Below are 56539 nucleotides of genomic sequence, written 5' to 3' on the forward strand. Positions count from 1 at the left end.
GACGTTGAAGGCAGCGTCCGGGTGCGTGGTGCCGTTGAAGCGGTAGTAGCCGGCCGTGTCGTCCGGCAGGTCGTCCGGGAAGCTGGCCAGCGCGCTGGGCACGAAGTCGTGCAGCGGGCCCATATGCAGCTTGTTGGCGTGGTAGCCGTCGTTGTTATTCTCGAACATCACCTTCCAGTTCCAGTCGTAGCGCGTGCCCGGTTCGGGACGGGGGCCTTCGGCGATGTCCATCCGGTAGTTGGCCACCACCTTGTCGATCGCGGCCAGGCGCGGCGCGAGCGGCGGAGCCAGCGGATCGAAGTTCACGAAGATGAAGCCCTGCCACAGCTCGACCTGCAGCGTGGGCAGGCAGAAGTCCTTCTTGTCGAAACCTTCGGTCTTTTCCATGGCCGGCGCGCCGATCAGTTCACCGTCCAGCGAATAGGTCCAGTGGTGGTAGGGGCACAGGAAGGCGCGCGCATTGCCGGCGCCTTCGGCCACCAGCATGGCGCGATGCTGGCACACGGCGGACATGGCCTTGATCTCGTTCTTCGCATTGCGGGCGATCAGCAGCGGCTCGCCGATGATCTCGGTGCTGAAGAAGTCGCCCGGCTTGGCCACCCACGAGGCGCGGCCCACGCACAGCCATTCGTGGTTGAACACCGCTTCCTTTTCGAATTCGTAGAAGGCGGCGTCCGTATAGCACAGCGGCGGCAGCGTGTTGGCCTGCTCGACCGCCAGTGCCGACGTGTTCAGTGCATCAAAAAAAGCCTGGTCCGGGAATCCCATCATCTCTCTCCAATTTCTCCAGTAAGCGGTGTGCATCTACGGGGAGCGGCCATTGCCCTCCAATGCCGCCATGTTAGCCAGCGCGCGGGGCCGATACTTGCCGCGCCACGCACGGGAAATAGACTATTTGCCGGGTCGGCGCATGCCCGCTCCGCCCACGCCCGCACATGCAGTTTCAGCGTAGTCCTCGTGCGCCCGCCGTCAAGTAGCGCGCCGGCGCGCTGGCTATGATCGATTGCCGCAGCCGCTCCAACCTACCGAAGCCGATTCCGCCAACATGCCCACTACCCTGTCGATGCCTACCCTCCGGCCGCTCCCTCCGCTCATGCTGCAGCAGCTGGTGCTGGGCGGCGGCCTCGCGCTGTTCCACGTCGCTCACCGGCTTGCCGCCCGCCTGCTGATGATGGCGGTGGTGGCGCTGGTGGTGTTCGTGGTGCTGCGCATCCTGCCCGTCAACCCGCTGGGCATGCTGCTGCCGCCAACGGCCACCGCCGCCGACATCGCCGCGCTGACCCGCACGCTGGGCCTGGACCAGCCGTTGTGGGTGCAGTTCCTCATCTGGCTGAAGAAAGTCGTGCACGGCGATTTCGGCCTGTCGATCCAGTCCGGTCGCGAGGTGGGGCCGCTGATCTGGCAGGCGTTGCCCACCACGCTGCAGCTGGTCGGCTGCGGCCTGTTCCTGGGCATCGGCGCGGGCGTGGCCAGCGGCCTGCTGGCGTTCCGGTTTCTCGGCCGGCCGGTGGAGCGCGCGCTCGATGTCGGCGGCAGCATCGCCATCTCCGTGCCGGACTTCCTGTGGGCGATCCTGATGATCCTGGGACTGGGCATCGGCCTGCGCTGGCTGCCGTTCCTGGGGCCGATCGATGCCGGCATCACGCTGCCGCGCGTGACGGGCCTGCTGCTGGTCGATGCGGCGCTGGCCGGCGACTGGCTGGCGCTGCGCAGCGTGGCGGCGCACCTGGCGATGCCTGCGCTGGCGCTGGCGCTGGGCATCGCGCCGCCGCTGATGCGCATCCTGCGATCCAGCCTGATCGAGGTCTACAACGAGGACTACATCGTGGCGGCGCGGCTGCGCGGCGTATCCGAGAACCGCATCCTGCTGCGGCACGCGCTGCGCAACGCGGCGCTGCCGACGCTGAGCATGATCGGCATGCAGGCCGGCACCATCATCGGCGGCACGCTGCTGCTGGAGACCATCTTCAGCTTTCCCGGCATCGGCAGCCTGATGGTGACCGCCATCGGCAACCACGACCTGCCCGTGATCCAGGGACTGGCGCTGACGTATGCGGCGGCCGTGCTGGCGATGAACATGCTGACCGATGCGCTGCTGGTGCTCGTCAACCCGAGATTGCGACTGTCATGAACACGAAAACCGCTGTTGCCACGCTGCGCGCACCGATGCGCGGCCTGCCCCTGCTGTCCGAACCGCGCGCCGTGTTCGGCCTGGCCGTGCTGCTGTTGCTGGTGGTGCTGGCGCTGGGCGCGCCGATGTTCGCCCCGCACCTGCCGAACGAGCAGGACCTGGTCAACACGCTGCTGCCGCCGATGTGGGTGGAGGGCGGCCTGCGCAGCTTCCCGCTCGGCACCGATGCGCTGGGCCAGTGCATCCTGTCGCGGCTGATCCACGGGGCGCGCGTCACCGTCCTCATCGCCACGCTGGCGCCGCTGGGGGCGGCCGCGCTGGGCTGCGCGCTGGCGCTGGCCGGCGGCTACTTCGGCGGCTGGCTGGACTGGCTGATTTTGCGCGTGGTCGATGTGTGGATGTCGTTCCCCGCCATCGTGCTGGCGCTGGTGCTGATGGTCGCGCTGGAGCCCAGCCTGACGAATGTGATCGCCGCCATCGTGCTGAGCGACTGGACGCGCTTCTGCCGCATCATCCGCAGCGAAGTCGTGGTGCTGCGCCGCCGCGAGTACGTGGCGGCAGCGCGCATCGCCGGCGCGCGCCACTGGCAGGTGGTGCTGCGCGATATCGTGCCCGGCATCCTGCCCGTGCTGATCTCGCTGGTCAGCATCGAGATGGGCGTGGCCGTGGTGGCCGAGGCGATCCTGTCGTTCGCCGGCCGCTCGGTGCCGCCGGCCGTGCCGACCTGGGGCACGATGGTGGCCGACGGCCTGCAGAACGTCTTCAGCTCGCAGTGGGGGCTGATCCTGCCGGTGCTGTGCATCGTGCTGACCGTGCTGGCCACCACGCTGCTGGGCGACGGCCTGCGCCGCAGCACCGATCCGCGCCTGCTGGGCCGCACCGCCGCACGCTGACAAGGAGAACCTGATGCTGATGTCCGACCTGGCGATCGCGCCTTCCATGGCACCTTCGCTCGACCCTTCGCTCGAATCCGCGGCGGCGCCGCTGCTGCAGGCGCGCGGCCTGAGCGTGTCGCCGCGCGGCGTACTCCACGGCGCCGAGGTGCTGCGCGCGATCGACTTCACGCTGTACCCGGGCCGCACGCTGGGCCTGGTCGGCGAATCCGGTGCCGGCAAGAGCATGCTGGGACGGGTGATCGCGCGGCAGCTGCCGGATAACTTTGCGGTGAGTGGCGGCAGCCTGCTGTTCCAGGGCCGCGACCTGCTGGCGATGCCGGCCGCCGAACACCGCGCGCTGCTGGGCCCGCGCATCGCCTTCATTCCCCAGGAGCCGATGACGGCGCTGAACCCCGTGCGCACCATCGGCGACCAGTTCATCGAACACCTGCGCCGGCTCGGCGTGCCGCGCGCCGCATGCCGCGACCGCGCATTGGCCGCGCTGGACGAGGTGCGGTTGCCCGCGTCGCGCGGCGTGATGGACAAGTACGCGTTCCAGCTGTCCGGCGGCATGTGCCAGCGCGTGATGATCGCGATGGCGTTTGCCGGCGACCCGGCGCTGGTGGTGTCCGACGAGGCGACGACGGCGCTCGATGCCAGCACGCAGGCGCACGTGGTGACGCTGATCCGCGCGATGCAGGCGCGGCGCGGCACCAGCGTCATCTTCGTCACGCACGACCTGGCACTGGCAGCGCACGTCTGCGATGAACTCGCCGTGCTGTACGCGGGCGAGGTGGTCGAGAGCGGCCCGGCCGCGCAGGTGACGGCGGATGCGCGGCATCCCTACACGCGCGCACTGCAGCGGGCCAATCCGCAGCTGGCAGGACCGCGTCGCCTGCTGCAGCCGCTGCTGGGCCACATGCCGGGCATCGGCGAATTCGGCGGCCTGGCCGGCTGCCGATTCCAGCCGCGCTGCGAAGTGGCGCTGGCGGTTTGCGACGGGCAGGTGCCGGCGCTGGCCGCTGCGGGGATGGAAGGGCAGCACCAGCTGCGCTGCTGGCATGGCCCATGTCCGCCGCAGATGTCCCTGGCTGGCGATGCGGCGTTGCTGGACGATGCCCATCTCGACACGACGCCGTTGCAGAGTACCGGGCCGTTCCTGCAGGTGCAGGGGATCGGCAAGGTCTATCCGGGGCGGGGCTGGGGCGGGCGTGGCGGCGTGGCGGCCGTGCGCGACATCAGCTTCGACATCGCGCCCGGCGAATTCGTCGGCATCATCGGCGAGAGCGGCAGCGGCAAGTCGTCGCTGGGCCGGCTCGTGATGGGACTGGAGACGCCCAGCAGCGGCCGCATCCTGCTCAATGGCCAGCCGCTGGGCGGGGGCGACCGCGAGTGGGCGCGGCGCATCGCCTCCGTGCAGATGATATTCCAGGACCCGCGCGCGGCCCTGAACCCGCGCCGGCGCGTGCGCAGCCTGCTGACGCAGATGATGGAGAGCCGGCCCACGCTGGCCAGCGTACGCCAGCGCAGGGCCAGCGAACTGCTGGCGGCGATCGGCCTGGCGCCGGACCTGCTGGAGCGCTTCCCGTCGCAGATGTCCGGTGGCCAGCGCCAGCGCATCAACATCGGCCGCGCGCTGTGCGACGTGCCGCAGCTGCTGGTGGCCGACGAGATCGTGTCCGGCCTCGATGTGTCCGTGCAGGCGCAGATCCTGAACCTGCTGCTGCGCCTGCGCGCCGAGCACAAGGTCTCGCTGCTGCTCATCTCGCACGACCTCGCCGTGGTGCGCTACCTGTGCAGCCGCGTGATGGTGATGCATGGCGGCGCAGTCGTCGAAAGCGGCCCGACGGAACAGGTGCTGTCCGCGCCATCCCACCCGTACACGCGCAGCCTGCTGGCGATGGTCCCGCCCGCCGACACCAGCATCCCCTGGCCACCCGCCGCCTGATACAGCCCAGCCCGTGTCCACCTTGGGGTCTGACCCCGACATGGACACGGGCTCGGCTGCAGGCGGGGCGCCGACAACTCGGCATGCGTGGCGAGGCAAGAACGGGCAGGGTGGGGCGGCTACAGTGAAGCCATACCAACTGCGCCGATGGAGCCAACCGATGCCACTCATTTCCAACGATACCGAAGGCCGCAAGGACGTCAAGCCGCTGGCCCTGCACCGGCTGCCCGCCACGCCGGCCACCGTCCACTGGGGCTACTTCGATCCGGCCCTGGCACCGGCGATCCGCGTGAAGAGCGGTGACCTCGTGCACGCCGAAGCCGTCACCCACCACGCCGGCGATGCACCCGAGCTGATGATGGACGATGCGATCCACAAGATCTTCACGGAGATCCCCGAGTCCGACCGCACGCCGGGCGTGCACATCATGACGGGCCCGATCTGGGTCGAGGATGCCAAGCCGGGCGACATGATCGAGGTGCGCTACCTGAGCATGGTGCCGCGCTTCCGCTACGGCGCCAACCTGGCGGCCAACTGGGGCTACCTGTACAAGGAATTCAACGAGCAGGAACGCGTGACGATCTACCAGATCGATGCCGACGGCAACAACGCGCGCGCCCATTACGCCTATGACTTCCAGGGCAAGTACCTCACGCCCGGCAAGATCACCAAGTGCCCGGAATGCGACCGCCAGAAGGCGCTGGAAGGCGTGCGCATTCCCGTGCGGCCGCACCTGGGCACGGCCGGCGTGGCGCCCGACGTGAAGGGCCGCGTCAGCACCATCCCGCCCGGCCTGCATGGCGGGAACATCGACAACTGGCGCATCGGCGCGGGCGCCACGATGTACTACCCGGTGGCGGTGGACGGCGCGCTGTTCTCGATCGGCGATCCGCACATCTCGCAGGGCGATGGCGAAATCAGCGGCACGGCCATCGAAGCCTCGCTGGACGTGGTGTTCCAGGTCATCCTGCGCAAGGACTTCCACTTCCCGTCGCCGCTGCTGGAAACGGCCGACAGCTGGATCGTGCACGGCTTCGGCGACGATCTGGACCAGGCCATGCGCGCCGCCTCGCTCGACATGCTGCACCTGCTGAACGAGCACCAGGGCCTGTCGCGCAACGACAGCTACTCGCTGATGAGCGTGGCGGCCGACTTCGGCGTGACGCAGGTGGTCGACACGCGCCAGGGCGTGCACGTGCGGATCAGCCGCGGGCTGTTCCCGCCCAAGGGCGACCGCCGCTGAGCCGCACCGCCAACACCACCGGGTATCCATCGTGACCACAATGCAGCTGACCGTCGTAAAGAAAACCGAAGAAGCCGCCGACATCTTCAGCTTCGAGTTCGCCTGCCCGCTGGGCGTGGAACTGCCGTCCTTCACGGCCGGCGCGCACATCGACGTGCACGTGCGGCCCGGCCTGGTGCGCCAGTACTCGCTGTGCAACGATCCGGCGGAGCGGCACCGCTACGTGATCGCGGTGCTGTGCGACGCCCACTCGCGCGGCGGCGCGCGCACCCTGCACAGCGAGCTGCACGAGGGCGATACGGTGACCGTGGGCGAGCCGCGCAACCACTTTCCGCTGGTGCCGGCCGCTCGCTCGCTGCTGATCGGGGGCGGCATCGGCATCACCCCGCTGCTGGGCATGGCCGAATGGCTGAACCACGGCCACGGCGACTACCGCATGCACTACTGCACGCGCAGCGAGGCCAGCGCCGCGTTTGTGGGGCGCCTGCGCGAACCGGCGTTCGCCGGCCGCGTGCAGTGCCATTTCGACGATGGCCCGCCTGCGCAGCAAATGGCGCTGCCCGCGCTGCTGGCCGAACCCGATCCGGACCTGCACCTGTACGTGTGCGGCCCGGCCGGCTTCATCGACTACGTGATCGACTGCGCGCGCGACCACGGCTGGCCGGCCGCCAACATCCACCGCGAGTACTTCAGCAACCAGGACCTGGACACCAGCAACGACGGCAGCTTCGAGATCCGCATCGCCAGCAGCGGCGCGGTGCTGCCGGTGGCGGCGGACGAATCGGTCAGCAGCGTGCTGGTACGGCACGGCTTCGCGATCCCCGTCTCCTGCGAACAGGGCGTGTGCGGAACGTGCCTGACGGGCATCCTGTCGGGCGAGCCGGACCACCGCGACCTGTGCCTGAGCGACGAGGAGCGGGCCCGCAATGACCAGTTCACGCCATGCTGCTCGCGCGCGAAGGGCAAGCTGCTAGTGCTGGACCTGTAACGTGCGCGCCGCTGCCCTGCAACGCTTCCTGCCCGAGACCTTCACGCTGTGCCTCCTCGGCACGGTGCTGCTGGCCAGCCTGCTGCCCGTCGCGGGCCCGGTGGCGGACGTGTTCGGCGATGTGACCACCGGCGCCATCGCGCTGCTGTTCTTCCTGCATGGTGCCAGGCTGTCGCGCCAGGCCGTGCTGTCCGGGCTGGGTCACTGGCGCCTGCACCTGCTGGTGATGCTGTTGACGTTCGTGCTGTTTCCGCTGCTCGGCGTGCTGCTGCGGCCACTGGCGCTGCAGGTGTTCGCGCCGGACCTGGTGACGGGCCTGCTGTTCCTGTGCCTGCTGCCATCCACCGTGCAGTCGTCGATCGCGCTGACGGCCCTGGCGCGCGGCAATGTGCCGGCGGCGATCTGCAGCGCCTCGCTGTCCAACTTCCTCGGCATCTTCATCACGCCCGTGCTGGCGGGGATACTGATCCTGCATGGCGGCCCGGCCGGTGGTGTGGCCAGCAGCGCCGCCGGCATGTCGCTCGACGCGGTCTGGCGCATCGCCGCCCAGCTGCTGCTGCCGTTCCTGGCCGGGCAGTGCCTGCGGCCGCTGGTCGGCGCCTGGGTGGACCGCCACAAGAGCGTGCTCAAATATGTCGACCAGGGCTCCATCCTGCTGGTGGTGTACGGCGCGTTCAGCGAGGCCGTCGTCGACGGGCTGTGGTCGCGCCTGTCCGGTGGCACGCTGGCCGGCCTGCTGCTGGCCTGCGCCGTGCTGCTGGCCGTGGTGCTGGCCAGCGCCACGTTTGCCAGCCGGCGCCTCGGTTTCGGCACCGAGGACGAGATCGCGATCGTGTTCTGCGGCTCGAAGAAAAGCCTGGCCAGCGGCATCCCGATGGCCAAGGTGCTGTTCGCCACGGGCCCGCTGGGGATGGTGATCCTGCCGCTGATGCTGTTCCACCAGCTGCAGCTGATGGTATGCGCGACGCTCGCGGGCCGGTATGCGCGGCGCGGCGTGGCACGAGCAGCCGCGGTGGGGGAGCGGCCGTAGTGCAGCAAGCGTAGTTCAGCAGCCGTCGTTCATTCGCTGGGCGCGGCAGGATGGCAGGCTGCCGCGCGGCCCAGCAGCAGCGTGCGCTCGCGCTGGTTCTGCGTGAGTCCCGCGGCGCGGGTGAATTCGGCCCCGGCTTCTTCGCGCCGGCCCAGCCGGAACAGCAGGTCGCCGCGTACGCCGGGCAGCAGGTGGTAGTGGCGCAGCGCGGGTTCGTCGAGCAGGTCGTCGACGATCTCCAGTCCGGCGGCGGGCCCGAACGCCATCGCCACGGCCACCGCGCGGTTCAGTTCCACCACGGGCGAGGGCGCCAGCTGTGCCAGGCCGTCGTACAGCGCGGCGATGCGCTGCCAGTCCGTGTCTGCGGCGCGGTGGGCCCGCGCATGGCAGGCGGCGATGGCGGCCTGCAGGCCGTAGGGGCCGAGGGTGGCGCCCAGCTGGCCGGCACGGTCGAGGGCTGCCAGGCCGCGGCGGATCAGCAATTGGTCCCAGCGCGACCGGTCCTGGTCCAGCAGCAGCACCGGTGCGCCATCGGCATCGAGCCGGGCCCGGAAGCGCGAGGACTGGATCTCCATCAGCGCCACCAGGCCGTGTACTTCCGGCTCGCGGGGCAGCAGTTCGGCCAGGATGCGGCCGAGGCGCAGCGCCTCGTCGCTCAGCGCGGGGCGCATCCAGTCCGCGCCGGCGCTGGCCGCGTAGCCCTCGTTGTAGACCAGGTAGATCACCTGCAGCACGGAGGACAGCCGCTGCACCAGTTCGTGGCCGGCCGGGACTTCGAAGGGCACGCGCGCTTCGGCGAGCGTGCGCTTGGCCCGCACGATGCGCTGCGCCACGGTGGCCTCCGCAACGAGGAAGGCGCGGGCGATTTCCTCCGTCGTCAGGCCGCCCAGCAGGCGCAGCGTGAGGGCCACGCGGCCTTCCGTCGGCAGCACCGGATGGCAGGCGATGAAGACGAGGCGCAGCAGGTCGTCGCCGATGCGGTCGTCCAGCGCGCGCTCCAGGTCCGGTGCAGCATTGGCGAGCAAACCCTCGATCTCGTAGGTGAGCGCCGGCTCCTTCTCCTGCACCAGCTTGCGGTGACGCAGGTGATCGAGCGCGCGGTGCCTGGCGGTCGTCATCAGCCAGGCGCCGGGGTTCTCCGGCATGCCGGTTTCCGGGAACGACCGCGGCCAGGTTTCGAGCGCGGCCACCAGCGCCTCCTGCGCCATCTCCTCGGCCAGGCCGACATCGCGCAGCAGCCGCGCCAGCGCGCCGATGATCCTGGCCGACTCGATGCGCCAGACCGCTTCGACGGCGCGGTGCGCATTGCCGGTCAAGGCAATGCCACCTCGCGCAGCTCCAGCACGGTGCCCGGGCCGAAGGGAAACGGATAGCCCTGCACCCAGGCGATGGCAGCGTCGCGCGTGGCCGCCTGGATGAGCCAGAAGCCGGCGATCAGTTCCTTGATCTCCGTGAACGGCCCGTCGATGACGACCGGGCGGCCGCCATCGACGCCTTTCCGGAACCGCACCCGCGCGCCCTTCGCGGAAGGCTGCAGGCCATCGCCGGCCAGCAGCACGCCGGCCTGCGCATCGGCGGCGTTCCGCGCCATCATGCGCTCGATGGCCTCGCGCGGCGGCATCACGTCCGCCTCGAAATTGCCGTTCGAGCGCAGCAGCACCGCATACGGCGTCAGGTGCGGTGGCGATTGCGTATCGACGCCGGCGCAGCCGCCCGAGCAGCCCGTCTCGCGTACTTCCAGCTCGGCACCCCCTTCGCCATCGGCCGTCGGCCACCGCTGCGCCCAGGCGATGGCGTCCGCTTTCGAGGGCACGTCGATGATGGCGAAACCGGCCACCAGCTCGTCGACGGGGAAGGGGCCTTGCTGCGCAGTCCAGCCCCCGTCCGTCCACGTCAGCCGCGTGGCCCCCGCGGAGGACTGCAGCCAGCGTACCGATCCCACGGCCTCGCGCAGCCGGGGCGGCGGAAACGGCTGGCTCTCCAGGCTCGCGTCGGACCGTCGTATCACCATGAAATGCATCGCATCTGCTTGCAGGGGTGTTAAACCGATGCCTGCGCGCGCAGGCGTTCTTCCTGCTCGCGCAGTTCGGGCGTGAGTTCGGCGCCGAAATCCTCCGCCTCGAACACCTGGCGGATCTCGATCTCGGCGCCGTCTTCCATCGGCGCGCGCTTGAGCCATTCCACGGCTTCCTCGCGCGATTTGAGCTGCAGCAGCCAGAAGCCGGCCACCAGTTCCTTCGTTTCGGCGAACGGGCCGTCGATCACGGTCCGCTCGCGGCCGTTGTAGCGGATGCGCACGCCCTTCGACGACGGATGCAGGCCTTCGCCGGCCAGCAGCACGCCGGCATTGACGAGCTGCTCGTTGAACGCCCCCATGGCCGCCAGCTGTTCGGTGGAGGGCATCCGGCCCGCTTCGGTGGCGGCACTGGCTTTCACGATGATCATGAATCGCATGGCGGCCTCTCAGGGGGCGGTGGTTTCGGGGCAGGGCATCGCGCTCTTCGATGCCTCGATGGCGTCCTCCGGGCTCACGTCGCGCAGGTGCGTGGCGAGCGACCAGAGGTGCCCGAACGGATCGCGCACCTGGCCGTAGCGGTCGCCCCAGAACATGTCTTGCGGCGCCAGGATGGTGGTGGCGCCCGCGTCGAGGGCGCGCTGGAACGCGGCATCGACATCCTCGACATAGTGATGCAGCACCACGGGCGACGCCTTCAGGTCCTGCGGGCCGAAGCTGCCGTAGTCGGGGAATTCGTCGACGAGCATGACGGGCGAGCCACCGATGCGGAGCATCGCGTGCATCAGCTTGCCGCTGCCGTCCGGTACGGGCAGGCGTGCCTCTTCGGTGGCGTCGAACGCCTTCTTGTAGAACTCGAGGGCGTCCGCCGCGCCGCGGCAGACGAGATGGGGGATGATGGCGGGCATGCCATCGGGGATTTTCTTCACTTCGCTCATGGCCGATCTCCTGGTGGATGATGGGAACGCGAACTGCCTTCCCATCTTGGCACGACGGTGGGCGAAACGCCAGATCGACAGGCGGGTGGAAAATATTTTCTAGATGGCTTCCATCGAGATCTCGATCAGCAGGCCGCCGCCTTCGCGGTTGCTGAGCTCGAGCTGGGCGCCATGCCGCTGCAGCACGCGCTCGACGATGGCCAGGCCCAGGCCGGCGCCGTTGGCCTGGCTGCGCGACACGTCGAGGCGCGTGAACGGCTTCAGCAGCTCGGCGATCTGCTCGGCCGGCACGCCCACGCCATGGTCCTGCACGGCGATGACGACGCGCTTGGCCGTGTGCATGCCGCGCACCGTGCACTGGATGTCGATCTCGGCCATGTCGGTCCCCGGCGTCTTGCCGTAGCGGCGCGCGTTCTCGACCAGGTTGTGGATCACGCGGCGCAGGTCGGTCGTGTTGCCGCGCACTTGGGCGTCGGGTGCGATGTCCGTGTTCACCTTCACGTCCGGCAGGCGCGCCACGTCGTGCGCGACCTCGTGCAGCATGCCCGTCACGTCCACGTTGACGAAGCTGGCGGCCTCGGTCGGTTTCGCATAGTCGAGGAACTGGGCGATGATCGCGTCCATCTGGGCCAGGTCGGACTTCATGCCGTCGCGGGCATCCTGCGACAGGTCGGCCATTTCCACTTCGAGCTGCATGCGCGTGATGGGCGTGCGCAGGTCGTGCGAGATGCCGGCCAGGATCACGGCGCGGTCCGATTCCACCTGCTGCAGGTCGTCCACCATCTGGTTGAAGCTGCGGTTGGCCTGGCGGATCTCCTGCGGGCCCTTCTCGGGCAGCGGGGCGGGACGGCGGCCCTGGGCGATGGCGCGCGCGGCCGCGGTCAGGCGGCGCAGCGGTGCGTTGACGAGGCTGGAGATGGCGGCCGCGCCCAGCAGCGAGACAAGCGACACGAGCGAGGCCCAGCCCAGCCACTGCACGCCCGTCAGGCCGCGGATGCGCTCGCGCTCGAGCATCAGCCAGTACTGGTCGTCGTCGATCTTGAAGCTGACCCAGAAGCCGCGCATGCCGTTCACGCGCGCCGAGAAGCGCGTGTCGGCACCGAGCTTGGCCTTCACCAGCTTCTCGATGTCCGGCATCAGTTCGTTTTCCGGCGGCGGATCGATCTCGTCGTTTTCCTCCAGCAGGAAGACGCGGATGCCTTCGTTCGACACGAGCTCGAACAGCAGCTCGGTGCGCAGCTCGGGCACCGAGTGCGTCAGCGCGGCACGCGTGATGGTGACGACGGAGATGACCTGGGCGGCCAGCTGCTGTGCCTGCGGACCCCGCTGCACGTAGTTGTACATGCCGATCCACGACACCATCGACAGCGTGGTGAGCACGCTCAGCAGCAGGAAGGTACGCCAGAACAGCCCGCTCTTCAGGCGGGCCAGGGTGACGGGTTTGAACAGCCTCATGCGGCGAACCGCATCAGCGCGGCTGTCCCTCCGGGATGAACACATAGCCCAGGCCCCAGACGGTCTGGATGTACAGCGGGCTCGATGGGTCCGGCTCGATCAGCTTGCGCAGGCGCGAGATCTGCACGTCCAGCGAGCGGTCGAACACCTCGTATTCGCGGCCGCGCGCCAGTTCCATCAGCTTCTCGCGGGACAGCGGCTGGCGCGCATGGCGGGCGAACACTTTCAGTACCGAGAATTCGCCGGTGGTCAGCGGCACCGTGTCGCCGTTCTTCTTCAGCGTGCGCGTGCCAAGGTCCAGCACGAACTGGCCGAACTCGAAGGTCTGCGGGGTTTCCGATGGCGCGCCGGGAATCTCGTCCGGCGCACGGCGGCGCAGCACGGCGCCAATGCGGGCCACCAGCTCGCGCGGGTTGAAGGGCTTGGGCAGGTAGTCGTCCGCGCCCATCTCCAGGCCGACGATGCGGTCGACGTCCTCGCCTTTCGCCGTCAGCATGATGATGGGGGTCTGGTCGCCGGCACCGCGCAGGCGGCGGCAGATCGACAGGCCGTCCTCGCCGGGCAGCATCAGGTCCAGCACCAGCAGGTCGTAGCGCTCGCGCAGCCACAGCTTGTTCATCGCCGTGGCATTCTCCGCGGTGAAGACGTTGAAGCCCTGTTCGGTGAGGTAGCGGCGCAGCAGGTCGCGCAGGCGCACGTCGTCGTCCACCACCATGATCTTGGCCTGGTGGCCACTGGCGTTGGTGGCGTTGCTGGAGCCTGCGCTGTTGCCGGAATCTTGAGAAATAATTGTCATAAGGCTGTCGGAATTGTCAGAACCATGTCGCTATGGTAACGTCTTAATGCTTTGCGGGGCGCGCACGTCGGCAGGCATTACAAAGTGTTACAACCTTTACCCGATCCCTCTTATCGTTATAGGGAAAGGGGCATAAACTTTGGCCATCGGGTGAAGGTTACCAGACGCGAAGAGGACATGGCATGAACCATCAGAGGCAGGATCGGAACAGGGCAGGTGCGCTTCGGCGTGCGCGTGCCTGGGCCGGCGCGCTGGCCCTGGTGATCGGCGCCGTGGTAGCGGCGCCGGCAGGGGCGGGACCGAGCGACGGTCCGCAGCGGCGCGATGATCGGCGGGAGTCCCGCGATTCCCGTGATTCGCGTGACGATCGCGCACAGGAGCAATCAGGGCGCTGGGGCGGCAGCGCGGATCCGCGCTCGTTCGAGGCGCGGGCGGAAGAGCAGCGCCGCGTGCTCCAGGAAAACGCCAACAATGCCGAAATGACGCGCCGCATGAGCCGCATGACGCCGGACGAACGGGCCGACCTGCGCCGCCAGATCAACGACGCGCGGCAGGAAGTCTATTCGGTGCCGCGCCGCTGATTCGGTGGTGTGCTGGATGTTGCGACGGGCCGGTTTTCCGGCCCGTTTGCTTTGTCCAGGCTATACCGGTTCAGGTTGTTTTGTTTCAGCAACGATTTCCTCGATCGCCGTCCTGGCGATCATGTTACCCTACAAAAACTTATAAATTTAATGCATCATTGTTAGATGCAAGGCAACATGGGGAAGCACCGTGCCCGACGAGCTGGCCGACGATAACGCAGGACCGCAGGCCGCCGGCGACAGCGCCGGCGACGGCCCGCTGCCGGCGATCGTCGAGCAGTCCGGCGGGGTCTGGCTGCGTGCCGGCCTGACCCCGGCCGCGGGCCAGGCGGCGGCCGGGCAGGTGTTCCTGTCCGGCTCCTGTTTCGCGGGCCTCGATTACGCCATCTTCCTGCGCATGCTGTTCGGGGCCGGCCCCGAGCTGCCACCCGCCCTGCAGGAGGCGCCGCTGGTGCGCTTCGCCGATGCGGTGGTGCCGTTCCCGCCGGCGCGCCGCGCGCTGTACCGCATCGTCAAGGTCGTCGGCGGCGAGGCCGATTATTTCTTCGAACCCGTGTTCATCGATAACGGCGAGGGTGCGCCCGAACCGGCCACCCTGCGTTTCGACGAATTCGTGGCCGACATGTGGATCAAGGGCATCCGCTTCGGCATCGACGCCGCGGCCGTGCACGAGGCCATCGCCAGCGGCAAGCCATCGCGGCGCGTGGTGGCGCGCCGGCTCGCACCCGTGCCGGGCAATGACGCGGCCATCGTCGAAGTCTCGGCCAGCCTGCACCGCTCCAACGCGCCGCTGGAGCGCGCCGATGGCCGCTTCGACCTGCACACCTTCCAGAACCGCTTTCCGCAGGTGCCGGCACGGGTGCGCCTGCTGCGCAAGGAGCCGGCCACGCCAGGCACCAAGGGCTTCGAGCTGTCCGGCATTCCGATCCTGCCGCCACCGCCGAAGGACCTGGAGCTGACGCGGGTGGCCGGTCCCGGCACCGTCATCGAGCACCTGGACGGTCACGACTACCTGGTGTCGGCCGTGGAAGGCTTCATCAATGTCGACAGCAAGAGCCACCGCATCTCGATCGGCCCGAAGATCGTCAGCCGCGAGGGCGTCAGCGTGCGCACAACCGGTAACCTGCAGCTGGCCGGCGAGTACGAGGAATTCGGTGACGTGCAGGAGAACCGGATCGTGGAAGGCGCCGGCATCACGATCCATGGCGACGTGTACGGCAATATCGGTTCGCGGGGCGGCAGCGTGGTCCTGAAGCGCAACCTGATGGGCGGCAGCGCCGTGAATGCCGATGGCCCGATCCGCATCGGCGGGACCGCTGCGAATGCGGTGGTGCAGACGAAGCAGGGCGACGTGACGATCCGCCAGGCGCAGAACTGCGTGATCACCGGTTCGAAGGTCATGATCGGCGAGGCCACCAACTGCGAGATCATCGCCGACGACGTGGTGATCCGCATGGCCAGCGGCTGCGCCGTGGCGGCCCGCCACATCGCCATCGACAGCGCCGGCCCGCGCAAGCAGAGCGAGATGCTGCTGTTCGCGCTGGTGCCCGACACGGCGCGCTTCGATGCTGCCATCGCCGATTTCACGGCCCGTGCCGGCCACGCCGCGCGCAGCGCCGAAGCGCACAAGGCCGGCATCGATGCGATCACCAGCCGGCCGGACGTGCACGGCTACCTGGAGCTGGCGACCCGCGTGCGCAAGCGCGAGCTGACGCTGACCCCGGAACAGCTGCCGCGCTTCCAGAAGATGGCCGTGCAGGTCGGGCCGGCGCTGAAGGAAGTGGCACGGCTGTCGCTGGCCGGCAAGGAGGCGCAGGTACAGCAGGCGCACATGCTGGAGCAGGCCGAGAACGCGCGCCGGCAGCGGCATGCCATCGCCGGCACGGCGACCTGCAAGGTGCGGCTGGTGGACGGCGAGACGACCCTGCGCACGATGGTGTTCCATCCCGAAGCCGGTCCGCCGCACCAGCTGGCGCCGAAGGAAGTGCGGGCCCGCCTGCGCGGACGCTCCTGGACGCATGCACCGGTATTGCAGACTGCGCATGGTGCCGTCGACTGGACCTCCGACATCTGATCCGCACGGCAAGATATGTACGGCTGGAAAGATTGAGAACTATCAACGCCATAGCCGGGGGCGGGCTTTAGCATGGTCGAGGCGTATTCGGGTCGCTGCCCCAGCAGCGGCCGGCCCGCCCGATGAAAGGACCGCCATGCCCACCACCACCGACTCGCCGGAACCGCAAGGCGCCCCGCAAGGGGAGGCCGAAGTGCGGCAATACCTGACTTTCCGCCTCGGCGGACTCGAATATGCGCTGGACTACCGCAACGTGCAGGAGCTGCGTCCCCTGAAGGCGCTGGAGCGCTTTGCGGCCGACGGGGAAGTGATCAGCAGCGTGGCCGTCTCGCGCGGCGTGATCATGCCGATCGTCGACATGCGCATCGCCTTCGGCCCGCGTCCGCCGCAGCACGACCCGAACACGGACGTGATCATCCTGAAGCTGTCGACCTGCGTGATGGGGATGGTGACGGATGGGGTGACGGACCTGGTCAGCCTGGCCGGCCGGCAGATCAAGCCGTTCCCGAACGTGCCGGAAGAGGCGGCGCAGGGCGTCGACTACCTGCTGGGACTGGGCGAGATCGACAACCGCAAGCTGATCGTCGTCGATATCGACCGGCTGATGGCGATCCGGAAGGTGAAGGGCGGGAACCGGCAGGCGGCGTAGCTTTGCACGTTGGCCGCTTCGCTCAGGTGTCTGACATTTTTCTGGATACGGCCCAGAAAATGTCAGACACCACTGCCGGCCGCTCAGAAGCCAGTGACTCGGCCGGCGACTACGCCAGCGCCTCCAGCTGCTCCTGCAGCTCCAGCCATTCCCCTTCCAGCTTCTCCAGGTCCTTCGTGTAGAAGGCCTGGTCGGCCAGCAGCGTCTTCAGCTTCGGCTTGTTGGCCGCCTCGTAGATGGCCGGCTCCTGCAGCTGCGCATCCACCTCCGCTTTCTGGGCATTGCGCTTGGCGATCTGTTCGTCCAGGCGCTTGATCTTGTTCTCGATCGGCTTGCGCTGCGCGGCGGTGCGCTGGCGCTGCTCCGCTTCCAGGCGCTTCTGTTCCTTCTTGTCGACGGCCGGTGCGGCAGCCGCCGGCGCCACCGGCGAGGTCGATGGATACGCGGTCTTGTTGTCCTTGCCGGCGGCCGGCAGCACGTCGGTACCTTTACCCAGCTTGGTCTTGAACAGCCAGTCCTTGTAGTCGTCCAGGTCGCCGTCGAACGGCTGCAGCATGCCGTCCGCCACGATGATGAACTGGTCCGTCGTGGCGCGCAGCAGGTGGCGATCGTGCGAGACGACGACCAGCGTGCCTTCGAACTGCGCCAGCGCTTCCGTCAGCGCCTCGCGGGTTTCCAGGTCCAGGTGGTTGGTCGGTTCATCGAGCAGCAGCAAATTTGGCCGCTGCCACACGATCAGCGCCAGCGCCAGTCGCGCCTTCTCGCCACCGGAGAACGGCGCGATGGAACTGGTGACCATCGTGCCGGGGAAGTTGAAGCCGCCCAGGAAGTTGCGCAGTTCCTGCTCGCGCACCGTCGGCGCGATCTTCTGCAGGTGCCACAGGGGCGACTCGTCGTGGCGCAGCATCTCCACCTGGTGCTGGGCGAAGTAACCGATGATCAGGCCCTTGCCGATGGTGGAGGTGCCTTCCAGCGGCATCAGGTCGCCGGCGATGGTCTTGATCAGCGTGGATTTGCCGGCGCCGTTCACGCCCAGGAGGCCAATGCGCTGGCCCGTCTGCAGGCTGAAGTTGATGCCGTGGACGATCTTCTTTTCGCGGATCTCGTAGGTCACGGGATCCTCGCTGCGGTAGCCGGCATCCACGTCTTCCATCACCAGCAGCGGATTCGGCGCCGACAGCGGCTCGCGGAACTCGAACGAGAACTCGGCGGCGGCGCGCAGCGGCGCCAGCTCTTCCATCTTGGCCAGCGCCTTCATGCGGCTCTGCGCCTGCTTGGCCTTCGAGGCCTTGGCCTTGAAGCGGTCGATGAACGACTCCAGGTGGGCCTTCTTGCGCGCCTGCTTCTCGGCAGCACCCGCCATCAGGATCATCTGCGCCGCGCGCTGGCGCTCGAAGCTCGAGTAGTTGCCCGAGTAGCGCTTCAGCTTGCGGTCGTCGATGTGCACCACCACGTTGACGATCTCGTCGAGGAAATCGCGATCGTGGGAGATGATGATCAGCGTGCCGGCATAGCGCTTCAGCCAGTCTTCCAGCCAGATGATCGCGTCCAGGTCCAGGTGGTTGGTCGGTTCATCGAGCAGCAGCAGGTCGGAAGGGCACATCAGCGCCTGCGCCAGGTTCAGGCGCATGCGCCAGCCGCCCGAGAAGCTGGCGACGGGCTGCTGCATCTGGTCCAGCGAGAAGCCCAGGCCCAGCAGCAGCTGTTCGCCGCGCGACTGCACCGTGTAGGCATCCGCATCGGCCAGCGCGCTGTGCGCCTCGCCCAGTGCGATGCCGTTCTCGGTCGTGTCGGGCAGCGTTTCCAGGCGCGTCAGTTCCGCTTCCAGCCTGCGCAGGTTGACGTCGCCGTCGATCGCGTAATCGAGCGCGGCGCGTTCCAGCGGCGGCGTTTCCTGGGCCACGTAGGCCATGCGCCAGCGCGCCGGGAAGTCGATGCTGCCCTGGTCCGGGTGCAGCTCGTTGCGCAGCATGGCGAACAGGCTGGATTTGCCGGCGCCGTTCGCGCCGATCAGGCCGATCTTGTCGCCCGGGTTGAGCGTCAGGTCGACGTTTTCCAGCAGCGGCTTCACGCCGCGCATCAGGCTGACTTGTTCCAGTCGGATCATCGTTTGTTCTTCTTTTTCTTTACAGTTTCAATTGGTCGGCGGTCAGCAGGAAGACCATGTCGTCGCCCTGGCTGGTGGTCAGCCACGTCAGGCCCAGGTGGCCGAACGCCGCTTCCGCGTATTCTTTTTCATTGCCGATCTCGACGATCAGGATGCCGTCGTCGGTCAGGCGCTCGGCGGCGCCCAGCACGATCCTGCGCACCAGGTCCATGCCGTCGGCACCGCCGTCCAGCGCGATCTGCGGCTCGTGCAGGTACTCCTTCGGCAACTGGCTCATGGAGTTCGAATTGACGTACGGCGGATTGGTGATGATCAGGTCGTACTTCTTGTCCGGCACATTCGTGTACAGGTCCGACTGGATCAGGTTCACGCGGTCCTGCAGCTCGTACTTGTCGACGTTGATGCGGGCGACGTCCAGCGCATCGGCCGAGATGTCGACGGCATCGACCTGCGCGTCCGGGAAGGCATCGGCCATGATGATCGACAGGCAGCCGGAGCCCGTGCACAGTTCCAGGATGTTCTCGATGCCGTCCGGGTTGTTCACCCACGGCGCAAAATATTCGGGGATCAGCTCGGCGATGAAGGAGCGCGGCACGATGGTGCGCTCGTCCACGTAGAAGGCGTAGGTGCCCAGCCACGCTTCGTTGGTGATGTAGGCGGCCGGCACCCGCTCGGTGGCGCGGCGCTCGATCACGGCCAGCACGCGCTGCACTTCTTCGGGCAGCAGCTTCGCATCCAGGAACGGATCGAGCTTGTGCAGGGGCAGTTTCAGCGTGTGCAGGATCAGGTAGGCCGCTTCGTCGAACGCTTCGGCGCTGCCATGGCCGAAGAACAGCCCGGCCGTGTTGAAGCGGGTGGTGGCATAGCGCAGCAGGTCGCGCGGGGTGGAGAAAATCGTCATGGCGTTCGTTCCTTCATTGCTTTCGTGCCGCTTACTTCAGGAGGTTCTCGAGCGTGCGGCGGTAGATGTTCTTCAGGGGATCGATGAAGCGCACTTCCACGTGCTCGTCGATCTTGTGGATGCTGGCGTTGGGCGGTCCGAACTCGATCACCTGCGGGCAGATCTGCGCGATGAAACGGCCATCCGACGTGCCACCGGTGGTCGACAGTTCGGTGTCGACATCCGTCTCGGCCTTGATCGCCTCGCACAGCGCGGCGGACAGCGTGCCGCGCGGCGTCAGGAACGGGTAGCCGGACAGCGCCCACTTCAGGTGGTATTCCAGGCCATGCCTGTCGAGGATCGCGTGGACGCGTTCCTTCAGCCCTTCGGCCGTGCTGGCGGTGGAGAAGCGGAAGTTGAAGTCGATGACCATGTCGCCGGGGATCACGTTGTTCGCACCGGTGCCGGCCTTGACGTTCGACATCTGCCACGACGTGGGCAGGTAGTACTCGTTGCCTTCGTCCCAGACCTCGGCCACCAGCTCGGCCAGCGCGGGCGCGGCCAGGTGGATCGGGTTCTTCGCCAGCTGCGGGTAGGCGATATGGCCCTGCACGCCCTTGATGGTCAGGCAGCCGGACAGCGAGCCGCGGCGGCCGTTCTTGATCATGTCGCCCAGCGTGGCCGACGAGGTGGGCTCGCCCACGATGCAGTAGTCGATCGCCTCGCCCCGTTCCTTCAGCTTGTTGCAGACGACGACGGTGCCGTCCGTGGCCGGGCCTTCCTCGTCGCTCGTGATCAGGAAGGCGATCGAGCCCTGATGGTCGGGATGCGCGGCGATGAATTCCTCGCAGGCGACGACCATCGCGGCGATCGACGTCTTCATGTCCGCCGCGCCGCGGCCATACAGCTTGCCGTCGCGGATGGTCGGCAGGAACGGTTCCGAGGTCCATTGCTCGACGGGGCCGGTGGGCACCACGTCCGTGTGGCCGGCAAAGACCAGCACCGGCTGCGTGGTGCCGCGGCGCGCCCACAGGTTCGTCACGTCGCCGGAGACGATCGTCTCGCAGCGGAAGCCCAGCGGTTCCAGCAGCGCGATCAGCTGGTCCTGGCAGCCTTTGTCCTCGGGAGTGACGGAAGAGCGGCCGATCAGTCTTTCGGTCAGCGCGAGGGTACGGGAAGCGGTCATGGGCTTATTTCGTAAAGATCTGTTGGTACTGTTCGGGCTTGAAACCCACGTGGGCGGTGCCGGCGGCCTGCAGCACGGGGCGCTTGATCACGGACGGAAATTCCAGCATCAGCTCGGTGGCGCTGGCCGCATCGGTGACGGCCGCCTTGCGCTCGTCCGGCAGGCCGCGCCAGGTCGTGCCCTTCCTGTTGACGAGCACCTCCCAGTCCACGTGCTTCAGCCAGTCCTGCACGGTGGCCGCATCGAGGCCCTGCTTCCTGAAGTCGTGGAACGTGAAGTCCTGCTGCCGGTCGGCGAGCCAGGTGCGGGCTTTCTTGACGGTGTCGCAGTTGGGGATGCCGTAGAGAGTGATGGTCATGAACGGAAGAGCGGAATAGCGGAGCGGGGCGGCGAAAGGCGACATTATAGCCGCCATCGGGGCGGTCCTTGCCGGTGGACCGCCGCAAACCACGCTTGCCACGAAGGCAAGCGCGCTCTTACACTGCGACTAGCCTTCCACAACTCCCGGAACAGACCGATATGACCTCGTCCGTACAAAAAGATCCCGCAGCCGACTCCAGCCTGCCACTCGACATGATTATCTTCGGCGGCATGGGCGACCTGGCGATGCGCAAGCTGCTGCCGGCGCTGTACATGGCCCACCTGCACGGCAACCTGCCGGCCGCCACCCGCATCATCTCCACCGGCCGGCAGGACTTCGGCCGCGAGGCCTACCTCGGCTTCGTCGAGGAGAACTCGCGCTCGTTCATCAGCAGCGGCAACTTCGCCGACGACGCCTGGCGCAGCTTCCTGGCCCGTCTCGAATTCGTGCGCCTGGACGTGCAGCAGGACGACCTGTCGGCACTCGCCAGCGCCTCGCGCGAGGGCGCCGAACGGGTGTTCTACCTGGCCACCGCGCCATCGCTGTTCACCACCATCTGCGAGAAGCTGGCCGCGGCCGGCCTGGTCGATGCCAATGCCCGCGTGGTGCTGGAAAAACCGCTGGGCCGCGACCTGGCCTCGGCTGTGGACATCAACGAGGCCGTCGGCAAGCATTTCGCCGAATCGCAGATCTACCGCATCGACCACTACCTGGGCAAGGAAACCGTGCAGAACCTGATGGTGCTGCGCTTCGGGAACTCGATCCTGGAACCGCTGTGGCGCGCGCCGAACATCTCCAGCGTGCAGATCACGGTGGCCGAGGAAGTGGGCGTGGGCAGCCGCGCCGGCTTCTACGACAGCACCGGGGCCATGCGCGACATGGTGCAGAACCACCTGCTGCAGCTGCTGTGCATCGTGGCGATGGAGCCGCCCGCGTCGCTGGCGCCGGATGCCGTGCGCGACGAAAAACTGAAGGTGCTGCGCTCGCTGCGCCGTTTCAGCCTGGCCACCATCGCGCGCGACACGGTGCGCGGCCAGTACGTGCGGGGCGCCAGCGGCAACCAGGCCGTGCCGGGCTACCTGGAAGAGAGCAACGTGCCGCAGGAGAGCGGCACGGAGACCTTCGTGGCGCTGCGCACCTATGTCGACACGTGGCGCTGGTCGAAGGTGCCGTTCTACCTGCGCACCGGCAAGCGCATGGAGAAGCGTTCGTCGAAGATCGTCATCGAGTTCGCCAACCCGCCGTTCCCGCTGTTCCCGGAAACCCAGGGCAGCGTCGCCAACCGCCTGGTGATCGAGCTGCAGCCGGAAGAAGCGATCAAGCTGCAGCTGATGGCCAAGCAGCCCGGCAGCGGCATGGAGATGCAGCAGGTGGCCCTGAACCTGGACCTGCAGTCCGCCTTCACGCAGCGCCGCGCCGAAGCCTACGAGCGCCTGCTGATCGACGTGGTGCGCGGCCGCCTGACGCACTTCATGCGCCGCGACGAGCTGGAAGCGGCATGGCAGTGGGCCGATCCGATCATCGACGGCTGGGCGGAACTGAACGAAAAGCCCCGTCCGTACCAGGCCGGCACCTGGGGCCCGTCCGAATCGTTCGCGCTGCTGGCGCGGGACGGGTTCAGCTGGTTCGAGTAAGGGCTGGAATGCCGGTACCGTAGCGGCGGCCAAGGAACTCGCGCTGCAAGACATCGGTATCGGCAATTCGACCATGGATGAGGTGAACACATGCACGCGACTGATCGGTTACGTCGGAAAGTGCCGAAACTTCTGTTCATGCTGTGGTGCGCTCTGGCAGTCCTGCTGCTGTGGCTCGGGACCTTGCCGGATCCCTACAAGCTCTACGTGCTGCGGATTCCGGCGCCGCATCCCTATCCGGCGTGGCTGATCGTCGTGGAACTGATCATCTCTGCCATCGTGCTTGCGGCCTTCGGATGGGCCCTCACGGCAAAACGCGGGCAGCGCCTGCTGCGCCATCTGGTCTCGACGCCGCTGACCATCGTGGTGGGCGTCTTTGCGGCAGCGAGTTCGATGCATATGCCGTCGTGCTTTACGACGTTTGCGCTCGCCATGATCGTGGTGGCGCTGCTGTCCATCCTGTCCGGGCTCCTGTTCGTGATGCTGGCGGTGACACGACACTATGGCCGGGGGACGGATTAGTCCGTCGACAAGGCGGCGCGCTAAACGAAACCTGGAGGCCCTCATGTAGACCGCCGGTTCGGGCAGCCTGGACTTTCGGCCCGCACGAATCGAACGAGTTGGACTACAGGGCGAAATTTGCCGGCCGTTTTAGAACGCCGCTTGTCGGTTTTAGAACGGTTTAGACCGTAGCATCACGTACTAGCTGCAATGAGACTGACATGTGAAAACGGGCACCCGGACCGCAGATCGGGAGAAGCCGCTGAGCCCCCTCAGGGATCGAGGGTAAATTCCGTGAACGACGCTTCCGGCGCCGCGGCCTTCGGTTCCGGCTCGGCAGCCGGCTTGCTCTTGCTGTCCGGTCCATTGTTCAGCAGCCAGAGCAGGTTGGTGGCCGAATCGGCATTGGCCAGCGCCTCGTCCTGGGCGATGCGGCCATCCTGCACCAGCTTGTAAAGTGCCTGCTCGAACGACTGCGAGCCGGGCGACAGGCTCTTGTCCAGCGCTTCCTTGATCTGGCCGATCTCGCCTTTCTCCATCAGGTCCGACACGTAGCGCGTGTTGACCATCACCTCCACGGCCGCCGTGCGCGGTCCGCCGCCGCTCGAGCGGATCAGCCGCTGCGAGACGATCGCCTTCACCGTCGACGACAGGTCCTGCAGCAGGGCAGGGCGGTTCTCGATCGGATAGAAGCTGATGATGCGGTTCAGCGCGTTGTAGCTGTTGTTCGCGTGGAGCGTGGCGAGCACCAGGTGGCCCGACTGCGCGTAGGCCAGCGCGGCGGCCATCGTTTCGCGGTCGCGGATCTCGCCGATCAGGATGCAGTCCGGCGCCTGCCGCATCGAGTTCTTCAGCGCCGTGCCGAAGTCCTTTGCATCGCTGCCGATCTCGCGCTGGTTGACGATCGATTTTTTATTCTTGAACAGATACTCGATCGGGTCTTCGAGCGTGAGGATGTGGCCCGAGCGCAGTTCGTTGCGGTGGTCCAGCATCGCCGCGATGGTGGTCGATTTGCCTGACCCCGTGGCGCCCACGATCAGCATCAGCCCGCGCTTTTCCATGATCAGTTCGGCCAGCACGGGCGGCAGGGCCAGCTCGCCCAGCGCGGGGATATTGGCGGGCACGAAGCGGAACACGGCGGAGATGGTGCCGCGCTGGCGGAAGGCCGAGAGGCGGAAGCGCCCCAGGTTCGGCACCGACACGCCCATGTTCAGTTCATTGGTGGCGGCCAGCTCGGCCATCTGTTCGGGCGAACAGATCTCGGCCAGCAGCGCATCGATGTTTTCCGGCTCCAGCTTCTGCTGGTTGACGGGAATGAGGTTGCCGTTGATTTTCAGGTGCACCGGCGAATTCACGGCAAAGAACATGTCGGAGGCATTCTTCTCCTTCATCAGCTGGAACAGGCGGTCCATCATGGCGGTACCTCTTTGTGTCGTTGTCAGCGATGCTGAAGTCGCGGATAGCGCGTGCGTCACGGGGTCTGACCCGTAGCGCCAGCGGCGCCGATATGCCGAAGTCGCGGATAGCGCTTGCGTCACGGGGTCTGACCCGTAGCAACAGCGGCGCCGATCCTTGTCGTTAGCGGTATCGCGGGTCTGACCCCAGCAGTTTGCGTGGGCCATCTTACCGCCGGCAAACGGCTGGGGTCAGACCCGCGACTCGTTCTGCGACCAGGTGAACAGTCCCGGGCGCAGTGGGTCAGACCCCGGTGCGCGAACGCCGCGGATACCGGGAGCAAACTCCGGTGCGCGAACGCCGCGGACACCGGAAGCAGACCCCGGTGCGCGAACGCCGCGGACACCGGAAGCAGACCCCGGTGCGCGAACGCCGCGGATACCGGGAGCAGACCCCGGTGCGCGAACGCCGCGGATACCGGATCAAATCCCGCGCAGCAGCTCGTTGATGCCGGTCTTGGCGCGCGTCTGCGCATCCACGCGCTTGACGATCACCGCGCAGTACAGGCTGTACTTGCCATCGGCCGACGGCAGCGAACCCGAAACCACGACGGAGCCGGAAGGAATGCGGCCATACGTCACTTCGCCGGTGGCGCGGTCGTAGATCTTGGTCGACTGGCCGATGTACACGCCCATCGAGATCACGGAGTTCTCTTCGACGATCACGCCTTCCACGATCTCGGAACGGGCGCCGATGAAGCAGTTGTCCTCGATGATCGTCGGGTTGGCCTGCATCGGTTCCAGCACGCCGCCGATGCCCACGCCGCCAGACAGGTGGACGTTCTTGCCGATCTGCGCGCACGAACCGACCGTTGCCCAGGTATCGACCATCGCGCCTTCATCGACATACGCGCCGATGTTCACGTAGGAAGGCATCAGCACCACGTTCTTGCCGATGAACGAACCGCGGCGGGCCACGGCCGGCGGCACCACGCGGAAGCCGCCCTTGGCGAAATCGTCGGCGGTGTAGCTGGCGAACTTGGTCGGTACCTTGTCGTAGAACTGCATCGTGCCGTCGGACGGCAGCACCACGTTGTTCTCGAGGCGGAACGACAGCAGCACGGCCTTCTTGACCCACTGGTTCACCACCCAGGTGCCGGTGTCCTTCTGCGCCACGCGCAGCGAGCCGTCATCGAGGCCGGCCAGCACGTGGTTGACGGCGTCGCGCACTTCCGCGGTGGCGTTCGACGGGTTGATCTCGGCGCGGGCGTCCCATGCCGATTCGATGATTTGCTGGAGTTGTTGGGTCATGATGCGATTCACTTGGTAAGGGAGTTACAGAATTGAACGATGCGCTGCGCCGCTTCCAGGCCTTCGGCCGTTTCGGCCACGAGCGCCATGCGGATGCGGTTGCGTCCCGGATTGGTGCCGTGCGCCTCGCGGGCCAGGTAGCTGCCCGGCAGCACGGTGACGTTCTGCTCGGCGTACAGGCGGCGCGCGAACTCGGTGTCTGACAGGCCGGTGCGGCTCACGTCGGCCCACAGGTAGAAGCCGGCATCCGGCAGCTGCACGTCAAGCACTTCCTGCAGCAGCGGCGTGATCGCGTCGAACTTGGCGCGGTACTGCGCGCGGTTGTCCTCGACGTGCGCTTCGTCGTTCCACGCCGCGATCGATGCCGCCTGCACGGGCGGGCTCATGGCGCCGCCCTGGTAGGTGCGGAACAGCAGGAATTTCTTCAGCAGGTCGGCGTCGCCGGCCACGAAGCCGGAACGCAGGCCCGGCACGTTGGAGCGCTTCGACAGGCTGGAGAAGACGACCAGGCGCGCATACGGTTTGTCGACGCTCGACAGGCCCAGGATATGCGCCGCCTGCAGTGCACCCAGCGGGGCCTCGTCGCCATGATAGATCTCGGAGTAGCACTCGTCGGAGGCGATCACGAAGCCGTGGCGCTCGGACAGCGCGAACAGGTTTTCCCAGTCCGTCAGCGACAACACGGCGCCAGTCGGATTGCCGGGCGAGCACAGGTACAGCAGCTGCACGCGTTTCCAGACTTCTTCCGGCACGCTGTCGTAGTCGCAGCCGAAATTGCGCGCCGGGTCCGAGTTCACGAAGTACGGCTCGGCGCCGGACAGGAACGCAGCGCCTTCGTAGATCTGGTAGAACGGGTTCGGGCACACCACCAGCGCATTCGCGCTCGGGTCGATGACAGCCTGGGCGAACGCGAACAGCGCCTCGCGCGAGCCGTTCACCGGCAGCACCTGCGTGGCCGCGTTCAGGGGCGGCAAGCCGTAGCGGCGCTCCAGCCAGGCGGCGATCGTGCGGCGCAGCGCTTCGGTGCCGGCCGTGACGGGATACACGGCCAGGCCGTCGAGGCTGTCCGCCAATGCCTGTTTGATGAACGGTGGCGTGGGATGCTTCGGTTCGCCGATGCCGAGGCTGATGTGGCGCAGCGCGGGGTTCGGTGTGGCGCCCTCGAACAGCTGGCGCAGTTTTTCGAACGGGTAGGGGTGCAGTTTGTCGAGCAGAGGATTCACGTCGGGCCGGCTGGAGTCGGGGATTCGGAGCCGGCAATTATAGCCCGGACCGGACCGCCGTGAGGAAAGGCCGCCACCGCCCGCGTCATGTCACTTGGCCCGGACCAGGCGCACCTGCTTGTCCAGCTCCATGAACGACGGACGCTCCGTGGCCGAGATGACCTTGCGGCCAAATTCTACCGACAGGGCCGGCGCATAGCCGTTCAGGCTGGCCAGCAGGGTCACCTTGATGCACTGGTACATCTTGGCCTTCTCCTGGTGCTTGCGGCGCAGCAGATTCGCGGCTGGCGCAACGAAGCCATACGCCAGCAGGATGCCGGTGAATGTGCCGACCAGCGCGCCGGCGATCAGCACGCCCAGCTCGGACGGTGGCAGGCCGACCGAGGCCATCGTGTGCACCACGCCGATCACGGCCGCGACGATGCCGAACGCGGGCATCGCCTCGGCCAGCTGGGCAATCGTGTGGGCGGGCAGCTCGGCATCCTCGTGGTGCGTCTCGATCTCGTTGTCCATCAGGTTCTCGATCTGGAACGCATCCATGTTCCCGGAGATCATGAGGCGCAGGTAGTCCGTGATGAACTCGAGGATCGCGTGGTCGTCCATCAGCAGCGGGTAGCGCGTGAACAGCGGGCTTTCGTAGGGATCGTCGACATCCTTCTCGACCGACATCAGGCCTTCCTTGCGGATCTTCGTGAGGAGCTCGTACAGCAGCGACATCAGGTCCATGTACATCGACCTGGTGTAGGTAGCGCCCTGGAACAGCGTGGGCAGCGCCGTCAGCGTGGCGCGGATGGCCTTGCCGTCGTTGGCGGCAAAGAACGCGCCCAGCGCGGCGCCGCCGATGATCAGGAGCTCGACCGGCTGGATCAGCGCGGCGACATGGCCGCCCTGCAGCGCGAAGCCGCCCAGCACGGACACCAGCACGACGATGAATCCCACGATGACCAGCATACGATCTCCTGAAATGATGCTATCAGGAAATATTAACCGGTTTTGCGACCGTTGGGGAGTGCAATAAATCAACTTTTGGTGGCGGCGTTGTCCGCGCGCACGGGCCGGTAGCCGACGTGCTACGGGCTTGGCGGCGCCGTGGCCCGGCTGCCCGATGCTATGCTGGATGTCATCATCTTCCGGGAGCGAGCATGCAAGCACAACCCCTGATCGCCGTCGCCGATGTCGAGGCGGCCAGCCGCTGGTACCAGGCCGTGCTGGGCTGCCACGGCACGCATGGCGGCACCGACTACGAACAGCTGGCGTTCGACGGCCGCATCATCCTGCAATTGCACCGCTGGGATGCGCAGCACCATGCGCACGTGGGCGATCCGGCCTGCCGTCCGTACGGCAACGGCGTGCTGCTGTGGTTCTGGACGGACGACTTCGACGACGCCGTCGACCGCGCTGCCGCCAACGGCGCGAAGGTCGTCGATGGCCCGAAGGAAAACCGCAACGCCCAGCACCGCGAACTGTGGCTGAACGATCCGGACGGCTACGTGGTCGTCATCGCCGGCCCCTACGGCGACGTGGGCATGTGACGGCCCAGCCCGTGTCCCGGTGCCAGGCACCAGGACACGGGCTCATCAGTGGCGGTACTTTTATCCCGGTGCCTGGCACCAGGACACGGGCTCATCAGTGGCGGTGCTTTATACTGCGCGCTGATACTGCTTCCCACTTCCTTATGTCCTTTGCTTCCCTGGGCCTGTCGCCCGCCCTCCACGACGCCATCGCGGCGATCGGCTACACCACGCCGACCCCGATCCAGGCCGCCGCCATTCCCGCCGCACTGCAGGGGAGGGATGTGCTGGGCGCGGCGCAGACCGGCTCCGGCAAGACGGCCGCCTTCGTGCTGCCGATGCTGCAGGCGCTGCTGGCACGGCAGGGTACGCGGCGCGGCCTGCATGGCCTCGTGCTGGTCCCGACCCGCGAGCTGGCCGCGCAGGTGGGCGAGGCGATCCGCGCGCTGGTGCAGCACCTGCCGTCCACCATCAAGGTGTCGATCGTGTTCGGCGGCGTGTCGATCAATCCGCAGATGATGGCGCTGCGTGGCGGCACGGACATCATCGTCGCCACGCCGGGCCGCCTGCTGGACCTGGCGCGCCACAACGCCGTGCAGCTGGCGAACGTGGCAACGCTGGTGCTGGACGAAGCGGACAAGCTGCTGGACATGGGCTTTGCCGAGGAAATCGCCGAAGTGCTCGCGCTGCTGCCGGCCAGGCGACAGAACCTGTTCTTCTCGGCGACGTTCCCGCCGGCCGTGCAGGAGCTGGCGGAGAAGCTGCTGCATGATCCGCTGCGGGCCGAAGTCACGGACGGAGCGCAGCACGCGCCGGACATCGTCCAGCGCGCCATCGAAGTGGAAGACCGCCGCCGCCTGCAGCTGCTGCGCCACCTCATCCGCGAGAACAAGTGGCGCCAAGTGCTGGTGTTCGTCGCCACCAAATATGCCGCCGAGCAGGTGGCCGAAAAGCTGCGCCGCAACGACGTGGCGGCGGAAACCTTCCACGGCGACTTCAGCCAGGGCGCCCGCACCGAGGTGCTGGGCGACTTCCGTGCGGGACGCCTGCACGTGCTGGTTGCCACCGACATCGCCGCGCGCGGCATCGACATCGAGCAGTTGCCCGTCGTCGTCAACTACGACCTGCCGCGCTCCACCGACGACTACACCCACCGTATCGGCCGCACCGGCCGCGCCGGCGCCAGCGGCATCGCGATCAGTTTCATTCAACCCGACGGCGAAGCGCATTTCCGCCTGATCGAAAAGCGCCAGGGCCAGCGCGTGCCCCGTGAGCGCATCGCGGGATTCGAACCGTCCGAGGCCAGTGCAGGACTGCCGGCCGGCGATCCGAACGGCGGCATCAAGGGCAAGCGCAAGAGTAAAAAGGACAAGCTGCGCGAAGCGGCAGCCGGGGCGTCCGACAATCCCTGATGCATCCCTGGCTGCGGCTGGTTCCCGCAAAGCTGCAGCCTGTCGCATCGACTCATCCATGACAGCGGCATTTCACTAGAGTGGTCCTGCGTGCCGTAACGCAGGCGCCACCGTGCGAAGTCCAACTGTCATGCGAGGAGTCGACGAATGCTGCAGAAAGCCACCGGCCTGTTGATGGCCACCATGCTGTGTGTCGGGAGCGCGAATGCCGGGGAGCCCGCGGGCCGGTTCGAGCCGGGCAAGCTGAAAGGCCCTGCAAAGGCCAAGCCGAACGAGGTGATGGTGCTCGGCACCGCCCATCTGTCGCAGCTGCCGGCCGGTTTCCAGCCCGCCGCGCTGCGCGTGCTGAACGAGCGCCTGCAGGCGTGGCAGCCCGGGATCATCGTCATCGAACAGCGCTCCGGACCGCAGTGCGCCTTCCTGCGCCAGTTCCCCCAGCGCTACGAGGAGACGGTGCAGACCTATTGCTGGGACCCGGCGCCGGCGCGCGCCGCCACCGGCCTGGATGTGCCGGCCGCGACCGCCGAGATCGACCGCCTGCTGGCCGCCTGGCCTGCCATGCCGACACCGTCCGCGCGGCGCCACCTGGCCGCCGTGTTCCTGGCTGGCGGCGAACCCGTGTCGGCGCTGGTGCAGTGGCTGCGCCTCGGCGTGGAAGAACGGCGCTCCGGCGACGGACTCGATGCCACGCTGGTGGGCGTGCTGGAAAAGCTGCGCGAGAAACGGAGCGAGGATGCGCTGATCGCCGCGCCGCTGGCGGCCGCGCTGGGCCTGGAGCGCGTGTTCGGCATGGACGATCACACGGCCGATTCGCCCGATGCCGACCCGAAGGCGTACGGCGCGGCCCTCATGAAAGCCTGGGACAATCCGGCATCGGCCCGCCGCAAGGGGGCCGACCGGGAATTGAAGGCCAGCCTGGGCGATCCGCAAAACGTGCTGGCCCTGTACCGTGCCTTCAACGCTCCGTCGCAGGCGCGGCTGGTGTTCGACAGCGACTTCGGCGCGGCGCTCGAAGAGGACTCGCCGCAGCAGTTCGGCCGCAGCTATGTCGCCTACTGGGAAACGCGCAACCTGCGCATGGCGTCCAACATCCGGGAGACCGTCGGCAACCTGCCGGGCCGCCGCACCCTGGTCATCGTCGGCGCGTCGCACAAGCCGTATCTGGACGCGTATCTGGACCAGATGCACGACGTGCGCATCGTGCCGACCGACACCGTGCTGCGCTAGGCGGCAGCGGCACCGGGCCAGGTGGCCAGTGCCTGGTCGGCCACGGCCTGCAGCATCTCGCGGCTGAAGCCGCCCTTGGCCTGCACCGCCATGCCGTGCATGACCGCCATGATGAAGGCGGCCAGCGCGGCGGGGCTGGCGCTGGCCGGCAGGTCGCCCTCGGCCTGCGCCGCTTCGAACCGTTCACGCAGCCGCGCCTCGCCGCCGGCCCGGAATTCAACGAGGGCCTGCCGCACCGGCTCCGATTCGTCCGACCCGGCCACCGCGCCGTTGATGCCCAGGCAGCCCGCCTGGTCGGGAAAGCGGGTATTGAGTTCCACGGAACTGCGCAGCAGGTGCGCCGCCACTTCGCGTGACGTCGGCAATGCCAGCGCTTCGGGATAGTGGGTCATGAAGCGTTCGGCGTAGCGGTCCAGCACGCGCCGGAACAGGGCTTCCTTGTTGCCGAAGGCAGCGTACAGGGCGGGCCGTTCGACCCCCGCGGCCTGCGTCAGGTCGGCATACGACGCGCCCTCGTAGCCCTTGCGCCAGAAGACGCACAGCGCCGCATCGAGCACCTTCTCCTCATCGTATTCGCGCCGGCGTCCCATCGCTCACCTTTTCATAACGGTCGTTAAAAAACGCTTGACAGCGTCTTGCCGAATTATATACTCCTCGTTATCTTAACGATCGTTACTGTAACGATGGTTATTAAATCGATCGCCGTGCAGGTCGTGCGGCAGTGCGCCGCTTACATCAAATCTGAAAGGTTCATCATGTCGAAAGCATTGGAAGGCAAGGTCGCTCTCGTGACCGGCGGCTCGCGCGGACTGGGCGCGGCCATCGCGGCAGCACTCGCGGCGCAGGGCGCGGCCGTGGCGATCACGTATGTCGCTTCGGCGGACAAGGCGCAGGCGGTGGTCGAACGCCTGGAGGAGCAGGGCGCGCGGGCCATCGCCATCCGGAGCGACCAGGCCGACATGGCAGCCGCACGGCCCCTGGTGGAACAGGTCGTGGCCCGCTTCGGCCAGCTCGACATCCTCGTCAACAACGCGGCGATCGCCGTGCAGGGCAGGACGGTCGACGATCCCGCGCTCGACACCGTGAACCTGGGCCGCCAGTGGCAGGTCAACGTGATGGGGCCGGTGGCCCTCACGCGAGCGGCCGCGCCGGCATTGTCGGAAGGCGGCCGCATCATCTTCATCGGCTCGCTGCTGGGCAGCGTCGTGCCGTTCGCGGGCGCCGCCGATTACGCAGGCACCAAGGCGGCCATCGCCGGCTATGCGCGCGGCGTGGCCCGCGACCTGGGCGGCCGCAACATCACGGTCAACGTGGTGCAGCCGGGGGTCATGCCCACCGATATGTCGAGCGAGGTGCTGGGCGACGGCGTCCCGGCCGCCCTGCTCGACCTGCATCCGATCCGCCGCATCGCCACGCTGGAGGAGGTGGCCGCGACCGTGGCCTTCCTGGCCGGCCCGCACGGCGGCTACATCACCGGCGGCGCGATCGACGTCTCCGGCGGCCTGGGTACCTGAACCCCGCTTCATTCAACGAAAGGCATTTCATGAGCACGACATTCGGCGCCGCATCCACGGCGGAGGAAGTATTGGCCGGCATCGACCTGGCAGGCAAACGCTTCCTGGTGACGGGCGTGTCGTCCGGCATCGGCCTGGAGACGGCGCGCGCGCTGGTGGCGCATGGCGCCAGCGTTACCGGCGCGGTGCGCGACATCGGCACGGCGGAAGCGGCGCTGGCGCCGGTGCGTGCTGCCGCGGCAGGTGGCGGCAGGCTTGCATTGATCGACCTCGATCTGGCAGCGCTGGACAGCGTGCGCGCCGCCGTGGCACGGCTGCTGGACGAGGGCGGACGGTTCGACGCGATCGTCGCCAACGCCGGCATCATGGCCACGCCGTTCGGCCACACGGCCGACGGCTTCGAACGGCAGTTCGGCACCAACCACCTGGGCCACTTCGTGTTCGTCAATGGCGTCGCGTCGCTGCTGGCAGACGGCGGGCGCCTCGTGGTGCTGTCCTCGCAGGCGCACCGCATCGCGGACGTGGACCTGGACGATCCGAACTTCGCGCATCAGGCCTACGACCCCTGGCTGGCGTATGGCAGGTCGAAGACGGCGAATGCGCTGTTCGCGGTGGAGTTCGACCGCCGCCACCGCGCGCGTGGCATCCGCGCGGCGGCCGTCATGCCCGGCAACAGCCTGACCGGGCTGCCGCGCCACCTGGCGCAGGAAGATCTGCAGGGATTGTTCGAGACGGTGGGCCAGGCGCGTGCCGACGCGGGCCTGCCGCCGCCGGTGCTGAAGTCGATCGGGCAGGTGGCCGCCACCCCGGTCTGGGCCGGCGTGGTGGCCGACCCGGCACTGATCGGCGGCCGCTACCTGGAGGACTGCGCCGTCGCTCCCGTCAACGACCTGCCCAATCCCTTTGCCGATGGCGTGCGCTCGTACGCACTCGATGGCGACCGGGCGCGCCGGCTGTGGGAGGCCAGCGAGGCGCTGACCGGCACGGGCACCGGCACCTGACCGTCAGCGCGCCGGCGGCCCTTCCACCAGCGCGATGCGGCGGCGTATCCGCGCCGCTTCCTCGCCATCGCCGGCCTGCTCGGCGCGCAGCGCCTGCACGGTCAGCCACGCCAGCAACGGCCGTTTCCAGCCCTGGTCGGAGGCCGTGGTGATGGCCAGCGTCACCAGCTCCGGCGTGGCGCGGTTGGCCTGGAACAGCGCGCCGGCCGCCACCAGCTGCGACAGCGGATCCTTCATGGCCGCCACGGCCGCTGCCGCGGCCTGGTCGGACGCAGCAGCCAGCACGGCCCGCTGCGGCTCGGGCAACAGCGGCGCATCGGCCGGCCGCGCACGGCCCGCCAGGTAATCGGCATACGCCACATCGGCTGCGGTGGCATCGGCGCGCAATGCTGCCAGGCCGGCGCACTCTTCGAACACGAGGGCGGCCGTGCGTGCGGCACAACGGATCAGTTCCGCGCGGAGGACCAGATCGATCTTGCCGGTGGCGGCGATGTCGCTTCGTGCGCGTGCAAACTCCGTGGCCTCCACGAGGTCCTTGCCGGCCATGTAGGCGTTCGTCGCGCGCTCCAGCGAGCTTTGCGCATTCATCTTCCAGTCGGGCACCGGCGGGCTGCTGCTGCAAGCGGCGACGAGGAGAACCGTGGCGAAAATGGATGAACGCATCATGGCAGCTTGATCTCCGGGTCGCGCTTGAACGGCCACTTGCGGTTGATCTCGTTGACCAGCTGCTCGATCTTGCGCAGGTTGGTGTCGACATCGGCGCGCAAGGCGCCCAGGTCCTCGGTGGCCACGCGCGCGTTCTTGCCGACGGCCTGCGCTTCGTCCAGCACCGCGTCCATCTTCTTCAGGCTCAGGCGCGCATCGGCCAGCAGGCCGTTCAGCTGCACGATCGCGGCCTGCGCATCGGTCGCCACACCCTTGTCGCCGAAGACCTTCGCATCGGCGTTGCCCACCAGTTTGTCGGCGCGCACGATCAGCGAATTGGCGTTGGCCAGCAGCTCGCGCGACTTCTTGTCCTCGCCGGCGATCAGGCCCATGGCACCGCCCGGCCCGTTCAGTTTATCCGTCACTCCCTGCACGTTCTGCAGGCTCTGGCCAAGCGCCGAATCGGCCGCCGTCAGTGCCGAAACGTTCGCCAGCACGTCGCGCGCGGCGGCCAGCAGCTTGGGAATCTCGCCGGCCGCATCGCCCACCAGCAGGCCCCGCTCGGCCCCTTCCGGCAGCGGCGGGTCGGTCGGGATGCCCGTGAAGGCGCGCAGCTTGGCGCCGCCGACGATGCCCTTCTCGAGCGTAAAAATGCTGCTGGTGCGCAGCCAGTGGGCATCCTTCTTCGGCACGTCCACCAGCACGCGCGCCTTGCCCTCGGGGCTCAGTTCGATCACGCGCACGCGGCCGATGGGAAAGCCGGCAAACGTCACGTCCATGCCGACGGCCACGCCTTCCGAATCGTCGGCCGTGAGCACCAGGCGCTGCGTGGCCTCGAAGGCGCCGCGCGCGTACATCAGGTAGAGGGCGGCGCCGGCGATCAGCACGACCATCAGGATCAGCAGCAGCGCGGCCTTGAATTCGGCATTGCGTACCGGCGCGGGTTCGGCAGGAGCGGTCGTTTCGGTCGTCTCGGTCATTTCATGTCAATAGTAATTGCCCATCAGGGAAGCGGCTTCGATCAGCAGGATCACGGAGAACATGCGCACCATGTCGGCCAGCCCGTGCGTGAAGCGCAGCCGCGCGGCGAACGGATTGGCGGCCGCATCGTAGTAGGACGAAGCGAGCGGAATGATGCCGACGGCCAGCGAAAAGAAGCCGATCTTCAGCAGCAGGATCAGTGACACGGCGGGATTGAAGATCTGGCCCACCACGCGCGTGTAGCCGGGCAGGGCATACGGCGTGAAGCCGTAGATGATCAGGTAGGCTAGCACCAGCGTGAGGATGCAGCTGACGGCGGCCAGCAGCCAGACGGAGAAGATGCCGGCGGCGGCGCGCGGATAGAACTCGCGGCGCAGCGCCTCGCCCGGATCGGCCGCTGCCCCCGCGGAGCCGGCCGGGGCTGCTGCGGCGGCAGCAAGCCGGCGCTGCGCGAACTCCACGCCGGCCGGCAGGGTGCTGCGCAGCGCCACGAACAGTGCCGCCGTCAGCGGGATCAGTTCCAGCACCAGCACGCGCACCACCATCTCCAGCGCATAGCCGGACAGGCCGTACGAAAGCGCCGTCACCACCACGATGCGGATGATGACGAGGCTGATCAGCGCGGACAGCACGCAGAACCACAGCAGGTTCGGCGCCGTGCCCAGCACCAGGTGGCTGGCCAGCGTGGCGCGGTTGTCGCGCCGGTAGGTCGATGGCGTGGCGGCGCGCGCCAGGATCAGCGCACCGAACTGCGCCAGCCGCCACCAGCTGGTCAGCCAGATCATCGTCTCGCGGTGCAGGCGCGTCAGCGACGGCAGAAGTGATACATGGTCGATCATCTTGCCATCTTAACATTCCTGCCGTCGGGTCCAGGGCACGGATCAGTGCACCGCGCTGTCCACGGACGCGACGATGGCATCGGCCACCGCCCGCACCCGCGCACTGCGATGCAGGTCGCCGTGCATCACCAGGTACACGTCGTAGCGGTGCACCTGCGCTGGGAACAGGCGCACCAGCTGCGGATCGGGATCGGCCATGTGCACGGGCAGTTCGGCGATGCCGATGCCGCTGCGTGCCGCGTGCTGCAGCATCAATCCCGTGTTCACTTCCAGCACGATGCGCGCGCCCGCCACCGGCAGGCCGGCCAGCTGGGTGCCATGGCTGGCTTTCACGGCAGCCTGGAAGATCACCAGGTCCTGGCCGGCCAGGCCATCTTCCTCGCGCGGCATGCCATGCTGCTTCAGGTACTGGCGGCTGGCGTACAGGCCCGCCTCGCGCCGGCCCAGGTGGCGGGCCACCAGGTCGGGATCGGTCGGCTTCACGGTGCGCACGGCCAGATCGGCTTCGCGGCGCGTCAGGTTCGACACGGCCGTCGTCACGGACAGCACCACGCGGATGTCCGGATGCTGCCGGTGCAGCGCCTGCACGGCGCCGATGACGAAGTGCTGCGCCATCGTGTCGGTCGTGGCCACGCGCACGACGCCGGACAGGCGGTTGTCGGTGCCCTGCATTTCCCGCTCCAGCTGGTGGGCCGCGCTTTCCATCTTCTCGGCCGAGCGCGCGGCCGTTTCGCCGGCCGGCGTGGGCACGTAGCCGGACGGGGTGCGCAGGAACAGCTTCGCGTTCAGCGCGCCTTCCAGTGCCGCCAGCCGGCGCCCGGCGGTGGCCTGGTCTATGCCCAGCTGCGCCGCGGCGCCGCGCAGCGTGCCGGCCCGGTAGATCCCGAGGAACACCCGGGTGTTATCCCAATCCATCATCTCGATCCATCCTGGGCCCCTGCTGCATTTTTGCATCAATGCGCCGATGGTATGCGGCTTTACTGCATCACGCAAGGCGCCTAGTCTATGCGTTTGTGCGAAGGAGAACTGCCATGCTGCTATTGACACTGGCGATCGGGTTCGTGATGGCGATGATCGACGTCACGGCCGTCAACACGGCCCTGTCCGCGATCGCGATCGATCTGGAGGTGCCGCTGTCCGGGCTGGTGTGGGTCGTCGACGGCTACACGCTGACATTTGCCGCGTTGCTGCTGGCCGGCGGCGCGCTGGCCGACCGCTACGGCGCCAGGCGGGCCTACCAGGGCGGCCTGGCCGTGTTCGTGCTGGGCTCGGTGCTGTGCGCGCTGGCGCCTGGTGGCGGCGCCCTGGTCGCGGCACGCCTCCTGCAGGGCTGCGGCGCCGCGCTGTTCATGCCCAGCTCCCTGGCGCTGCTGATGCATGCGGTGGACGACGAGCGCCAGCGCGCCCGCATGTTCGGCTTGTGGTCGGCGCTGGTGAGCGCCGCAGCCACCGTGGGACCGCTGGCTGGCGGACTGCTGGTGGAGACGTTCGGCTGGCGCAGCATCTTCTGGCTGAACCTGCCGCTGGGCGTGGCCGGCATCGTCCTGACAGGGTGGCGCGCGCCGGCACCGCCGTCCCATCCACGCTCCCTGGGCCTCATTTCCCACGGCCTGGGCGCGGGTGCGCTGGCTTCACTGGCATTCGTGCTGATCGACGGGCCGGAACTTGGCTGGACCGCACCGCCCGTGCTTGCCGCGCTGGCGACGGCCATGCTGCTGGGCGTCCTGCTGGTCCGGCGCGAGCGCCGCGCCGCGCAGCCGGTGCTGCCCCGTGCTCTCTATGGCAGCGCGCCGTTCCGCGCCGCGCTGGTGACGGGGCTGATGATCAATGTCGCCACCTTCGGCCAGCTGTTCGTCGTGAGCCTGCTGATGCAGCAGGGCCACGGCATCGGCGCGCTGGGCACGGGGCTGGCGATCCTGCCGATGACAGCGGCCGCCGGGATCATGAATGTTTTGTCGGGACGCGCGATCGCTGCATACGGCACGCGGATGCCGCTGCTCGCCGGCCTCGGTGGCGGCGCAGCCGCTGCACTGCTGCTCACGGGGGCAGCGGCACAGACGCCGCCCTGGCTGGTGGTGATGGGCGGGACCTTGCTGTTCGTGGCGCTGGGCTTCGCGATACCGGCGATGACGGCCACGGTGATGGGCGCCGGCGGCAAGGCGCTCGCCAACAGTGCCGGCGCCGCGCTGAACGCGAACCGGCAGGTGGGGGCCTTGCTGGGCGTGGCGCTGGCCGGCACGATCCTGCACGCGGTGCCGGACTGGGGGCTGCGGCTGGCGCTGGTGTATGGCGCCATCGCGGCGGGCCTGGCCTGCGCCTGGCTGGCCGTGTGGCACGGCGTGCGCCAGCCGGCGGCGGCACCGGCGGCGCTGCTGGCGGATCAGGTTATGGAAGGTTAGGCACGGCCGGTCAACTGGCCAGCTGTGCACCAGTCAGCCGTGCAGCGATCCGCTGTGCAGCAATCAGCCGTGGATCTTTCTCCATGCGATCATCTCGGCGATGGTCAGGATCGGCATGCCGCGCTCGCGCGCGAACGCCTCGATGGCGTCGCCCCGCATCATCGTGCCGTCAGGGTTCATCAGCTCGCACAGCACGGCGGCCGGCTGCAGGCCGGCCATGCGGGCCAGGTCGACGGAGCCTTCCGTGTGGCCGGCCCGTTCCAGCACGCCGCCCGGGCTGGCGCGCAGCGGAAACACGTGGCCGGGGCGGACCAGGTCGGACGGCTGCGCATCGGCCGCCGTGGCCGCGCGGATGGTCGTCACGCGGTCGAGCGCCGAGACGCCCGTCGTCACGCCATGGCGCGCCTCGATCGACACGGTGAACGGCGTGCCGTAGCGGCTGCCGTTCTCGATGGCCATCGGCGGCAGCTCCAGCGCGCGCACGCGCTCGGCCTCCAGGCAGAGACAAACGATGCCGCTGCATTCGCGGATCAGCACGGCCATCGTCGCGACGGTGAGCTTTTCGGCGGCGACGATCAGGTCGGCCTCGTTCTCGCGGTCGAAATCGTCCAGCAGCACGACGGGCACGCCGCTGCGCATCGCGTCGAGCGCGGCGGCGATGCGGCCCTCGAGGTCATCGGAAAACAGGGAAGGGGAAGTGACGGGAACTACTGCGGCAATCTCTTGCACGAACTCTTGAACGGACATGTGAAACGCTCCTCGCTTGGCGAAAAACGCATCAGGGCAAAGCGAATACGCGTGCACCCATGCGGCAGCGATGCTGCAAGGGCAGGCACGTACAACGCACATCTTCTTTCATCCGGACTATACCGTCGGCCCTGGCCTCGCACCAGGTCTGCTGACCTTCCGGCGGAACCGGAAGCGCTCGCGGGCTCGGCCCGCAGTGCAGGCCATACCGCCGGTGGGGAATCGCACCCCGCCCCGAAGACGTAATGATTAAAAAAGTACTGTTAAAAAAAGCCGCCGCGCGAACGCGGCAGCCGGACGATTGTAGCAGAGGCGGCGGATTCTGGTATGGTGGGGCCATCGCCCACTGACCCCTCATCGCTCCATGAAGTTCAGTACCTTTCGACTCGCCACCGCCACCGCTGCCGCGCTGCTGAGCGCCTCGCTGATGATCCAGACTACCCTTGCCGCGCCGCTGTCCTCGGCGCTGCCCGCGCCCGGCGACATCCTGCCCGTCGCGCCCCATGTGAAGGTCGGCAAGCTGCCCAACGGGCTGACCTACTACATCCACCGCAATGCCCGCCCCGAGAAGAAGGTCGAGCTGCGCCTGGTGGTCAAAGCCGGCTCGATCCTGGAGGACGACGACCAGCAGGGCCTGGCCCACTTCACCGAACACATGGCCTTCAACGGCTCCACCAACTTCAAGCGCCACGAACTGGTGTCGTACCTGCAGTCGATCGGCGTGAAGTTCGGCCGCGACCTGAATGCCTACACCTCGTTCGACGAAACGGTGTACATGCTGCCGATTCCCACCGAATCGAAGGAAGCCGTGGAGAAGGGCTTCCTGGTATTGCAGGACTGGGCCGGCGGCCTGACGTTCAACGAGGCGGACATCGACAGCGAACGGGGCATCGTGCTCGAGGAACTCCGGCTCGGCAAGGGTGCCAACGACCGCATGAACCAGCTGCTGTACCCGAAGCTGTTCAACGGTTCGCGCTATGCGCAGCGCCTGCCGATCGGCAAGGCCGACGTGCTGCGCACCTTCAAGCCGGAAGCCCTGAAGCGCTTCTATCGCGACTGGTACCGGCCCGACCTGATGGCCGTCATCGTGGTCGGCGACATCGATCCGGCCGAGGCGGAACGGCAGATCCGCGCGCACTTCGGCCAGCTGAAGAACCCTGAGAACCCGCGGCCGCGCGAGTATGCCGTGATCCCCGAACGCAAGACCTCCGAAGGCCTGGTGGTGTCGGACCGCGAAGCGCCGTCCGACGTACTGCTGATCCGCTATCCGATCGTGCCGCATCCGGAAGATCCCACCTATGCCGGCTACCGCCGCGACCTGGTGGAGCGGCTGTACGGCATGATGCTCAGCCAGCGCATGATGGAACTGACGCAGCAGGCCGACCCGCCGTTCATCCAGGGCGGCAGCAATATGGGCAAGGTGGTGCGCGGCTACCGCTCCTTCTCGGCGTCCGCGCTGCTCGGCAAGGGCGGTCCGATCCCGGCCATCAACGCGCTGGTGCAGGAAGACGAGCGGGCGCGCCGGTTCGGCTTCACGGCCTCGGAGCTGGAGCGCGCGAAGAAGACGGTACTGCGCAACTACGAGCGCATGTACGCGGAGCGCGACAAATCGGATTCCGGCGGTTTCGCCGCCGAATACCTCCGCAACTTCCTGGAAGGCGAGCCGCTGCCCGGCATCGAGAACGAGTACGCGTATGCGCAGGCGCTGGTGCCCGGCATCACGCTGGACGAAGTCAATGCCGCCGTGCGGGCCGCCATTCCATCGGACGACAAGAAGCTCGTGATCCTGATGGGGAACCTGAAGGAGGGCGTACGGCCCGCGCCGGCCGAGCTGCTGGCCGCCGTCGATAAGGCCAGAGACACCGCGATCACCGCGCGCGCCGAAAAGACCTATGCGACGAAGCTGCTGGAGCAGCCGCCGGCCGCCGGCAGCATCGTGGCCGAGCAGCGCAACGCAGCCCTGGGCGTGACGGAGCTGACGCTGTCGAACGGCGTGAAGGTGATGCTGAAACCGACCGACTTCCGCAACGACCAGGTCCTGATGAGCGCCGTGCGCTTCGGCGGCCAGTCGCTGTATGGCGATGCGGACATCTACAACGCCCGCTATGCCAGTCCGCTGGCGGCGCGCATGGGCGTGCTGGATTATTCGCCCACCGACCTGCAGAAGATCCTGGCCGGCAGCAGCGTGACGGCCGGCGTGTCGCTTGGCGAGGTGACGGAAGGCGTGGCCGGCAGCGCCGGCAGCGCCGATATCGAGACGCTGCTGCAGCTGACGTATGCGCAGTTCACGCGGCCGCGGCGCGACGAAGTGCTGTTCAACTCCTTCATCGCCCGCGAGCGGGATGCCGCGCGCAACGCGCTGATGCGGCCGGAAGCGGCGTTTGCCGATACCGTGCGCGCCACCGTATTCGGCAACCATCCGCGCGTGGCGCGCGCACCGCGGCCGGAGGACTTCGACAAGGTGGGCCTGGATCGCGCGCAGCAGATCTACCGCGAACGCTTCCACAGCGCCAAGGGACTGGTGTTCTTCTTCGTCGGCAGTTTCGAGGTGGCGAAGATCAAGCCGCTGCTGGCCACTTACCTCGCCGCGCTGCCCGCCGACGACATCCCGGTGGACTTCCGCGACCTGGGCGTGCGGCCGGTGCGCGGGGTGGTGAGGAAGGACGTGCGGCGCGGCGCGGAGCAGAAGAGTTCCGTGTCGATCACCTTCACGGGACCGGCGCAGTACTCGCAGGCCAGCCAGCTGCGCGCCCAGGCGCTCATCGAAGTATTGAACCTCAAGCTCACCGAAGTGCTGCGCGAACAGCAGGGCCTGATCTACGGCGGCGGCGCCAGTGGTGGTATCGCCAAGCTGCCCTACGAGAATTACTCCATCGGCCTGGGCCTGCCATGCGGTCCCGAGAACGTCGACAAGGTGATCGCCGCGGCGTTTGCCGAGATCCGCAAGCTGCAGGAACACGGGCCGGAGGCGGCCGACCTGGCCAAGGTGAAGCAGAACTGGATCACCACCTACCGCCGCAGCCTGCGCGAGAACGGCTACTGGATGAGCAACCTGCAGGGCGCCTACGTCAATGGCGTCGCGCCGGAATCGATCCTCGACTTCGAGGCGCGCGTGGCGGCGGTCGGCGCGGCCGACCTGCAGGCCGCGGCGAAGCAGTACTTCGACTTCGGCAATTACGTGCAGGTGGTGCTGTACCCGGAAGCGAAAGCGGGTAAGGATGTGAAGGAAGCAAAGGAAGGAAAGGACATGGCGGCGGCTCCCGGCGCATAGGCAAGCGAGGGCCGCCAGGGCATCCTGTCGTGCGGCACGCGCCAATCATTATGCTAGCCTTGGCGGACAACGAAGGAGACCGTCATGTTGAAAAGGATCGCGGCCGCGGCGCTCGTCATCGTCGCCGTCGTGGTGGGCCTGGCGCTGACGCAGCCCGACACGTTCCGGGTGCAGCGCAGCGTGGTGATCGCGGCGCCGCCGGCGCGGGTGTTCGCCTACCTGAACGACTTCCACCGGTGGCCCGCCTGGTCGCCGTGGGAGCAGCTCGATCCGGCGATGCGGCGTACCTATTCCGGCGCGGCGGCCGGGCAGGGCGCCACCTATGCGTTCAGCGGCAACCATGACGTGGGCGAAGGCCGCATGCAGATCGTGGAGAGCACGCCCGCCGTCCTGGTGGCCGTGCGCCTGCATTTCTACGAGCCGATCGACTCCGAAGGCGACACGCGCTTCGAGCTGCGGCCGCACGGCACCGGCACCGAGGTGACGTGGACGATGTCCGGCGACAGCCCGTTCCTGATCAGGGTGATGGGCGTCTTTTCCAGCATGGACAGCATGGTGGGTCCGGACTTCGAGGAAGGCCTGGCGCGGCTGAAGACAGCCGCGGAAAGGGACACGCCGACACCGGCACCGACCCCGGCGCAGACCCGGGCTCCGTAAGGCTGCGGCTTGAAGCTGCTCCGTGAAGCTGCTCCGTGAAGCTGCTTCGTAGCTGCTCGGTAACCCTGCTCCGTAAAGCTGCTCCGTAAAGCTGCTCCGTAAAGCTGCTCTGTAACCCTGCTCTGTAAGCCTGCTTCTAGCGCACGCCGGATGCCCCGCTGGTGCGCGTGGCGCAGATCTGGTTGCGGCCATCCTCCTTGGCCGAATACATGGCCCGGTCGGCCGCCACGAACAGCGTTTCGGTGATGTCGAGCTGCTGAGGATACGCCGTCGCCACGCCGATGCTGACCGTGATCCACGGGCTGGTGGGCGATTTCGGATGCGGCAGCCGCAGCGCCTCGACATGCGCGCGGATCGCCTCGGCCAGGCCGGTGGCCGCTTCCAGGTCCGTCTCGGCAAACAGCAGCACGAACTCCTCGCCCCCGTAGCGCGCCGCCAGGTCGGTGCCGCGCAGCGCATGGGTGGCGATCGCGCCGGCCACCTGCTGCAGGCAGATGTCGCCGGCAGCATGGCCCAGCGAGTCGTTGTACAGCTTGAAGTGGTCCACGTCCAGCAGCACCAGCGACAGCGGCGCGCCGGTGCGCGTGGCGCGCTGCCATTCCTTTTCCAGGAAGCTGTCGAAGTGGCGCCGGTTGGCGATCTTGGTGAGCGGATCGACCATCGCCGCGCGCTGCAGCGCATCCTCGGAGAGCTTGTGGTGCGTGATGTCGTGCAGCAGGCCGATGAACAGGGGCTGGCGCAGGAACATGGGCGTGAGCGTCAGGTCCATGCACACCGAGTTGCCGTTGCGGTGGCGGATGATCACCTCGCGCGTGCCGTGGCTGTGCGCGGTGGCGGGATTGGCGGCGTGGCGGGCAAAGTAGTCCAGGTACTCCTGTGCCACCAGGGGATTGAGCAGGTCGCCGATGTAGCGGCCGGACAGCTGGTCGGCCTGGTAGCCCAGGTACTGGTCGCAGGCCGGATTGGTGAACTGGATGCGGCCGCTCGCTTCGATGATCAACAGGCCTTCGGCCATGCTGTTGACGATGGTGCGCAGCCGTTCCGCCTGTTCCTGCTGGGTTTCGCTGCTGGCGCGGATCTGCAGCTGGGCGCGCACGCGGGCGCACACTTCGGCCATGCGCAGCGGCTTGCCGATGTAGTCGACGGCGCCCAGGTCGAAACCGGCCACCACGTCTTCCGCCTCGGTGCGGGCGCTCATGAAGATGACGGGAATGCGCTGCGTGACGGGATGGGCCTTGAGCAGGCGGCAGGCCTCGAAGCCGTCCATGTCCGGCATCACGATGTCCATCAGGATGAGGTCCGGGTGGACACGCTGCGCCAGCTGCAGCGCGCGCTCGCCGGAATTGGCCACGAAGGTCTGGTAGCCCTGTTCGACCATCTGTGTCCGCAGCGCCGCGAGATTGTCGGGTGCGTCGTCCACGATCAGGATCGCGGGATCGCGCAGTCCGGTAGGACCGAAGGCGGCCGCGCTTTCGCGTAGATTCATGCTGGCTCGTTCAGAATGTCTGGTTCTTGATAATACTCCTGGGAAAGTCTAATTTGTTGCAAGTCATCTTTTATTTGGTGAAAAAGATACGCTTCGCGCCACGGGGGCGTAGCGGTTTTTCCGGAACTGCGGACTTTGCATGGCAAAAGAGCCTGCGCCGCCGAAGCGGGGCAGGCTCTTGCATGGCAGGCGAACGCTTACATGCGCGCGCTGATCAGGCGGCCCAGCACGGACACGCCGTGGCGGATGCGCTCCGGCGGCACCGTCACGAACGACAGGCGCAGCGTGTTGGTCAGCGGATCGGTGGCGTAGAACGGCGCGCCCGGCACGAAGGCGACCTTCTCCTTGATCGCGGCATCGAGCAGCTCGACGGCGTTGATGTGCTGCGGCAGCGTGACCCAGATGAACATGCCGCCCTGCGGCCTGGTCCACTTCACGCCGGACGGGAAGAACTCGGCCAGCGCATCGAGCATCGCCTGGCACTGCTTGCCGTACAGGTCGCGGATGGTGGGGATGTGCTGGTCCAGGAAGCCGTCCTTGACCACTTCATGCACGACCATCTGCGTGAGCTGCGCGGTGTGCAGGTCGGCGGCCTGCTTGGCCAGTTCCAGGCGGCGCACCAGCGGCTGCGGCGCGACGACATAGCCAAGGCGGATGCCCGGCGTGAGCACCTTCGAGAAGGAGCCCATGTAGATCACGCCGTCCGGGTTCATGGCCACCATCTTCGGCAGCGGATCGCCGTTGTACGACAGCGCGCCGTAGGGATCGTCCTCGATCAGCGGCAGGCCGAGGCGGGCGCAGGTTTCCACGAGCTCGTGGCGGCGTGCGATCGACAGCGTGCGGCCGGTCGGGTTCTGGAAGTTCGGCAGCGAGTACAGCAGGCGCGCGCCTTCCGCCACCGGCGCGATCGACGAAGGGATCAGGCCATCGTCGTCCGTCTGCACGGAGGCGAACTTCGGACCGTACACGGAGAATGCCTGCAGCGCGCCCAGGTAGCTGGGCGTCTCGACCAGCACGCGGTCGCCTTCGTTGATCAGCACCTTGCCCAGCAGGTCCAGCGCCTGCTGCGAGCCGGACACCATCAGCACCTGTTCCGGCACGATCTTCGCTCCGTCCTTCGAGAACGAATCGGCGATCCACTGGCGCAGCGGCATGTAGCCGTCCGTCGGGCCGTACTGCAGGGCCGTGTGGCCGCTGGTCGTCAGCACCTTGTCGAACGCCGCCTTCATCACGTCGACGGGGAAGGTGGCCGGCGACGGCAGGCCGCCCGCGAACGAGATGATCTCGGGCTGCTGCGTGATCTTCAGGATCTCGCGGATGGCCGAGCTTTGCAGGGCGGTGGCACGGTCGGAAAAACGCCACTGAAGCGGATTGGAATGGTCGATGGTCATGCGGCTCTCTCAGGAAAAATGCGGGCGGGGCCCGGCGAACAGGCGCGCTTGTGGCGGCCTTTTGAGGCGGCGTCCGGGTAGGCCGCCGCCGTGATTCGAAAACGGACGTTGAAGCTTATTTGATCTCGGCGATCAGTTCGATCTCCACGCAGGCGCCGCGCGGGATCTGCGCCACGCCGAACGCCGAGCGGGCATGCTTGCCGGCGTCGCCGAACACTTCGCCGATCAGTTCGGAGGCGCCATTGGTGACCAGGTGCTGGTCGGTGTAGTCCGGCGTGGAGTTCACCAGGCTCATCACCTTGACGATGCGCGTGACGCGGTTCAGGTCACCCCCGCAGGCTTCCTGCAGCGTGCCGAGCAGGTCGATGGCGATGGCGCGCGCGGCCTGCTGGCCTTCGGCCGTGTCGATGTCCTTGCCCAGCTGGCCGGCCCACACGGAACCGTCCGCCTTCTTGGCGATATGGCCGGAGAGGAACACCAGGTTGCCCGTCTGGACGTACATGACATAGGCGGCGACGGGCGCGGCCGGCGGCGCCAGCGTGATATCGAGCGACTGCAGTTTTTCGTAGACGGACATTGCATCTCCATTGTTGCGGTGGTGGCGGCGGAGGCCGGAAAGACCATTATTGTACGACCTGGCGCCGGCCCCGGGGCACCATCCACGGCTCAGTTCGTGTCACATGGGGGCAGGCACCCTGACACGGTCTCTTCCATTCATCTGCCCACTTCGCGGCATGACGCCAGGACCATGATCACACTGCCGAGCTCGCGTCACGGTGCCTGACCCCATGTGACACGAGCTCGGCTGTTGATGTTCAGCGCTTCACCGCCATCCGGCGGCCCAGGGCGACGACGGCGATGACGGCCAGCGCGAAGGCGAGGTGGTCGGCCTGCAGCGGCTCGCCCAGCACCAGCGCGGCGCCGAGCAGCGACAGGAACGGCTGCAGCAGCTGTACCTGGCCGACGCGGGCCACGCCGCCGAGCGCCATGCCGCGGTACCAGAACACGAAGCCGATGAACATCGAGAACACGCCCAGGTAGGCGAAGCCGGTCCAGGCGGCGGGGCTCGCGGACGCCAGCGCGGCGCCGTGCTGCCAGGCCCGCCATGCCGTCAGGGGCAGCGACACGGGCAGCGCCAGCACGAGCGCCCAGCCGATCACCTGTTGTCCGCCCATCTGCTGCGCCAGCCGGCCGCCTTCCGCATAGCCGATGCCGGCAGCGGCCACGGCGGCCAGCATCAGCAGGTCCGCGGACTGCAAGGTGCCGCCGCTGTCGCGCAGCGCGAACGCGATTACCAGGCCCGATCCCGCCAGCGCCATGCACCAGAAGCCGGCCGAGGGCCGCTCGTGGCCGCGCAGCGCCGCACGCAGGGCGGTGGCCAGCGGCAGGATGCCGACCAGCACGGCGCCATGCGCCGCCGGCAGCGTGCGCATGGCGATGGAGGTCAGCAGCGGGAAGCCGATCACGCAGCCGGCCGCCACCAGTGCCAGGGCCGGCAGTGCGGCGCGCGGCGGCGGCGGCACCCGCGCCCAGCGCAGCCAGGCGAGGGACAGCAACGCGGCGACGACGGCGCGGCCGACGGTGGCGAACAGCGGATCGATCTCCGCCACGGCAAGCCGCGTGAACGGCAGCGTGAGGCTGAAGATGGCCACGCCGGCCAGGCCCAGCAGCATGCCGGCCGTTTCGGCGGGCAGGGCGCCGGAGCGCGTGGCGAGCGTACTCATGGCGTGCCCTCGGCCAGCACCCTTGTCAGCACCGCCGCATCGGCAGGCGTGCCCTCGGCGAGCACCCTTGTCAGCACGGCCGCATCGGCAGGCGTGCCCTCGGCCAGCACCCTTGTCAGCACGGCCGCATCGGCAGGCGTGCCTTCGGCCAGCACCCTTGCCAGCACCGCCGCATCGACATTCGATCCGCTCAATTGCAGGCCCACCGTGGCGTTGCGCACGCGGGAATCGTCCTTCAGCTGCAGGGCCGCAGCCAGGGCCGCCGCGCCGGCGCCTTCCGCGACATTGTGCGTGGCCGTGTAATACAGGCGCATCGCGGCCGCCACCTCGGCTTCGCTGACAGCCACCACGTCGTCCGCATGCGCCAGCAGCAGCGCCAGCGACGCCGGGTCCGGCACGCGGCAGGCCAGGCCATCGGCGATCGTGTCGACGACCGGGGCGGTCACCGCGCGGCGCTGCTGCCACGACAGCAGATAGGCCGGCGCATTCTGCGCAACCACGCCGACGATGCGTGCTTGATGGCCCAGCGCCTCGCGTGCCGCCAGCGCGCCCGCGAAGCCGCTGCCCTGGCCGAGCGCCACGAACAGCGTGCCGATCTCCGGCCGCGCGCGCAGCAGCTCCAGCCAGCCGGTGGCCACGCCGGCCACCAGGTCCGCGTGGAAGGAGGGCACCATGTGCAGGCCATCCCCTTCGGCCAGCAGCATCGCATGCTCGCGGGCGGCCTGGAAGTCGTCGCCGTGCTCGATCAGCGTGGCGCCCAGTGCCCGCATGGCCGCGTTCTTCTCCACGCTGTTCCCGTGCGGGACGACGATGGTCAGCGGCAGGCCGTGGCGGCGGGTCGCAAAGGCCAGTGACTGGCCGTGGTTGCCGCGCGTGGCCGTGATCAGGCCCGGGACGCGCGGCGCGCGGGCCAGCAATTTTTCAACGTAGACCAGGCCACCGCGCACCTTGAAAGCGCCCACCGGCGTGTGGTTCTCGTGCTTCACCCACACCGCGGTGCCCAGCGCCGCATCCAGCAGCGGCCAGGAGTACTGGGGCGTGGCCGGCATCGCGTCATGGACGATGGCAGCGGCAGCTTCGATGTCGTGCAGGGTCGGCAGCATGGGAACCTCTGGAATGGACGAGCTTTTATCGTAGAATAAATGGCCGGTACAGTGCCAGTACACTCGCCGGCACTCTTCGCATAACTGTAGCGGTTGAATAACCAGTACAACGAAAGGGCGCCATGAATTCCCCACTTGCCGCCACGCTGGCCCGCGACACGGGCGAATCGCTCACCGACCAGATCGTGCGCAGCGTGGCCGTGCGCATCGACGAGCGCGAGCTGCGCAGCGGCAGCCGCATGCCGTCCATCCGCCGCTTCGCCGAGCACCATGGCGTGTCGCCATTCACCGTGGTGGCCGCGTACGACAAGCTGGTGGCGCGCGGCTACCTGGAATCGCGGCGCGGCGCCGGCTTCTTCATCCGCGACCGGGCACCGGTGCGGCCGACGGCGGCAACGGTCGTGCCCGAACCGGCCAATGGCGCGCTGGACGTGAGCTGGCTGGTGCGGAACATGTTCCGCCAGATGCCGCACCGGCAGATGCCCGGCACCGGCGTGCTGCCCGGCGAATGGCTCGATGGCGCCAGCGTGACGAATGCGCTGCGTGCGATCGGCCGGCTGGACAGCCAGTTCCTGCTCAACTACGGCACGCCGCAGGGCTACCTGCCGCTGCGCGAACAGCTGCAGCGCAAGCTGGCGGAACTGGAGATCGGCGCCGCGCCCGAGCAGTTCGTGACCACGGCCGGCGTCACGCAGGCGCTGGACATCGTGGCGCGCGAATTCACCCGGCCGGGCGACACGATCCTGGTCGACGATCCGGCCTGGTTCCTGATGTTCGGCTCCTTTGCCGCGCTGGGCGCACGCGTGATCGGCGTGCCCCGCCTGCCGGACGGCCCGGATCTGGCGCGCCTGGCCGAACTGGCGGCGCTGCACAAGCCGCGGCTGTATGTCATCAACTCGGTGCTGCACAATCCCAGCTCCACGTCGTTGTCGGCTGCCAAGGCATTCCAGGTGCTGCGCCTGGCCGCGGAACACGGCTTCACGATCATCGAGGACGATATCTACAGCGACCTGCATCCCGGCAGCGCCGTGCAGCCGGCCACCCGGCTGGCGGCGCTGGACCAGCTGCAGCGCGTGGTCTACCTGTCCGGCTTTTCCAAGACGATGGCCGCCAACCTGCGCGTGGGTTTCATCGCGGCGTCGCCCGACCTGGCGCGCCGGCTGGCGGATCGCAAGATGCTGCAGACGCTGACCACCAGCGATATCGGCGAACGCATCGTCCACAAGATCCTGTCGGAAGGGGCGTACCGCAAGCATGCGGAACGGATGCGCGCCCGGCTGGACGGCCTGCGCGCCCGCACCGTAAGACAGATGGAACGCGTGGGCCTGGCGGTCGACGTGGCGCCGCCGGCCGGCATGTTCGTCTGGGCCGATGCGGGCACGGACACCAATGTGCTGGCCGAGCGGGCGATGGGCGAAGGCATCCTGCTGGCACCGGGCAGCCTGTTCTCGCCGAGCCAGCTGCCGTCCACCTTCATGCGACTCAACGTGGCGGCCATGCAGGATCCGGCGATCTGGCGCTTCTTGCAGAAGAACTTGTGAGAATGTTATCGTAACAAGCTCTCGACAGGGCCGGTCTTGAAATAGGGCATCGACAGTCCCATATTCCGGCAACGAATTCATGCATCAACCTTTTTGCTCACACGGGGACAACAATGGCCGATAACAAAGAAACTCTGGGCTTCCAGGCAGAAGTCAAGCAGCTGCTGCAGCTGATGATCCACTCGCTGTACTCGAACAAGGAAATCTTCCTGCGCGAGCTCGTCTCGAACGCGTCCGACGCGGCCGACAAGCTGCGCTTCGAAGCCATCAACAACGACGCGCTGTACTGCGACGACCACGAACTGGCAATCACCGTCTCGTTCGACAAGGCGGCTCGCACCATCACCATCGCCGACAACGGCATCGGCATGAGCCGCGACGAAGTGATCAGCCACCTGGGCACGATCGCCAAGTCCGGCACCAAGGAATTCTTCGGCAAGCTCTCCGGCGACCAGCAGAAGGACGCCGCGCTGGTCGGCCAGTTCGGCGTGGGCTTCTATTCCGGCTTCATCGTGGCCGACAGGATCACCGTCGAGACGCGTCGCGCTGGGCTGGCGGCGAATGAAGCCGTGCGCTGGGAATCGGCCGGCGAGGGCGACTACAGCATCGAGCCGATCGAGAAGGCCACGCGCGGCACCAGCATCATCCTGCACCTGCGCGAAGGCGAGGACGAGCTGCTGTCAACCTGGAAGCTGAAGTCGATCATCACCAAGTACTCCGACCATATCTCCCTGCCGATCCGCATGGCGAAGGAAGACTGGGACGACGAGAAGAAGGAAAACGTCGTCAGCGACGAACTGGAAACGATCAACCAGGCCAGCGCGCTGTGGGCGCGCAGCAAGAGCGACATCACGCCGGAACAGTACGAAGAGTTCTACAAGCACGTGTCGCACGACTTCGGCGCGCCGCTCACCTACACGCACAACCGCGTGGAAGGCCGCAGCGAATACACGCAGCTGCTGTACATCCCGGCCAAGGCGCCGTTCGACCTGTGGGACCGCAACAAGCGCGGCGGCATCAAGCTGTACGTGAAGCGCGTGTTCATCATGGACGATGCCGAACAGCTGATGCCGACCTACCTGCGCTTCGTGAAGGGCGTGATCGACTCGGCCGACCTGCCGCTGAACGTCTCCCGCGAGATCCTGCAGGAGTCGCGTGACGTCAAGGCCATCCGGGAAGGCTCGACCAAGCGCGTGCTGGGCATGCTGGAGGAACTGGCGAACGCGGAAGAGCAGGATAAGAAGGACAAGTACACCACCTTCTGGAACGAGTTCGGCCAGGTGCTGAAGGAAGGCATCGGCGAGGACTTCGCCAACAAGGAACGCCTGGCCAGGCTGCTGCGCTTCTCGTCCACGCACACCGATTCGACCGAACAGACGGTCGCGCTGGCCGACTACGTGTCCCGCATGAAGGAAGGCCAGGCCAAGATCTATTACGTGACGGCCGACAGCTTCACGGCGGCGAAGAACAGCCCGCACCTGGAGATCTTCCGCAAGAAGGGCGTGGAAGTGCTGCTGCTGACGGACCGCGTGGACGAATGGATGCTGTCTTTCCTGAACGACTTCGATGGCAAGGAACTGGTGTCGGTGGCGAAGGGCGGCCTGGATCTGGGCACGCTGGAAGACGAAGCGGAGAAGAAGGAGCACGAGGAAACGGAAGCGCAGTACAAGGACCTCGTCACGAAGATGAAGGATGCGCTGGGCGACAAGGCCAAGGACGTGCGCGTGACGTTCCGCCTGACCGACTCGCCGGCCTGCCTGGTGGCGGACGAGAACGAACTGTCCGGCAACCTGCTGCGCATGCTGAAGGCCGCCGGCCAGAACGCACCGGAGTCCACGCCGATCCTCGAGATCAACCCCAACCACCCGCTGGTCACGCGCCTGAAGTACGAAAACGAAGGCGACGGCCAGTTCACCGCCTGGGCCCACCTGCTGTTCGACCAGGCCCTGCTGGCCGAAGGCGGCACGCTGGCCGACCCGGCCTCCTTCGTGCGCCGCATGAACGAGATGCTGCTGAAGTAAGCCGCGTTCATCGTTCTACGGCAGAGGCCGTGTCCACCTTGGGGTCAGACCCCGAAGTGGACACGGCCTCTGCCATTTCGGCGATGCCATCATCGTCCAGCGGCCTGGGCACCGCCGCGCCGCCTGCGCTGCGCCGCCAGCAGCACCAGCGGCGCGCCGACGGCCAGCAGCGCCACCTCGGCCGGTTCGGGCACGGGTTCGAGGAAGCCGCGGATCTCGCCGGCCGGCGCGAAGGAGGTGTGCAGGTTCAGGTAGGCGCGGCCCGTGTCCAGGCCGGCCAGCAGCGCCGCCTCGGCGCCGGCCGTGGTGCCGCCGTTGGCCGTGATGAAGCCGGCGTTCCAGGTAGCGGCCAGCGACGTGTCGAACACGCGCCGGTAGCTGCCCGAGGTCACGCCAAGCGGGAAGTCGACGAAGGTGGGCACCTGGGTGGCCACGCCGGCCGTGCCGGTTTCGGCGATCGCGGTGCAGCAGTGGATATGCGCTGCCGTCGTGCCTTCCAGCAGGCCGGCGAAGGCCACGTCCAGCGTGAGCGTGTGCGTGGCGATGTCGAAATCGACGACGGCCGTGCCGGTGCCGGGCGAGGCGTTCGGTGGCGCCTCGTTCGCGCCGGACAGCGTGGTGGTGTAGACGGCCGCGCCGGCATCGAGTCCGGCCAGGCACAGCGCCAGGGCCGCGACGCCCTGCAACAGCTTCCCGCGTAGCGATGAATGGTTCATGTCCGTCTCCTTTTTATAGACGAGACCGGTCAAGCAAAGCGCGCGCCTGCATGCGCAGTGATCGGTAAATCAGGCACTTGAGGCGGCCGGTCCGGCGGCCGTCGCCGCGCTGTCAAGAATTCCGGCATAGCATGACCTGCACGGCTGAATCCGTTAGATACGCCACACTTCACTATGTTGTAGAATCCATTCTTGCCTTTTATTAAAGCCTTTGGGCCGCTGACGTCATGCAATCCAGCTCCTGCTCCGTCCTGCTCATCGACGACGAGACCCTGGCACAGGATTACCTCCTGCATTGCCTCGAATCCCACATCGACATCACCCTGTGCTACGAGCATTGCTCGGAACGCGCTGTCGAGCTGGCGGTGCAGCACCGGGCCACGATCGTCCTCGTCGACCTGCGCATGCCCGGCGTCGACGGCTTCGGCGTACTGGGCAGCCTGCGCGCCGACCCGCGCACCGAACACCTGCCGATCGTGCTGCTGTCCTCCGAACACGATGCCGAGGTCAAGGTGCGCGCGTTCGAAGCGGGCGCCAACGATTACCTGGTCAAGTGGCCGCATCCCCGCGAACTGGTGGCGCGGCTGCGCTATCACAGTGCCGCCTACGTGGCGCGCCGCGAGCGCGACGAAGCGTTTGCCTCGCTGGCTCGCAGCCAGGAGGAACTGCGCGCCAGCCAGGCCGCGCTGCACCAGGCGCAGAAGATGGAAGCGATCGGCCAGCTGACGGGCGGCGTGGCGCACGACTTCAACAACGTCCTGCAGATCATCGGCGGCAACCTGCAGCTGGTGAAGCTGATGGGCGGCCTGTCCGACAATGCCCGCAACCGCATCGATTCGGCGCTGACCGGCGTGGAACGGGGCGGGCGGCTGGCAGCCCACCTGCTGGCCTTCGCGCGCCGGCAGCCGCTGCAGGCCGTCGTCATCGATCCTTCCGCCGTGCTGCTGGAAATGGAAGAGATGCTGCGCCGCGTGCTGGGCCCGCAGGCGCACATCGGCAGCGACATCGCGCCCGGGTGCTGGAGCACCGCCGTCGATCCGAGCCAGCTGCACAACGTGATCCTGAACCTGGCGATCAATGCGCGCGACGCGATGCCGCACGGCGGTGAGCTCACGCTGCGCTCGCGGAACATCCGGGCCGGCTCGCCGGAACTGGCCAAGGTGGGCGATGGCGACTACGTGATGCTGGAAGTGGCCGATACCGGCAAGGGCATGCCGCCCGATGTGCTGGAGCGCGCCTTCGAGCCGTTCTTCACCACCAAGCCGACCGGCCAGGGCACGGGTCTGGGCCTGTCGATGAGCTATGGCTTCGTCAAGCAGTCCGGCGGCGAGATCGTGCTGGACAGCACGCCGGGCCAGGGCACGAGCGTGAAGATCTTCCTGCGCCGCAGCGCCGCCGAGGCGATGCCGGAGGAAGAGGACACCGGCGACGCGCCGCTGTTCGGCGGCGTGGAAACCATCCTGGTGGTCGAGGACGAGGAAGCGGTGCGCGATACGACGGCGGCCCTGCTGTCCACGCTGGGCTACCGCGTGCTGCAGGCGGAGGATGCGGACCAGGCCGCGCGCATCGTCGACAACGGGGTCAATATCGACCTGCTGTTCACGGACGTGATCATGCCGGGCAAACTGAGCAGCCTGCAGCTGGCCGACAAGGTGCGCGACCGCTGCCCGGAGGCCCAGGTGCTGTTCACGTCCGGTTACGCGGAAGGGGTGCTGGCCCACGAGGGCCGGGTGGATCCGGGTGTCAGCCTGCTGCCGAAACCCTACAATCCGGAGGTGCTGAGCGCACGCATCCGGCACATGCTGCGCCGGCGCAGGGCGGCGGCGTAAGGTCCAACGGCCGGCCGGTCAGCTGTTCGGCCGCACGTAGCGCTGCGAGCCCGGTGGCGGTTCGTTCAGCACGGCCCAGAACACGCCCAGGTCCGAAATGGCGCGGACGAATTCCTTGAACTCCACCGGCTTCACCACATAGGCATTGACGCCCAGCTCGTAGCTGCGCACCAGGTCCTGCTCCTCGCGGGACGAGGTGAGCATCACCACGGGCAGCGCGCGCAGGTGCATCACGTTGCGGATCTCGCGCAGCACTTCCAGGCCGTCGACCTTCGGCAGCTTCAGGTCCAGCAGCACGACGGCGGGATTGCCCTGCACGCGGTCGATGAACTCGCCGCGCGCGTGCAGGTAGTCGAGTGCTTCGGCGCCGTCGCGCACGACGATCACCTCGTTGGCGAGCTGGCTTTTTTCCAGCGCGATCAGGGCCAGTTCGAGGTCGTGGGGATTATCCTCGACCAGCAGGATGGGCTTCAGCATGGATTAGGTACTCGGTAAGATGTTTGGAATGGTGAAGGTGAAGGTGGCTCCCTCGTTCAGCGCGCCCTGCGCCGCCACGCGGCCGCCATGGCGCTCGACGATGCGGCGCACATTGGCCAGGCCGATGCCGGTGCCCTGGAAATCCTCCATGCGGTGCAGGCGCTGGAACACGCCGAACAGCTTGTGCACGTAGTCCATATTGAAGCCGGTGCCGTTGTCCGCCACGCTGAACACGGATTCCGTGTCGGTCCGGCGGCCCTCGATGCGGATCTCCGCCGGGTCCTTCTGGCCGGTGAATTTCACGGCGTTCGACAGCAGGTTGATGACGGCCAGCTGGAGGAAGGTGGGATCGGCCGTGACCGCCGGCAGCTCGCCGACGTGCCAGACGATGTTCCGGCCGCCGCCGGCGTCCAGCTTCACCTTGTCGACGCAGGAGCGCACCAGGTCGTTCATGTCCACGTGCACCGGCCGCAGCGAGGCGCGGCCCATCTGCGAAAAACTGAGCAGGTCGTCGACCAGCTTGCCGGCCAGGCGGGCCGATTCCTTGATGTTCTTCAGGAAGCGCTGGCGCTTCTCCAGCGAGTCGTTGCCGGCCGCCTCCATCAGCAGGTCGGCAAAGCCGGCGATGTGCCGCAGCGGCGCGCGCAGGTCGTGCGAGACGGAATACGAGAACGCTTCCAGTTCCTTGTTGGCGCGGCCCAGCTCATCGGCCAGTTCGGCCATCTGCT

51 protein-coding genes and 1 riboswitch (2 of these 52 running past the window's edge) are annotated in these 56539 nt (G+C 67.6%); of the genes, 22 read left to right on the forward strand and 29 right to left on the reverse strand.

What is annotated here, in order from left to right:
- A protein-coding gene (locus tag IP91_RS12000) for an aromatic ring-hydroxylating oxygenase subunit alpha (RefSeq protein WP_145649184.1) crosses the window boundary here: on the reverse strand, positions 1–771 show its 5' portion. The gene continues 441 nt to the left of window position 1, outside the view; only the first 771 of its 1212 coding nucleotides appear in the window; it begins with the start codon at positions 769–771; its stop codon lies off the left edge, out of view.
- Positions 772–1045: 274 nt separating this feature from the next.
- Between IP91_RS12000 and IP91_RS12005 the strand changes: the two genes are divergently transcribed.
- From IP91_RS12005 to IP91_RS12030, 6 genes are all read left to right on the forward strand, one after another.
- A complete protein-coding gene (locus tag IP91_RS12005; RefSeq protein ID WP_145649185.1) occupies positions 1046–2131 on the forward strand; it encodes an ABC transporter permease in 1086 nt (361 codons plus the stop codon).
- Positions 2128–3024: an ABC transporter permease gene (locus IP91_RS12010; protein ID WP_229474291.1), complete on the forward strand. Its 897-nt coding sequence runs from the start codon at positions 2128–2130 to the stop codon at positions 3022–3024. Before IP91_RS12005 ends, IP91_RS12010 begins: the two co-directional genes overlap by 4 nt.
- A 13-nt stretch (positions 3025–3037) precedes the next feature.
- Entirely contained in the window at positions 3038–4954 is a 1917-nt protein-coding gene (locus tag IP91_RS12015; protein ID WP_229474293.1) for an ABC transporter ATP-binding protein, read from the forward strand.
- 160 nt (positions 4955–5114) lie between these two features.
- The gene (locus IP91_RS12020; RefSeq protein WP_145649186.1) at positions 5115–6197 is read left to right on the forward strand and encodes an acetamidase/formamidase family protein; all 1083 of its coding nucleotides are present in this window, start codon (positions 5115–5117) and stop codon (positions 6195–6197) included.
- Between the two features lie 40 nt (positions 6198–6237).
- Complete coding sequence (locus IP91_RS12025) at positions 6238–7185, forward strand: PDR/VanB family oxidoreductase (RefSeq protein ID WP_145649317.1); 948 nt, start codon at positions 6238–6240, stop codon at positions 7183–7185.
- Between the two features lies 1 nt (position 7186).
- Complete coding sequence (locus IP91_RS12030; RefSeq protein WP_145649187.1) at positions 7187–8215, forward strand: bile acid:sodium symporter family protein; 1029 nt, start codon at positions 7187–7189, stop codon at positions 8213–8215.
- Between the two features lie 29 nt (positions 8216–8244).
- Here IP91_RS12030 and IP91_RS12035 read toward each other — a convergent pair whose 3' ends face one another.
- The 6 genes from IP91_RS12035 to ompR form a co-directional block, all read right to left on the reverse strand.
- Complete coding sequence (locus IP91_RS12035; RefSeq protein ID WP_199754577.1) at positions 8245–9531, reverse strand: RNA polymerase sigma factor; 1287 nt, start codon at positions 9529–9531, stop codon at positions 8245–8247.
- Positions 9528–10235: a YciI family protein gene (locus tag IP91_RS12040; RefSeq protein WP_145649188.1), complete on the reverse strand. Its 708-nt coding sequence runs from the start codon at positions 10233–10235 to the stop codon at positions 9528–9530. The genes IP91_RS12035 and IP91_RS12040 overlap by 4 nt, the downstream gene beginning before the upstream one ends.
- A 20-nt stretch (positions 10236–10255) precedes the next feature.
- On the reverse strand, positions 10256–10669 hold the full coding sequence (locus IP91_RS12045) for a YciI family protein (RefSeq protein ID WP_145649189.1): 414 nt from the start codon (positions 10667–10669) through the stop codon (positions 10256–10258).
- A 9-nt stretch (positions 10670–10678) separates the two neighbouring features.
- Positions 10679–11167 carry a VOC family protein gene (locus tag IP91_RS12050; protein ID WP_229474295.1) on the reverse strand — a complete coding sequence of 163 codons (489 nt, stop codon included), beginning with the start codon at positions 11165–11167 and terminating at the stop codon, positions 10679–10681.
- Between the two features lie 99 nt (positions 11168–11266).
- Positions 11267–12622 (reverse strand): sensor histidine kinase family protein, encoded by a 1356-nt coding sequence (locus tag IP91_RS12055; protein WP_229474297.1) that lies wholly within the window; start codon positions 12620–12622, stop codon positions 11267–11269.
- A 13-nt stretch (positions 12623–12635) separates the two neighbouring features.
- On the reverse strand, positions 12636–13337 hold the full coding sequence (gene ompR, locus IP91_RS12060) for an osmolarity response regulator transcription factor OmpR (protein ID WP_229474340.1): 702 nt from the start codon (positions 13335–13337) through the stop codon (positions 12636–12638).
- A gap of 263 nt (positions 13338–13600) precedes the next feature.
- Between ompR and IP91_RS12065 the strand changes: the two genes are divergently transcribed.
- The 3 genes from IP91_RS12065 to IP91_RS12075 all read left to right on the forward strand — a co-directional run bounded on the left by IP91_RS12065 (position 13601) and on the right by IP91_RS12075 (position 16722).
- Entirely contained in the window at positions 13601–13999 is a 399-nt protein-coding gene (locus IP91_RS12065; RefSeq protein WP_229474298.1) for a hypothetical protein, read from the forward strand.
- A 190-nt stretch (positions 14000–14189) separates the two neighbouring features.
- On the forward strand, positions 14190–16073 hold the full coding sequence (locus IP91_RS12070; RefSeq protein ID WP_145649192.1) for a flagellar assembly protein A: 1884 nt from the start codon (positions 14190–14192) through the stop codon (positions 16071–16073).
- Between the two features lie 136 nt (positions 16074–16209).
- Positions 16210–16722, forward strand: coding sequence for a chemotaxis protein CheW (locus IP91_RS12075; protein ID WP_145649193.1), 513 nt, complete (start codon positions 16210–16212; stop codon positions 16720–16722).
- A gap of 109 nt (positions 16723–16831) precedes the next feature.
- Here IP91_RS12075 and IP91_RS12080 read toward each other — a convergent pair whose 3' ends face one another.
- The 4 genes from IP91_RS12080 to IP91_RS12095 are packed head-to-tail and all read right to left on the reverse strand — an operon-like array spanning position 16832 to position 21253.
- Complete coding sequence (locus tag IP91_RS12080; protein WP_145649194.1) at positions 16832–18829, reverse strand: ATP-binding cassette domain-containing protein; 1998 nt, start codon at positions 18827–18829, stop codon at positions 16832–16834.
- Between the two features lie 19 nt (positions 18830–18848).
- Positions 18849–19730: a 50S ribosomal protein L3 N(5)-glutamine methyltransferase gene (prmB, locus tag IP91_RS12085; protein WP_145649195.1), complete on the reverse strand. Its 882-nt coding sequence runs from the start codon at positions 19728–19730 to the stop codon at positions 18849–18851.
- A 31-nt stretch (positions 19731–19761) separates the two neighbouring features.
- Entirely contained in the window at positions 19762–20895 is a 1134-nt protein-coding gene (gene dapE, locus IP91_RS12090) for a succinyl-diaminopimelate desuccinylase (protein ID WP_145649196.1), read from the reverse strand.
- Positions 20896–20899: 4 nt separating this feature from the next.
- Positions 20900–21253, reverse strand: a complete 354-nt coding sequence (locus tag IP91_RS12095) for an ArsC family reductase (RefSeq protein ID WP_145649197.1) — start codon at positions 21251–21253, stop codon at positions 20900–20902.
- A gap of 161 nt (positions 21254–21414) precedes the next feature.
- Between IP91_RS12095 and zwf the strand changes: the two genes are divergently transcribed.
- A complete protein-coding gene (zwf, locus tag IP91_RS12100; protein WP_145649198.1) occupies positions 21415–22890 on the forward strand; it encodes a glucose-6-phosphate dehydrogenase in 1476 nt (491 codons plus the stop codon).
- Between the two features lie 90 nt (positions 22891–22980).
- Positions 22981–23412, forward strand: a complete 432-nt coding sequence (locus IP91_RS12105; RefSeq protein ID WP_145649199.1) for a hypothetical protein — start codon at positions 22981–22983, stop codon at positions 23410–23412.
- 251 nt (positions 23413–23663) lie between these two features.
- Here the strand turns inward: IP91_RS12105 and IP91_RS12110 are convergent, their stop codons facing one another.
- The 4 genes from IP91_RS12110 to motA all read right to left on the reverse strand — a co-directional run bounded on the left by IP91_RS12110 (position 23664) and on the right by motA (position 28270).
- Positions 23664–24803 carry a PilT/PilU family type 4a pilus ATPase gene (locus IP91_RS12110; RefSeq protein WP_145649324.1) on the reverse strand — a complete coding sequence of 380 codons (1140 nt, stop codon included), beginning with the start codon at positions 24801–24803 and terminating at the stop codon, positions 23664–23666.
- A 465-nt stretch (positions 24804–25268) separates the two neighbouring features.
- Positions 25269–26096, reverse strand: coding sequence for a 2,3,4,5-tetrahydropyridine-2,6-dicarboxylate N-succinyltransferase (gene dapD / locus IP91_RS12115; protein WP_145649200.1), 828 nt, complete (start codon positions 26094–26096; stop codon positions 25269–25271).
- 8 nt (positions 26097–26104) lie between these two features.
- Entirely contained in the window at positions 26105–27319 is a 1215-nt protein-coding gene (gene dapC / locus IP91_RS12120) for a succinyldiaminopimelate transaminase (protein ID WP_145649201.1), read from the reverse strand.
- A gap of 90 nt (positions 27320–27409) precedes the next feature.
- Entirely contained in the window at positions 27410–28270 is an 861-nt protein-coding gene (motA, locus tag IP91_RS12125; RefSeq protein WP_145649202.1) for a flagellar motor stator protein MotA, read from the reverse strand.
- Positions 28271–28461: 191 nt separating this feature from the next.
- Here motA and IP91_RS12130 point away from each other — a divergent pair, with 191 nt between their 5' ends.
- From IP91_RS12130 to IP91_RS12140, 3 genes are all read left to right on the forward strand, one after another.
- Entirely contained in the window at positions 28462–28851 is a 390-nt protein-coding gene (locus IP91_RS12130) for a VOC family protein (protein ID WP_145649203.1), read from the forward strand.
- A gap of 143 nt (positions 28852–28994) precedes the next feature.
- Positions 28995–30242 carry a DEAD/DEAH box helicase gene (locus IP91_RS12135; RefSeq protein ID WP_145649204.1) on the forward strand — a complete coding sequence of 416 codons (1248 nt, stop codon included), beginning with the start codon at positions 28995–28997 and terminating at the stop codon, positions 30240–30242.
- A 147-nt stretch (positions 30243–30389) separates the two neighbouring features.
- Positions 30390–31469 carry a DUF5694 domain-containing protein gene (locus tag IP91_RS12140; RefSeq protein WP_145649205.1) on the forward strand — a complete coding sequence of 360 codons (1080 nt, stop codon included), beginning with the start codon at positions 30390–30392 and terminating at the stop codon, positions 31467–31469.
- On the opposite strand, the gene IP91_RS12145 is transcribed toward IP91_RS12140, so the two are convergent.
- Entirely contained in the window at positions 31466–32059 is a 594-nt protein-coding gene (locus IP91_RS12145; protein WP_145649206.1) for a TetR/AcrR family transcriptional regulator, read from the reverse strand. The two genes, IP91_RS12140 and IP91_RS12145, sit on opposite strands and share 4 nt — an antisense overlap.
- Positions 32060–32224: 165 nt before the next feature.
- Between IP91_RS12145 and IP91_RS12150 the strand changes: the two genes are divergently transcribed.
- Both IP91_RS12150 and IP91_RS12155 read left to right on the forward strand, forming a co-directional pair.
- The gene (locus IP91_RS12150) at positions 32225–32983 is read left to right on the forward strand and encodes an SDR family NAD(P)-dependent oxidoreductase (protein ID WP_145649207.1); all 759 of its coding nucleotides are present in this window, start codon (positions 32225–32227) and stop codon (positions 32981–32983) included.
- A gap of 29 nt (positions 32984–33012) precedes the next feature.
- Entirely contained in the window at positions 33013–33984 is a 972-nt protein-coding gene (locus IP91_RS12155) for an SDR family NAD(P)-dependent oxidoreductase (protein WP_145649208.1), read from the forward strand.
- Between the two features lie 3 nt (positions 33985–33987).
- On the opposite strand, the gene IP91_RS12160 is transcribed toward IP91_RS12155, so the two are convergent.
- The 4 genes from IP91_RS12160 to IP91_RS12175 are packed head-to-tail and all read right to left on the reverse strand — an operon-like array spanning position 33988 to position 37364.
- Positions 33988–34650, reverse strand: coding sequence for a hypothetical protein (locus tag IP91_RS12160; protein ID WP_145649209.1), 663 nt, complete (start codon positions 34648–34650; stop codon positions 33988–33990).
- A complete protein-coding gene (locus IP91_RS12165; protein ID WP_145649210.1) occupies positions 34647–35609 on the reverse strand; it encodes an MlaD family protein in 963 nt (320 codons plus the stop codon). The genes IP91_RS12160 and IP91_RS12165 overlap by 4 nt, the downstream gene beginning before the upstream one ends.
- 6 nt (positions 35610–35615) lie before the next feature.
- On the reverse strand, positions 35616–36449 hold the full coding sequence (locus IP91_RS12170; RefSeq protein ID WP_229474310.1) for an MlaE family ABC transporter permease: 834 nt from the start codon (positions 36447–36449) through the stop codon (positions 35616–35618).
- A 42-nt stretch (positions 36450–36491) separates the two neighbouring features.
- Positions 36492–37364, reverse strand: coding sequence for a LysR family transcriptional regulator (locus tag IP91_RS12175; protein WP_145649328.1), 873 nt, complete (start codon positions 37362–37364; stop codon positions 36492–36494).
- Positions 37365–37480: 116 nt separating this feature from the next.
- Here IP91_RS12175 and IP91_RS12180 point away from each other — a divergent pair, with 116 nt between their 5' ends.
- Positions 37481–38848 (forward strand): MFS transporter, encoded by a 1368-nt coding sequence (locus IP91_RS12180; protein ID WP_145649211.1) that lies wholly within the window; start codon positions 37481–37483, stop codon positions 38846–38848.
- Between the two features lie 63 nt (positions 38849–38911).
- Here the strand turns inward: IP91_RS12180 and ribB are convergent, their stop codons facing one another.
- Complete coding sequence (gene ribB / locus IP91_RS12185; RefSeq protein ID WP_145649212.1) at positions 38912–39595, reverse strand: 3,4-dihydroxy-2-butanone-4-phosphate synthase; 684 nt, start codon at positions 39593–39595, stop codon at positions 38912–38914.
- A gap of 96 nt (positions 39596–39691) precedes the next feature.
- Positions 39692–39841: riboswitch (FMN riboswitch) on the reverse strand.
- A gap of 118 nt (positions 39842–39959) precedes the next feature.
- Here ribB and IP91_RS12190 point away from each other — a divergent pair.
- Both IP91_RS12190 and IP91_RS12195 read left to right on the forward strand, forming a co-directional pair.
- Positions 39960–42866: a M16 family metallopeptidase gene (locus IP91_RS12190; RefSeq protein WP_145649213.1), complete on the forward strand. Its 2907-nt coding sequence runs from the start codon at positions 39960–39962 to the stop codon at positions 42864–42866.
- A gap of 84 nt (positions 42867–42950) precedes the next feature.
- On the forward strand, positions 42951–43523 hold the full coding sequence (locus tag IP91_RS12195) for an SRPBCC family protein (protein ID WP_145649214.1): 573 nt from the start codon (positions 42951–42953) through the stop codon (positions 43521–43523).
- Positions 43524–43659: 136 nt separating this feature from the next.
- Here the strand turns inward: IP91_RS12195 and IP91_RS12200 are convergent, their stop codons facing one another.
- The 5 genes from IP91_RS12200 to IP91_RS12220 form a co-directional block, all read right to left on the reverse strand.
- Entirely contained in the window at positions 43660–45009 is a 1350-nt protein-coding gene (locus tag IP91_RS12200; protein WP_145649215.1) for a diguanylate cyclase domain-containing protein, read from the reverse strand.
- Between the two features lie 197 nt (positions 45010–45206).
- Entirely contained in the window at positions 45207–46400 is a 1194-nt protein-coding gene (locus IP91_RS12205) for an aminotransferase-like domain-containing protein (RefSeq protein WP_145649216.1), read from the reverse strand.
- Positions 46401–46515: 115 nt separating this feature from the next.
- Positions 46516–46977: a RidA family protein gene (locus tag IP91_RS12210; protein WP_145649217.1), complete on the reverse strand. Its 462-nt coding sequence runs from the start codon at positions 46975–46977 to the stop codon at positions 46516–46518.
- Between the two features lie 238 nt (positions 46978–47215).
- On the reverse strand, positions 47216–48124 hold the full coding sequence (locus IP91_RS12215) for a DMT family transporter (protein WP_229474312.1): 909 nt from the start codon (positions 48122–48124) through the stop codon (positions 47216–47218).
- Positions 48121–49227, reverse strand: a complete 1107-nt coding sequence (locus IP91_RS12220; RefSeq protein WP_145649218.1) for a threonine dehydratase — start codon at positions 49225–49227, stop codon at positions 48121–48123. Before IP91_RS12220 ends, IP91_RS12215 begins: the two co-directional genes overlap by 4 nt.
- 122 nt (positions 49228–49349) lie before the next feature.
- Between IP91_RS12220 and IP91_RS12225 the strand changes: the two genes are divergently transcribed.
- Together IP91_RS12225 and htpG are read left to right on the forward strand one after the other, a co-directional pair.
- A complete protein-coding gene (locus tag IP91_RS12225; protein ID WP_145649219.1) occupies positions 49350–50768 on the forward strand; it encodes an aminotransferase-like domain-containing protein in 1419 nt (472 codons plus the stop codon).
- Positions 50769–50881: 113 nt separating this feature from the next.
- The gene (htpG, locus tag IP91_RS12230) at positions 50882–52789 is read left to right on the forward strand and encodes a molecular chaperone HtpG (protein ID WP_145649220.1); all 1908 of its coding nucleotides are present in this window, start codon (positions 50882–50884) and stop codon (positions 52787–52789) included.
- 89 nt (positions 52790–52878) lie between these two features.
- On the opposite strand, the gene IP91_RS12235 is transcribed toward htpG, so the two are convergent.
- Complete coding sequence (locus IP91_RS12235) at positions 52879–53505, reverse strand: CHRD domain-containing protein (protein WP_145649221.1); 627 nt, start codon at positions 53503–53505, stop codon at positions 52879–52881.
- A 227-nt stretch (positions 53506–53732) separates the two neighbouring features.
- Here IP91_RS12235 and IP91_RS12240 point away from each other — a divergent pair, with 227 nt between their 5' ends.
- Positions 53733–55334: a response regulator gene (locus tag IP91_RS12240; protein WP_145649222.1), complete on the forward strand. Its 1602-nt coding sequence runs from the start codon at positions 53733–53735 to the stop codon at positions 55332–55334.
- A gap of 18 nt (positions 55335–55352) precedes the next feature.
- Here IP91_RS12240 and IP91_RS12245 read toward each other — a convergent pair whose 3' ends face one another.
- Together IP91_RS12245 and IP91_RS12250 are read right to left on the reverse strand one after the other, a co-directional pair.
- Positions 55353–55811 (reverse strand): response regulator, encoded by a 459-nt coding sequence (locus IP91_RS12245; RefSeq protein WP_145649223.1) that lies wholly within the window; start codon positions 55809–55811, stop codon positions 55353–55355.
- Between the two features lie 3 nt (positions 55812–55814).
- A protein-coding gene (locus IP91_RS12250; protein ID WP_145649224.1) for an ATP-binding protein crosses the window boundary here: on the reverse strand, positions 55815–56539 show its end. Its footprint extends 1528 nt past the window's final position; the window shows 725 of its 2253 coding nt (coding positions 1529–2253); its start codon lies beyond the right edge, outside the window; its stop codon occupies positions 55815–55817.

It is taken from the genome of Pseudoduganella lurida (assembly GCF_007830455.1).
In the GTDB taxonomy this organism is placed as follows: Bacteria; Pseudomonadota; Gammaproteobacteria; order Burkholderiales; family Burkholderiaceae_D; genus Rugamonas; species Rugamonas lurida.

What these genes read in the sequence shown, in the direction of transcription:
- IP91_RS12005 (WP_145649185.1), top strand. Translation starts at nt 1,046, where the DNA reads ATGCCCACTACCCTGTCGATGCCTACCCTCCGGCCGCTCCCTCCGCTC.
- IP91_RS12010 (WP_229474291.1), top strand. Translation starts at nt 2,128, where the DNA reads ATGAACACGAAAACCGCTGTTGCCACGCTGCGCGCACCGATGCGCGGC.
- IP91_RS12015 (WP_229474293.1), top strand. Translation starts at nt 3,038, where the DNA reads ATGCTGATGTCCGACCTGGCGATCGCGCCTTCCATGGCACCTTCGCTC.
- IP91_RS12020 (WP_145649186.1), top strand. Translation starts at nt 5,115, where the DNA reads ATGCCACTCATTTCCAACGATACCGAAGGCCGCAAGGACGTCAAGCCG.
- IP91_RS12025 (WP_145649317.1), top strand. Translation starts at nt 6,238, where the DNA reads ATGCAGCTGACCGTCGTAAAGAAAACCGAAGAAGCCGCCGACATCTTC.
- IP91_RS12040 (WP_145649188.1), bottom strand. Translation starts at nt 10,235, where the DNA reads ATGCATTTCATGGTGATACGACGGTCCGACGCGAGCCTGGAGAGCCAG.
- IP91_RS12045 (WP_145649189.1), bottom strand. Translation starts at nt 10,669, where the DNA reads ATGCGATTCATGATCATCGTGAAAGCCAGTGCCGCCACCGAAGCGGGC.
- IP91_RS12050 (WP_229474295.1), bottom strand. Translation starts at nt 11,167, where the DNA reads ATGAGCGAAGTGAAGAAAATCCCCGATGGCATGCCCGCCATCATCCCC.
- IP91_RS12055 (WP_229474297.1), bottom strand. Translation starts at nt 12,622, where the DNA reads ATGAGGCTGTTCAAACCCGTCACCCTGGCCCGCCTGAAGAGCGGGCTG.
- ompR (WP_229474340.1), bottom strand. Translation starts at nt 13,337, where the DNA reads ATGGTGGTGGACGACGACGTGCGCCTGCGCGACCTGCTGCGCCGCTAC.
- IP91_RS12065 (WP_229474298.1), top strand. Translation starts at nt 13,601, where the DNA reads ATGAACCATCAGAGGCAGGATCGGAACAGGGCAGGTGCGCTTCGGCGT.
- IP91_RS12075 (WP_145649193.1), top strand. Translation starts at nt 16,210, where the DNA reads ATGCCCACCACCACCGACTCGCCGGAACCGCAAGGCGCCCCGCAAGGG.
- IP91_RS12080 (WP_145649194.1), bottom strand. Translation starts at nt 18,829, where the DNA reads ATGATCCGACTGGAACAAGTCAGCCTGATGCGCGGCGTGAAGCCGCTG.
- prmB (WP_145649195.1), bottom strand. Translation starts at nt 19,730, where the DNA reads ATGACGATTTTCTCCACCCCGCGCGACCTGCTGCGCTATGCCACCACC.
- dapE (WP_145649196.1), bottom strand. Translation starts at nt 20,895, where the DNA reads ATGACCGCTTCCCGTACCCTCGCGCTGACCGAAAGACTGATCGGCCGC.
- IP91_RS12095 (WP_145649197.1), bottom strand. Translation starts at nt 21,253, where the DNA reads ATGACCATCACTCTCTACGGCATCCCCAACTGCGACACCGTCAAGAAA.
- zwf (WP_145649198.1), top strand. Translation starts at nt 21,415, where the DNA reads ATGACCTCGTCCGTACAAAAAGATCCCGCAGCCGACTCCAGCCTGCCA.
- IP91_RS12105 (WP_145649199.1), top strand. Translation starts at nt 22,981, where the DNA reads ATGCACGCGACTGATCGGTTACGTCGGAAAGTGCCGAAACTTCTGTTC.
- IP91_RS12110 (WP_145649324.1), bottom strand. Translation starts at nt 24,803, where the DNA reads ATGGACCGCCTGTTCCAGCTGATGAAGGAGAAGAATGCCTCCGACATG.
- dapD (WP_145649200.1), bottom strand. Translation starts at nt 26,096, where the DNA reads ATGACCCAACAACTCCAGCAAATCATCGAATCGGCATGGGACGCCCGC.
- motA (WP_145649202.1), bottom strand. Translation starts at nt 28,270, where the DNA reads ATGCTGGTCATCGTGGGATTCATCGTCGTGCTGGTGTCCGTGCTGGGC.
- IP91_RS12130 (WP_145649203.1), top strand. Translation starts at nt 28,462, where the DNA reads ATGCAAGCACAACCCCTGATCGCCGTCGCCGATGTCGAGGCGGCCAGC.
- IP91_RS12135 (WP_145649204.1), top strand. Translation starts at nt 28,995, where the DNA reads ATGTCCTTTGCTTCCCTGGGCCTGTCGCCCGCCCTCCACGACGCCATC.
- IP91_RS12140 (WP_145649205.1), top strand. Translation starts at nt 30,390, where the DNA reads ATGCTGCAGAAAGCCACCGGCCTGTTGATGGCCACCATGCTGTGTGTC.
- IP91_RS12145 (WP_145649206.1), bottom strand. Translation starts at nt 32,059, where the DNA reads ATGGGACGCCGGCGCGAATACGATGAGGAGAAGGTGCTCGATGCGGCG.
- IP91_RS12150 (WP_145649207.1), top strand. Translation starts at nt 32,225, where the DNA reads ATGTCGAAAGCATTGGAAGGCAAGGTCGCTCTCGTGACCGGCGGCTCG.
- IP91_RS12155 (WP_145649208.1), top strand. Translation starts at nt 33,013, where the DNA reads ATGAGCACGACATTCGGCGCCGCATCCACGGCGGAGGAAGTATTGGCC.
- IP91_RS12160 (WP_145649209.1), bottom strand. Translation starts at nt 34,650, where the DNA reads ATGATGCGTTCATCCATTTTCGCCACGGTTCTCCTCGTCGCCGCTTGC.
- IP91_RS12165 (WP_145649210.1), bottom strand. Translation starts at nt 35,609, where the DNA reads ATGACCGAGACGACCGAAACGACCGCTCCTGCCGAACCCGCGCCGGTA.
- IP91_RS12170 (WP_229474310.1), bottom strand. Translation starts at nt 36,449, where the DNA reads ATGATCGACCATGTATCACTTCTGCCGTCGCTGACGCGCCTGCACCGC.
- IP91_RS12175 (WP_145649328.1), bottom strand. Translation starts at nt 37,364, where the DNA reads ATGGATTGGGATAACACCCGGGTGTTCCTCGGGATCTACCGGGCCGGC.
- IP91_RS12180 (WP_145649211.1), top strand. Translation starts at nt 37,481, where the DNA reads ATGCTGCTATTGACACTGGCGATCGGGTTCGTGATGGCGATGATCGAC.
- ribB (WP_145649212.1), bottom strand. Translation starts at nt 39,595, where the DNA reads ATGTCCGTTCAAGAGTTCGTGCAAGAGATTGCCGCAGTAGTTCCCGTC.
- IP91_RS12190 (WP_145649213.1), top strand. Translation starts at nt 39,960, where the DNA reads ATGAAGTTCAGTACCTTTCGACTCGCCACCGCCACCGCTGCCGCGCTG.
- IP91_RS12195 (WP_145649214.1), top strand. Translation starts at nt 42,951, where the DNA reads ATGTTGAAAAGGATCGCGGCCGCGGCGCTCGTCATCGTCGCCGTCGTG.
- IP91_RS12200 (WP_145649215.1), bottom strand. Translation starts at nt 45,009, where the DNA reads ATGAATCTACGCGAAAGCGCGGCCGCCTTCGGTCCTACCGGACTGCGC.
- IP91_RS12205 (WP_145649216.1), bottom strand. Translation starts at nt 46,400, where the DNA reads ATGACCATCGACCATTCCAATCCGCTTCAGTGGCGTTTTTCCGACCGT.
- IP91_RS12210 (WP_145649217.1), bottom strand. Translation starts at nt 46,977, where the DNA reads ATGTCCGTCTACGAAAAACTGCAGTCGCTCGATATCACGCTGGCGCCG.
- IP91_RS12215 (WP_229474312.1), bottom strand. Translation starts at nt 48,124, where the DNA reads ATGAGTACGCTCGCCACGCGCTCCGGCGCCCTGCCCGCCGAAACGGCC.
- IP91_RS12220 (WP_145649218.1), bottom strand. Translation starts at nt 49,227, where the DNA reads ATGCTGCCGACCCTGCACGACATCGAAGCTGCCGCTGCCATCGTCCAT.
- IP91_RS12225 (WP_145649219.1), top strand. Translation starts at nt 49,350, where the DNA reads ATGAATTCCCCACTTGCCGCCACGCTGGCCCGCGACACGGGCGAATCG.
- htpG (WP_145649220.1), top strand. Translation starts at nt 50,882, where the DNA reads ATGGCCGATAACAAAGAAACTCTGGGCTTCCAGGCAGAAGTCAAGCAG.
- IP91_RS12235 (WP_145649221.1), bottom strand. Translation starts at nt 53,505, where the DNA reads ATGAACCATTCATCGCTACGCGGGAAGCTGTTGCAGGGCGTCGCGGCC.
- IP91_RS12240 (WP_145649222.1), top strand. Translation starts at nt 53,733, where the DNA reads ATGCAATCCAGCTCCTGCTCCGTCCTGCTCATCGACGACGAGACCCTG.
- IP91_RS12245 (WP_145649223.1), bottom strand. Translation starts at nt 55,811, where the DNA reads ATGCTGAAGCCCATCCTGCTGGTCGAGGATAATCCCCACGACCTCGAA.